The following is a 48,856-nucleotide window of genomic DNA, read 5'->3' on the forward strand; positions in this document are numbered from 1 at the left end:
GCGCCCGTGCGCGGCGGCGTCAGGGGCGCCGGTCGCTCTGGCCGCAGATCCACGACAGCGCGTCGTACAACCCGCGCGCGTGGTCGTCGGTGACTCCGCGCTGCACCGCGTCCTCCAGCTGTACGGTCACCGCGTCCACCTCGGCGGTCAGCCGCCCGAGGTCCGGCGCGCCGCCGGTGATGCCGGTGGCCGGAGCCGCGTCGGCCCGCCCCAGGGCCCACAGATATCCGGTCAGCACACCGCGCGAAAGCTGCGTCTGGGCTTCCGGGGCCGCGGCCGCTTCCACCTTCCGGTACGCCGCCTCCACCTCGGCGCGGTACCTCGTACCCACGCGTTCGTCGTCGAATGGTTCTCTCTCCGGGGTGCTCATACCTCTGAGTGTGTCCGATTCCTTCGTGGTGATGTCTCCGTGGGGGTCCCCCGGGGACGGTTCCGTACGGTTTCCGGCGCCGCGGTGCCGCGGCACCGCCCGCGCCCCGGCGTCAGACCGACGACGCGCCGGCGGCGTCGAGATGGCGGCTCAGCGACCGCCCGATGTGCGCGAGCGGTGCCGCCTGGGTCATGGCGTGATGGGTGCACGCGATGTCGTGCGACTCGATCCGCCCGGTCACCCAGGGGCGCCACGCCTCACCGGTGAGGGCCTGCGCCGACTTTCCCTGGGTGGCGTGGAAGTACAGCAGGTCCCCTTCGAACACGCCCTCGACGAAGGTCGGCTGCAGGCGCACCGAGTTGGTCAGGACCGAGGTCATCGCCGCCACATGGTGCTCGCCGAGCCCGGGGTGCTCGGCGAGCGCCGCCGGGCGCCCGTTCCCGCCGTCGCTGCTGAGGATCGCGGCGACCTCGGTGGTGGTCAGCGCGGAGAGACCGGGTCCCTCTGGTGTGTGCCCGGCCGCCTCAAGCAGCAGCGCCAGCGCCGCGTGGTCGTCGGGCAGTGACCTCAGCCGGCTGCGCGGATCGATGGGACGCGAGTCCAGCATGGCCAGCAGCGCCACCCGTTCCCCCCGGTCCTGGAGCCGTACCGCGATGGCGTGCGACAGCGCACCGCCCAGGGACCAGCCCAGCAGGTGGTAGGGGCCCGACGGCTGTACGGAGCGGATGTGCGCCACGTAGTCGGCGACCATCTCCTCGAAGGTCGCGGGCAGCCCGCCCGGCCCCGAGAGCCCCCGCGCCTGCAGCCCGTACACCGGCAGGTCCGCCGCGAGATGCCGCGGCATCCCCGCATAGCACCAGCTCAGACCGCCTGCCGGGTGGACGCAGAACAGCGGCGGCCTGGACCCGTCGGTGCGCAGCGGCAGCAGCATCGCGAAGGGGTCCTGTGCGGTGCCGGTGTCGAGCAGCCTGGCCAGTCCGGCCACGGTCGGCGCCTCGAAGACCGCGCCGATGGACAGGGCCGTGCCCAGCGACGAGCGGATCCGGCCGATGAGCCGGGCGGCGAGCAGGGAGTATCCGCCGAGGGCGAAGAAGTCGTCGTCGATGCTGACGTCCCCGACGCCCAGCACCTCGGTGAAGAGCGCGCAGAGCGTCTTCTCCTGGGCGCTGCGCGCGGGCCTCCCGGTCCGCTCGGCCGCGGGCTCAGGCGCCGGGAGCGCGGCCCGGTCGAGCTTGCCGTGCGGGGTGAGGGGCAGGGTGCCGAGCAGCAGATACGAGGCGGGAACCAGAGAGCCGGGGAGCCGCTCCGCCGCCCAGGCCCGCAGTGCGGCGGCGTCCGGGATGTCACTGTCCGGGACACCACGGTCCGGACCGCCACGGTCCGCGAGCCGCGGCCCGGGGACCGCCCCCGCAGTACGCCCGCCCACGGGCACCACATACGCGGCGAGCAGCGGCTCGCCCCGCTGCGACGTGCGTACCGCGACCGCCGCCCTGGCCACCCCGGGGTGGCGGGCGAGCACCGCCTCGATCTCGCCCGGCTCGATCCGCAGCCCCCGGAGCGTGAGCTGGTCGTCGGTGCGCCCGAGGTACTCGAGCGCGCCCTGCGCGGTCCACCGCACCAGATCGCCCGTGCGGTACATCCGGTCGCCCGGCGACCCGAACGGATCAGCGAGGAAACGTTCGGCCGTCAGCTCGGGCCGGTTGAGGTATCCGCGCGCCACCTGCGCACCGGCCAGGTGCAGTTCGCCGGGTACCCCGGGCGGCACCGGGTCCAGCCGGGGGTCCAGGACATAGGCGCGGACGTTCTGGCCCGGCCGCCCGATGACCGGCAGGTCGCCTTCCGCGTCCAGCCTGCAGTACACGGCGTCGACCGTGCACTCGGTGGGCCCGTAGTAGTTGTACGCGGTCGTGTCCTGGCACTCCCGCAGGGTCCGCCACAGCGCCTCGTCCAGCGGCTCGCCGCCGACCATCAGCAGCCGGGGACGGTGCCGGGCGCCCGTGAGCAGGCCCGCGGAGATCAGCTGGTGCAGATAGGAGGGGGTGACATCCAGGAAGTCGATCCCGTGCCGGTCGACATACCCGGCCAGCGCCGCGGGATCGAGCCGTACGGCGTCGTCGATCACATGCAGTTCCTGGCCGGCCGCCAGGAAGAGCGGGCCCTCCCAGGCGGTGTCGAAGGTGAACGTCGCGGTCAGCGCGGACCGCAGCGGCCGCCCCGCCGCCGCGGCCGCCGGTGCGATCAGCTCGCTGTGGTGGTCGGCGCAGAGATTGCTGAGCGAACGGTGCTCGACGACCACACCCTTCGGCGCCCCGGTCGACCCCGATGTGTAGCTGACGTACGCGGGGTGGTGCGGCAGCAGCGGGGTACGGCGGTCCTCGTCGCCGGGGTCGCTGTCCGGTGCGGCGGCCAGTTCACGGACCGTGCCGGGTGCGTCGACGAGCAGCGCGGGCACGCCGGGCGGCAGCACATCGGCGGCCGCCGCGGTGGTGATGACACAGAGCGGGGCGGCGTCGGTGAGCAGATACCGGACGCGCTCGGCGGGGTGCTCCGGATCCACCGGCACACACGCCGCGCCCGCCTTGAGCACGGCGAGCAGCGCGACCGGGTAGTCGATGGTGCGCGGCAGCGCGAGCGCGACGAAGGTCTCGGGGCCCGCGCCGCGCGAGATCAGCAGCCGGGCCAGCCGGTTGGCGCGCGCGTTCAGTTCGCCGTACGTGAGGGTGCTCGCCCCGCACACCAGGGCGGTCGCCTCCGGCGCCCGGCCGGCGTGCGCCTCGAACATCCCGGCCAGCGTGGCCGTGGCCGGCGGGCGCCCGGTGTCGTTCCAGCCGCTCACCACCAGGTGCCGCTCGTCGTCCGTCAGCAGCCCGATCTCCGCGACGGGCCGGTCGGCGCCCGCGGTGGCCAGCGTGTCCAGCAGGGCCAGGAACCTGCGGTGGTGCGCGGCCGTCACCTCCGCGCTGTACAGGTCGGGGTCCGCGTTGAAGTCGATACGCAGCGAACCGTCGGCGGGGCGGTCGTACACATTCACGCCGAGCCCGGTCACCGGGCCGTTGGAGAGGTTGTGCAGGACGGCCGGGAGCCGGCCGAACGTCAGCTGCGGGTCGTACCCCATGATGTTGATGCCCCAGTCGCCCAGATACCCGCCGGCCGGGATACCGCCCAGGTCCTTGACGAGATACGGCGCCGGGTAGCGCTGGTGACGCAGCAGCCCGCGCGCCTGCCGTGCGGTGTGGCGCACCAGCTCGGACACCGTCGCGCCGGGCTCGGGGCGTACCGCCAGCGGGAGCACGTTGGCCAGCATCACCGGGACCGTACGCGCCACCGCCCCGGTGCGGCCGGTGACCGTCAGATCGAGCGACACCTCGTCCTGCCCGCTCAGCCGGTGCACGTACAGCGCGAGCGCCGCCATCGCGACCGACGGCAGGCTCGTCCTCGCCTGCCGGGCCAGGGCCCGCAGTCCGGCGGCCGCCGGGGCCGCGACCGGGCCGCTCTCCCGTACGAAACGGTGCGGGACCGACTTCAGCCGGCCCGCGGCCTCGGGCGCCGTCGGGTGGCCCGCGAGCTGCGCGGCCCAGTACTCCCGGTCCTCGGTGAAGCGCTCCGACGCGTGGTACGCGGCCTCGTCGGCCAGCACCTCCTCCAGCGTCCCCCAGGTGGAGTCGGGGCGGAAGCGGCCGGACTCCAGCGCGGAGTACAGCTCGGCCACCCGCTGGATGAAGAGGGAGAAGCCGTAACCGTCGAGCGCGATGTGGTGCACGCTGATGTAGATCAGGAAGCGGTCGTCGGCGGTCCTGAGCACGGCGAAGGTGAAGAGCGGGGGCTGCCCGAGGTCGAGCGGGCACCGCATGTCGTCCCACATCCAGGTGTGCGCGGCGGCCCACGGGTCGTCCGCGCCGCGCAGATCCACCAGCGGCAGCGGCCACTGCGGCGCGGGCGCGACGCGCTGCCAGGTGCGGCCCTCGTCGTCGGTCTCGAAACGGGCCCGCAGGGCCTGCGTCTCGCCGACGGCCTCACGCAGGGACTCCTCCAGCAGGTCCAGGTCGAGCGGGCCCCTGATCTCGACGTACTCGGCCGCACGGTAGTTGGGGTTCTCCGCGTCCAGCTCCTGGGAGAACCACATTCCCGTCTGTGCGGCGGTCAGCGGCAAGCGACCGTTCCGGCTGCCGGACTTCCTGTTCATGCGTGCCGTCTCCTGACGCAGGTGCTTGTCTCTACGGGCCATCAGGGCCAACGAGCGTCACCGGACAGGTGTATTGGTCCGGGGCGAAACTCTTTGGGACGGGCGTTCGCGCGCGGGCCGGGCGGCGGGCGCCCCGGCCGCTCCCGGCCCTGTACCAAGACTTGGCCTGCGCTTTACGAGAAGCTCTGCAACCGCTGTGCCCGGACAGTTGTCTCTAGGGGTGTTGTGTCCAGCGGGAAGTAATGTGAGCGGAGCATGAGCATGGGCCGGGTCAAGGGCAGCATAGGGATCGCACTGCTGGTCAGCGCGGTACTGGCGGGCACGAGTGCCTGTGGGGGAAATGCCTCGGCATCCGCCTCGGGGGACTCGGCGAACGGCGCGTCGGCCAAGGCGTCGGCGAGCGCGCACCCGAAACCGACCCATCCGGCGGGCCCGCCCATGCTGCTGGAGACGATAGCCCCGAAGACCGGGACGACCGTCGGCGTCGCGATGCCGATCTCGGTGGTCTTCACCAACCCGGTGGCCACCTCGGCCCGTGCCACGGTCGAGAAGCACCTCAAGGTCTCCGCCTCCACACCGGTCACCGGCGCCTGGCACTGGTTCAGCAGCACCCGCGCCGACTGGCGGCCCGAGAAGTACTGGCAGCCCGGCACCAAGGTGACGCTCGACGCGAACCTGACGGACGTGAGCAACGGCAACGGCCGTTACGGTACGCACAACTACCAGCACAAGTTCACCGTCGGTGACGACGTCGAGGCGACCGCGTCGGTGCCCGGCCACTCGATGAAGGTGACGCGCGACGGCAAGGTGGTCCGCACCCTCCCGATCGACGCCGGCAGCCCCAGCTTCCCCTCCTGGGACGGCACGATGGCCGTGATGGACAAGGCCAAGGAGGTCCACATGACCTCGTGCAGCGTCGGCATCAGCTGCACCAAGGGCAGCCCGGACTTCTACGACCTGACGCTGCCGTGGGACGTGCACCTCACCAACTCCGGCACCTACATCCACTACTCGACCGGCGACCCCTACCCGGGCCACAGCTACGGCTCGCACGGCTGTGTGCACCTCTCGCTCGCCGACGCCAAGTGGTTCTACGACTTCGTCAAGCAGGGCGACCCGATCACCATCACCGGCTCCCCGCGCGGCAAGGCGGCCGGTGACAACGGCTACGCGGACTTCAACCTCTCCTGGGCACAGTGGCTGAAGGACAGCGCCACCGGCCAGCAGACGACGGCCACCGGCTGACGCGGCGCCCGCTTCCCGGAGTCCGGCCGCTGCCCGGGCTCCGGACTCCGCCCCCCCCCTGGCTGCCGCGTCGATGACGCGTTGCGCCACCGGCTGCGCCATGGTGAGGTGCTGAGCGGCCCGGCACAGGGCCGGGGCCGGGCGAGCGGAGGAGCGGCGCGCTGATGACCGAAGAGACGACGGCGTCCGGAACTGGACAGGGCGGATTCCCACGGCCGGGGCTCCGGATGCGGGCCAGGGATCCCGCCGAGCCGCACCGCGCGTCCACGCCGTTGGAGCTCTTCTTCGACCTGTGCTTCGTCGTCGCGGTGTCCCAGGCGGGCGGCCGGCTGGTGCACGCACTCGCCGAAGGCGAACCGGCTCACGGGATCACCGGCTATCTGGTGGTGTTCTTCGCCATCTGGTGGGCCTGGGTCAACTTCTCCTGGTTCGCGTCCGCGTACGACACCGACGACGTGGTCTACCGGATCGCGACCCTGGTCCAGATCGCCGGGGTGCTCGTCCTGGCCGCCGGGGTACCGCGCGCCTTCGACCACGCCGACTACGCGGTCGCGATCGTCGGCTATCTGATCATGCGGGCCGTCCTGACACTCCAGTGGCTGCGGGCGGCGCGCAGCGAGACGGGCGCCGCCAGGACCACGGCCCGGCGGTACGCGGCCGGGCTGGTGCTCGTACAGATCGGCTGGGTCGTCCTGCTGCTGCTCCCCGGCGCCGCCTGGAAGTGGGGCTTCGTCCCGATGGCGGCCGCCGACATGGCGGTTCCCGCGTACGCCGAGCACCGCCACCGCACCCCCTGGCATCCGCACCACATCGCCGAGCGCTACGGGCTGTTCACCATCATCATGCTCGGCGAGACCGTCGCGGCCGCCACGGTCGCGGTGCAGTCGGCGGTGGACGAGTCGGCCGCGCTCGGTGAACTGCTGCCGATCGCGGCGGGCGGCCTCGTCATCGTCTTCGGCGCCTACTGGATCTACTTCGCGGTGCCCATCCACGAGCACCTGGCCTCCAACCGGCAGGCGTTCCTCTGGGGGTACGGCCACTATCTGGTCTTCGGCTCGGCCGCCGCGATCGGCTCCGGCATCGAGGTCACCGTCGAGGAGGTGACGGGCCACACGGACATCCCGGCGGTCGCGGCGGCGGCGACGGTCACGGTGCCCACCGCGCTGTTCCTGCTCACGGTGTGGCTGCTGCACAGCCGCCACTTCAAACGGGGCCCGGCCCAGCGCGCGGTCCTGCCGGTCAGCGTGCCCCTGGTGCTCGCGGCCACGTTCGCCGGGAACCGGGCGGTACCCCTGGCCGGCCTCGTCGTCGCGGTCACCGTCGCGGTGGGCGTGGGGCTGGCACACCGGGCCGCCGCCGCGTCTCCTGGTCACGAACAGTAAGAAAGCCCGAGAATGTATACCATTGACAGGAGAATCTCTCTCATCTGCCCGCTCGGTGCGATCCATAGGCGAAGCCCTGGCATTTTTGTATACTAAGAGCCTCCGGGGGGTGGTCGGCGGGGAAGGGAGCCGGGGCATGAGGGAGGTACTGGACCAGGCCGTGGCGTGGTACGGGCAGGGCGTGCGGTTCGCGCAGGCGACCGTCGTGCGGACCTGGCATTCGGCGCCCCGGCCACCCGGAGCGACCATGCTGGTCGCCGAGACCGGCGAGGTGGCGGGCAGCATCTCCGGAGGCTGCGTCGAAGGGGCGGTGTACGAACTCGCCCGCGAGGTGCTGGAGACGGGGCGGCCCGTGACCGAGACCTACGGCGTCAGTGACGGCGACGCTCTCGCGGTCGGGCTCACCTGCGGCGGCATTCTGGAGGTCTTCGTCCGGCCGGTCGAGAGCGGGCAGGACCCGGCGGTCGAGGACATTGCACACGCGATGGAGGCGGGCCGGCCGCTCGCCGTCGCGACCACCCTCGCCGACGGTCATCTCCCGGCAGGGGCACGGCTCGTCGTCGGCCCCACCGGGGTCCGCGGCTCCCTGGGAGACGTCCGGCTGGACTCGTCGGCGGCCGAGTGCGTGCGCGAGATGCTGCGCCGGGGCGAGACCGGTGTGCTGCGGTCCGTAGCGGGGCCCGGGTGTTCATGGGCGGTACCGGTGTTCGTCGAGTCGTACGCTCCCGCGCCCCGCATGCTGGTCTTCGGAGCGATCGACTTCGCCGAAGCGGTGACCCGCATCGGGAAGTTCCTCGGTTATCACGTGACCCTGTGCGACGCGCGGCCCGTGTTCGCGACCTCGGCACGCTTTCCCCAGGCCGACGAGATCGTCGTCGACTGGCCGCACCGCTACCTCGCGGCCCAACGCGAACGGATCGACGAGCGCACGGTGATCTGCGTTCTGACGCACGACCCCAAGTTCGACATCCCGCTGCTGGAGGTCGCTCTGCGCACGGACGCGGGATACGTGGGCGCCATGGGCAGCCGGCGCACCCACGAGGGCCGGCTGGAGCGACTGCGGCAAGTGGGGGTCGGACAGGCCGAACTGGGGCGTCTGTCCTCACCGATCGGGCTCGACCTCGGGGCCAGGAGCCCGGAGGAGACGGCCGTGTCCGTGGCCGCCGAGATCATCGCTGCGCACTGGGGCGGCACCGGCAAGCGGCTGTCCGGGACCCGTGTGCCCATCCACCACCGGACGCCCAGGGAACCCCTGCCGGGCAGGCCGCCGGATCCCGTGCGGGACACCGGGTGAAAACAGAAAACTGTATGCTTCACACGGTTACTCACCGACAGCGTCCTCCGTCCTCCCGGCCCGGCCTGTCGTGCGGAGGGGAAGGGAAGGGGCGCTGTGGCGAGGCGAGCGGTCCACAAGGTCGGAGCCGACGGAGTGGAGACTCCCGGCACCATCACGGATTTCGTCACGGCCCAGATCCGCAACCGGATCGTGCTGGGAGCGCTCGGTCCGGGAGCCAAGGTGCCGGTGTACGAGCTGGCCGACGAGCTGGGCGTGAGCCGCGTACCGTTGCGCGAGGCCGTCCGCCAGCTCGAGGCGGAGTGCCTGGTGGACAACCTGCCGCGCCGCGGAACGGTCGTACGGCCGCTGAGCGCCCATGATCTCCAGGACGCGTTCGTGATCCTCCAGGCCATCGAGCCGATCGCGGCGCGCCGCGCGGCCGAGTCCGACGACGGGACGATCAGCGCCTCGATGCGGCGGTGGCTGGACGAAATGCAGGAACTGGCCGACAAGCGGGTGCCGCAGGTGTCCGAGGCGATGCTCCACGCGCACCGGGAGTTCCACTTCGCGCTCTTCCGGGCCGCGGGTGAAGGAGTGCTGCAGCGCCACCTGTGCATGCTGTGGAACACTTGCGAGCGGTACGTGATGAACAGTCTGCCCAACCACGAGCGGCAGACCGCGGCGGCGCGAGAGCACGCCGACCTGGCGCGGTGCATCCAGGAAGGCGATCCCGAAGGCGCGGCGGCGGTCCTGCGCCGGCACCTCGAGGCGAGCCTCGCCGGCGCCCTGGACTATCTCGCGGGGCAGGGAGCGCAGTCCGCCCCGTCGCCTTCCTGATCCTGGTAACGACGAGGAGATTTCCGTGACAGACGGTCGTGGGGCGGAGTCGTCCGCCGCTCAGCGGGCCTACGCCGAGATCGCCGAACGGATGGCCTCGGGCGAGCTCCGTCCCGGCGTCTGGCTGCGCGAGGAGTCGCTGGCCGCATCGATGGGGATCAGCCGGACGCCCGTAAGGGAGGCGCTGCGCAAGCTCAACTCCGAGGGCCTGGTCCGCACCGAACGCTACCGCGGCGCGCAAGTCGTGGACTGGAGCCCGGAGCAGGTCGCCGAGATCTACGGCCTGCGTGCGGTGATCGAGGGCTATGTGGCGGCTGTCGCCACACAGAACATCACCGAGGACACCCTGCGCGCACTCGAAGCCAACCTCGTCGAGTTCGAGACGGCGACAGCGGAGGGCGGCGCCGCCGGCAGACAGCGGGCCGCCGCACTGAACAACGACTTCCACAAGATGCTGCTGGAGGCCACCGGCAACAGCAGCCTCATGCACCTGCTCACCGGTGTGCTCGGGCTGCCGCTGGTGCACCGTACGTTCCTCCGCTACACCGAGCGCGACCTCGCGCGCAGCGCCGAGCACCACAGGGAGCTGATCGAGGCGCTGCGGCGCAGGGACGCGATCTCAGCGGAGATGATCATGAAGGTTCACATCAGGGCTGCCCAACAGGCAGTGCTGGAGCAGCAGGAGCGGGACGTCCCCGCAGACGGGTGACGAGCCACGTCGCCAGTACGCCGCCCACGAAGGCACCCGCCGTCGGCGCGTAGCGGCGGGCGATGGGCCATACGAAGGCCAGCGCGTTCAACTCGGAGCCGGCGGACGGGACGTCGGCGGTGGCGGCCGCGGCCGGGGCGGCGGCGGCCGGAGTCTGCTGACCCGGTGCGCCGGCCGGCTGCTCCCGGGTCAGCAGGCCTTCGAGGTTGGTGGCGAACTGCCCGATGATCCGCGCCCCGACGTCCGCCATCGCGCTGCGCCCGAACTGAGCCACCTTGCCGGTGATCCGCAGCTGGGTGCCCACCAGGACGCGGGTCTTGTCACTGCCGTCGGCCACCAGGTCGACAGTGACGACCGCTTCGGCCGAACCCTTCCCGCTGCTCTCACTGCCACCGGCGTCGAGCACCATACGGCGCTTGTCGGCGTCGCGCTCACGGAAGGCCGCCGTACCGCCGTAACTGACCTTGATGGGGCCGACCTTGACGGTCACTGTCCCCTCGTAGGAGCCGTCGTCCTTCGGGGTGACGCTCGCCCCCGGCATGCAGGGCGCGATCCTCGGTACGTCGGTCAGCAGCGCCCACGCTTCTTCCGGTGCGGCCGGGACGACGAACTCGTTGGTGAACTCCATGCTCTACTCCTCGTGGTTCCGGGTGATGACCGCTGTGTCCTCAGCGGCGATTCCGCCTTCCAGTGCCTCTCCGACCGCGCCGACGATGCCGTTGTAGCCGGTGCAGCGGCAGATGTTGCCGGACATGGCGACGCTGACTTCCTCCCGGGTGAGCGGCTGCCGCGCGCACACCAGATGGTGGCCGGAGAGCAGCATCCCGGGCGTGCAGAACCCGCACTGCAGCGCGCCGTGCCGGGAGAAGGCGGCCCGCAGCCGTTCCGCGTCGGGACCTTCCAGCCCTTCCACGGTCACCACGTCGCTGCCTTCGCAGGCACCTGCCAGGGTGAGACAGGCGCGCATGGGCAGACCGTCGACCAGTACGGTGCAGGCCCCGCACACCCCCTGTTCGCAGCCCAAGTGCAGTCCGGTGAGGTCGAGTTGGTCGCGGAGCAGGTCGGCGAGGGTGGTGCGGCCGGCCGTCCGCACCGTGTGCGGCCGGCCGTTGACCGCCATACGGACCGTGATCTCATTCATGAGCTGTCCTCCCCTCTGCGGCCCGCAGTGCCCGGTGCACCGTGACCGCGTGCAGTTGCAGCGCGTGCCGCGCCGTGGAATCGATGGCCGACAGGTTCTGGCCGATGTCGGCCGCGAGGGGCTCGACGAGGCGGACCGGCGCGAGATCGGCGGCCGCCCTGCCCCGTACGGCCGCTTCGGTGCCGCTCAGCCGGAGCGGCCGGTCGGTGGCCGCTCCGAGCCACAACTCGACGTCCTGCCACGTCCCGTCCGCGTCCCTTTCGCCGAGGGCGACGCCCAGGGACTCGGCGAACTCGCCGGGCTTGCGGCACATCTTGTACATGCCCCAGCGCACTGTCGGAGCGAGGCGCCGTACCTCCACATCCGTGATCAGCTCATCGGGTTCGAGGGCGGTGGTGAAGAAGCCGAGCAACAGCTCCCTCACCGGGACGGCACGTGTGCCGCGTACCGACCGGACGTGCGCCGTCGCGTCCAGGGCGGACATGACGGTGGGCCACTCGGCGGAGGAGTCGCTGTGCCCGAGACTTCCGCCGAGGGTGCCGCGGTTGCGGATCGCCGGATAGCCGATGCCGGCCGCGGCGTGCGGGAGCAGCCCCCGGGTGACGTCCGGCGCGAGCCCGTACTCGAACATCATGTGCGTGGTGGTCGCTCCGTAGGACGCGCCGGTGGCTGTCTCCCGGCTGGTGCGCAGAGCGGCGACGCCGGTGAGGTCGACCAGGGTCCCCGGTTCGGCCAGCCGCATGTTCATGATGGGCACCAGGCTCTGGCCGCCGGCGATGACCTTGCCGTCCTCGCCGGCGGCGGCCAGCAGTCCGGTCGCCTCGTCCAGCGTGGTGGGGCGCTGGTACTGGAAGTCCGGTGCCTTCATCGGGTCACCTCCAGCGCCGCCTGCTCCTCGGGCTCGGCGTCCGGCCGGCTCAGCTGGAGCGCCGTCCACACCCGCTCCGGGGTCATGGGTGTCTCGTTGACCTCCGTGCCGTACTCGCGCAGCGCGTCCCGGACGGCGTTGGCGATGGCGGCGGGCACCGGGATCGCGCCGCCCTCGCCGGCGCCCTTGATGCCGAACGCGGTGTGCGGGGACGGCGTCGCCATGTGTTCGATCTTGAGCTGCGGGACCTCGGTGGCCCCCGGCAGCAGGTAGTCGAGGAAGCTCGTCGACTTCGGCTGCCCGTCGGCGTCGTGCACGATCTCCTCCAGGAGGGCGTTGCCGATGCCCTGCGCGATGCCGCCGGTGATCTGACCGTCGACGATGAGCGGGTTCACCACGGTGCCGCAGTCCTCGACGGCGCCGTAGTCGAGAATCCCGACCGCCCCGGTGTCCAGGTCGACCTCCACCACGGCCACCTGGGTGGCGTAGGTGAACGCTCCGGTCTGCACGTCCGGCCGGTAGTAGTAGGTGGCTTCGAGCCCTGCCTCGATGCCCGGCACATGGTCGGGGGTGAAGAGGAATTCCTTGGCCAGCCGGGCGTAGGTGACCGAGCCCTTCCTGCCCACGACGGCGTGATCGCGCAGGATCAGGTCCTTGACCGGCTCGTCCAGCAGCACGGCCCCGATCCGCTTGACCTTCCCGGCCAGCGCGAGGGCGGCCCCGTGCGTGGCCCCGCCCGCCATCACCATGGTGCGGGAGGCGAAGGTGCCGTCGCCGCGCGGCGTCATGGCGGTGTCGCCGTGCGACACGGTGATGTGGTCGAGGTCGACGTCGAAGACCTCGCTGACGACCTGCGACAGCGTGGTCTCCGAGCCCTGCCCGTGGCTCTTGATACCGACGCCCAGGCTGAAGCTCCCGGTGGCGTCCATGGCCAGCCGCGCACCCTCCGTACCGATGGTGACGGCCAGCCCCCGGGCGGCCCACTCGATGCAGCCGTGGGCGGTCTGCTCCGTGAAGGACCCGTACCCGATGCCGATGCGTGTACGTGCCGAGGCGGGAAGCGCCCGCTGACGCTCGCGCCACTTGTCGTGCTCGATGAGGGCGGTGGCGCGGCGTACGGCCTCGGGGTAGTCGCCGCTGTCGTAGACCTTGTTGGCGACGGAGACATACGGCATGTCCTCGCTGCGCACCATGTTCCTGATGCGCATCTCGTACGGCTCCATGCCCAGTTCGTGGGCGAGCTCGTCGATGGTGCGCTCGATGGTGAAGGCCGCGGCCGGCCTGGCGACGCCGCGGTACGGGCCCGACGGGGTCTTGTTGCTGGCCAGACTGCGGGTGCGGAAGCGGTAGTTGCGCAGCCGGTACGGTCCGGGGATCATCGCCGAGGCCATGGTGGCGTCCATCGTGGCCGTCCACGGGTGCACCGAATAGGCTCCGCCGTTGACGAGGATGTCCGCCTCCACACCGAGGAGCGTGCCGTCGGCCGCCGCGTGGGCGGTGACCCGGTGCCGGTGGTCCCGTGCCTGCGTCGAGGAGACCTGCGCCTCCCAGCGGTCCTCGACCCAGCGCACCGGGTGGTCCACCTGGGTGGCGATCGCGGCGAGGGTGATCTCCTCGGGATAGACCGAGCACTTGGCGCCGAAACCGCCGCCCATGTCGGGGGCGATCACCCGCACGCGGCGTGCCTCCATCCCGAGCTGCAGCGCGATCATGTCCCGGATCATGTGCGGGGTCTGGGTGGACGACCACACCGTGAGTTCGTCGGCCGACCGGTTGTACTGGGCCATCACGCCCCGGGTCTCCAGCGGCACGACCGCCTGGCGGTGCATCGTGTACTCGCGGGTGACGGAGACGGCGGACTCGCGGGCCGCCGCGTCCACATCGCCCACCTCGCCCGATGTGGTGGCGTAGATGTTGTCCGGCCAGTCGTCGTGCACCGTCGGGGCGTCCGAGGCGAGGGCCGAGTCGAAGCCGACCACGGCCGGGAGCGGCTCGATGTCCACGCCCACCCGGCCTGCCACATCCTCCGCCTCCGCCCGGGAGGCGGCGATCGCCAGGGCGATCGGCTCCCCGACGTAACGCACCTTGTCCGCCGCCAGGTTGGGCAGCGGTGCGGCACGGAACCCGTCCAGTGTCGACGTCGCCGTCAGAGGCTCGGCGAACGGCGCGAGCCGTGCCGCGGTCCACACCGCCTCGCGGTCCGCCCCCGGGACCGTGACCGCGCGGATCCGGCCGTGCGCCGCCTGACTCCGTACGAACGCGACCTCACGCAGCCCGGGAAGCCGCATGTCGGCGACGAAGCAGCCCCGGCCCGCCAAGTGCCGGGAGTCCTCCCGGCGGGCTGCCCGCGCCCCGACCCCGTTCCGCCGTGCTGAGACGGCCTTCTCAGTGCTCACATGGCTCACCTCACTCGTAGTGGCTGGTCTCCGGCTGCTGCTGCCGCGCGACCGCCGTTGAGGAACCGTATACAAGATGGAGGCTACCGGCTAGTGAGGGCGGCGGTGTTCCGGCGGTGTCCGTGATGACTCCCCATGACGCGCCGAGCCTCGGGTGGGCCTGGAAGTGGCCACAGAGCCCGCACCATCCAGGGGGCTTGCTCGGGTGATCGGCCCGCAATCACGGGCCGTATGAGCCTTGACAACCATTCGGGCGCCCAGCATTCTCAATGTGCATAAAGAATTCTATCTGCCGCCGAGTGGCCTTCACGGTGCACCTCCGCATCCCTGCGCTTGTCCGCGAGCTCTTCTTGAGTGGGAGCGATCGCCGCATGTTGTATACGAGGTGTTGTTTCCATTCGGGGTTCTCCCTTTCTGCCCCAGCCCCCGTCATGAGGAGTGATGTCGTGTGAGCAGAACCAGCAGAACCAGTGGGACCAGCAGGGCCGCGGTGCTGTACGGGCCCGGCGACCTGAGGATCGAGGAGTTTCCGCTCCCCGAGATCCGTGCCGACGACGGTCTGCTCGAGGTGGAGGCCACCGGCGTGTGCGGCACCGACATGGCCGCCTACCACGGGGTCAACCCGTTTTACGAGCTGCCCTGCGCGCTCGGCCATGAGCTGGTCGGCAGGATCGTCGAGATCGGTCCTGCTGCCGGTGCGCGGTGGAACGTCTCGGCCGGGGACCGCGTCGTGGTGGAGGAGTACCTGCCGTGCGGCACCTGCCGCTCCTGCCTGGCCGGTGCCTACCAGATGTGTGATGTGCCGCGGTACGGCGGCAAGTCCGTGCACAGCGGCTGCGGACTGTTCGGCGGCTACAGCGACTACCTCTACCTGCACCCGCAGGCGATCGTCCACAAGGTCGCCGATGACATCCCCGCCGAACTCGTACAGCTCTACATCCCCCTCTCCAACGGCCTGGACTGGGTCGCCGGCATCGGCGGCCTGCGGCCCGGCGGCACCGTCGTGATCGTCGGGCCAGGACCGCACGGCCTGTCCTGCGTGGTCGGGGCACGCGAAGCGGGCGCCGGCACCGTTGTCGTCGTCGGCCGGCCGGCCGACGGGACCCGGCTGGACGTCGCCAGGGCGCTGGGCGCGGACCACACCCTCACCGGTGACCTGCCCGAAGTCCTCTCTGCGGTCCAGGAACTCACCGGCGGCGTCCTCGCCGACACGGTGATCAACGCCGCGGACTCCTCCGCCGCCCTGGAGACCGCGACGGCCGTCGCGGGCAACCGGGCGACCGTGGTCCAGGCCGGCCTCGCGAAAGGAGGCGGTGGCGGGGCGGAGGCCCTCGTCGACGCGATGAACCGCAAGGTCCTCACGCTCCGCGGCGTCCGCGGCCGCCCCAGCCGGATGGTGCCGCCGACGCTGCGGCTCATCGAGTCCGGCCGCTACCCGCTGGAGCGCATGTGCACCGGCCGCTTCCCGATCGAGCAGACCGAACACGCCCTGACGGTCACCGCGAGGGACCCGTCCGCCATCCGTTCGAGCATCATCCCCGGCCTCGTATGAGCGCACACCGGCGCACACACGCGGACACGGAACACCAGCACCAGCAGGAGGACGGCACGTGACTTCGGCCCACACAGCGAACGAACCGCTCATCACCGACGACTGGCACGTCAGCAGCAAGATCTACCGCGACCCCACGATCTTCGCGCGGGAGCTCTCAGCCGTGTACGGGCGCACCTGGGTGTTCGTGGCGCACGAGAGCGAGATACCGTCCGGCGGCGATTACCGGACCGCCCACATCGGCCGCCAGCCCGTCATCGTCAACCGCGGCGCCGACGACGGCGCCGTCAACGTCATGTTCAACCGCTGCCGCCATCGCGGAGCAGCCGTCTGCCGACGGGAGTCCGGCAACGCCAACTTCTTCCGCTGCGCCTACCACGGCTGGACCTACGGCTCATCGGGCGAACTGACCGGCGTCCCCTTCGACGACGGCTACGGCGACGGCTTCGACCGGCCGGCGATGGGCCTGGTGCACGTCCCGCGCGTGGAGACCTACCGCGGCTTCGTCTTCGCCTCCCTCGACTCCGGCATCGAGCCGCTCACCGAGTACCTCGGCAACGCCCGCCGCTATCTCGACTTCATCGCGGACATCGGCACGGACGGGCCCGAACTCGCCTCCGGCGCCCACAAGCTGGTCTTCAAGGGGAACTGGAAACTCCAGGTGGAGAACACCATCGACCCCTACCACTTCTCGTTCACCCACAAGAGCTGGCTGGACATCCTCAAGGAACGGTCCGGGAAGAGCAGTCCCTGGGTGAAGAACGTCCGCACCAATCCGGAGTGGCGCGGCATCGATCTCGGCGGCGGTCACGCCGTGCACGAGTACGGCAGCCTGGACGCCGGGGGACCGGACAACGCCCACGCCATCGCGATCGGTGAGCTGATCCCCTTCAACCTGAACATCTTCCCGAGCCTGGCCTTCGTCGGCGCGCATCTGCGGCTGATCGTCCCCCGCGCGGTCGACGAGACCTGGGTCTACCTCTACCCCCTGCTGCCCAAGGGCGCGGACGAGGCGGAGCGCAGCCGGATTCTGCGCGACCACGAGATCTTCTACGGTCCGTCCGGCTTCGGCTCCACCGACGACGTCGAGGTCGCCTTCGACCGGGTGACGGACGGCAGCCGGGCATCGGAGAGCAGTGCCGACTGGGCGCTGATGAGCAGGGGACTGGACCGCGAGGAGGTCGACGAGGCCACCGGTGTGCGCATCGGCCGGTCGTCCGACGAGGTGCCCCAGCGGGCCTATCTGCGCCGCTGGCTCGAACTGCTGGAGGCCGGCCGTGAGCAGGACTGACAACGGGATGCCGCGCGTGGACGACCGGACGCTGCGCGCCGCGGTGGAGGAGTTCCTCTACGCGGAAGCGGAGCTCCTCGACACCCAGGACTACGCGGGCTGGCTCGGACTCTTCTCGTCCGACGCCCTGTACTGGATCCCCGCGGCCGGCGGCGACGCCGACCCGACCCGTGCGGTGTCGATCGTCCACGACGACTACGGCTCCCTCTCCGAGCGGGTGTGGCGCTTCGACAGCGGCCTCGCCTACGCACAGGAGCCGCGCTCGCGCACGGCCCACCTGGTGACCAATGTCCGGGTGACCGGCGTACGCAAGGACGAGTCCGAAGGCTCAGGGGGCGCGGAGACCGTCGAGGCCGAAGCGAACTTCCTCACCGCCGAGTTCCGCAAGGACGTCCAGCACACCCACGCGGGGCGCTGCCGCTACCTGCTGCGCCGGTCCGGCGGCGAGTTCCGGATCACGCGGAAGACGGTCGAACTCCTCAACAGCAGCGGCTACCTGGGCAATCTCAGCCTGCTCCTGTAGCGCGGAAAGGACCCGGCATGACCGACGGCATGCCCCTGGAGCAGATCCTCGCGGCGCTGGAACCGGACCCTGACCGACTGGTCGTACGCAATGAGTTCGCGGCCGTCGCCGTCAGCCTGCGCGACCCCGGGCCCGGCCGGCCCCGGTTGCTCATCGAGGACCTCCGCACCCACCGGACCGTGGAACTGGACGCACTCGAACTGGAGACGCTCGCCTGGGCCCGCCACGAGGATCTCGCGCCCCTGCTGGACCCCAGCAACTCCCGCTGGCCCGGCGGTTCCACCACACCCCCCGACGCACCATCCACCGCACCATCCACCACACCCCCCGACGCACCACCCGAGAGGGAAGGCACATGAGTACCACCAGGACAGCACAGAAGTGGATCTGCATGTCCTGCGGGGACGTCTACGACCCCGCGGAGGGCGACCCGGAGGGCGGCATAGCCCCCGGTACGGCCTTCGAGGACATCCCCGACGGCTGGGTCTGCCCGGTCTGCGGCGCCCGCAAGGACGACTACGAGCCCTATGACGAGGACGCGGCGTGAGCGCGCCCCAGGACGGCACGCCCGTCGACATGCTGCTGATCGGCGGCGGTGCGGCCTCCACAGCGGCGGCGGCCGAGCTGCGCAAGCAGGGCTTCCGCGGGTCGATCGCACTCGTCACCCGCGAGCTGCTCACCCCGTACCACCGGCCCGCCGTGACCAAGGAGTTGCTGGGACCTGACGCGGACCGGCACGACCCGTCGCTGCACCCGGCGGACTGGTGGCTCCGCCATGACATCCGGCTGATGACCCGCTCCGCCGTCGCTGCCCTGGACACGCGGGGCCGTACGGCGACGCTCGTGAACAAGAAGGTTCTGCACTACGACAAGGCCCTCCTGGCGACCGGGGCCATGGTGCGCCGGCTGTTGGTGGACGGCGCCACGCTCGGCGGCATCCACTACCTCCGTGCCCCAGGCAACGCGGCGAAGCTGCGTGCCGAGGCAAGCGAGGCCCGGCGGGCCGTGCTCGTCGGCGGCTCCTTCATCGCGGTCGAGGTGGCCGCGGCGCTCTCCACGGCGGGCGTGCACTGCACGATGGTGATGCCCGAGAACGGCCCCCTGGAGCCGGCGTTCGGGCCCACCGTGTCGGCGTACACGGCAGGGCTCCTGCGCGCGCACGGGGTGGAGCTGGTGTGCGGCCGGCAGGTGACCGGGTTCACCGGAGACGGCCGGGTGGACGGTGTCCGCACGGACACCGGCGACCGGATCCCGGCGGATCTCGTGGTCGTCGGTATCGGCGCGGTCCCCGACACCAAGCTCGGCCGGGCGGCCGGCATCGAGGTGGGCTCCACCGGTGGCTTCGCCTGTGACTCGGCGCTGCGCACCAGCGATCCGCACATCTTCGCGGCGGGCGACGTCTGCGAGTACGACAGCCCCGTGCACGGCCGCCGGCTGCGGGTGGAGCACGAGGCGCACGCGACCGCGCAGGGGGCGACAGCGGCGCTGGGCATGCTCGGCTCTCCGGCCGCGCACCTGGAAGTCCCGTACTTCTGGACCGATCTGGCCGACTGGGCGCGGTTCGAGTACGTCGGCCCGGCCTCCGACTGGGACGGCGAGCACATCACCGGCTCCCTCGACAGCGGCCGGTTCACAGTCCGGTACACGCGCGGCGGGCGAGTGGTCGCCGCTTTCACCTGCGGACGGCCCGATGACCTGGAGCAGGCCCGCACCGCCATCACCACCGGCTGACCTCACCGAAGGAGCACCCGTGGAAGAGATCCAGGCCACCAGAGAGCCGGCGGAGACACCGGCGCCGCACGAGCCCGACCGGATGCCGCTGCAGGCGAAGCGGGCGGCGAGGGCCGCGTTCCTCGGCTTCGCCGTCGACTACTTCGACATCTATCTTCCGGTGGTCGCGCTCGCACCCGCGCTCCACTACTTCCAGTCGCCGTCCCTCTCCGGCACGGCGGGGACCACGCTCTTCTTCCTGACGTTCGCGGTGACACTGATCGGCAGGCCGATCGGCTCGGCCGTCTTCGGCAGCCTCAGCGACCGGATCGGCCGCCGCCGTTCCACCCTCATCGCCGTAGCCGGCTTCACCGTCGCCACGTTCCTGATGGCCGCCCTGCCGGGGTACGCGGACTGGGGGTACGGCGCGCTGGCCGCGCTCATGGTGCTCAGGCTGCTGGGCGGAGTCTTCATGGGCGGCGAGTACACCAGTGCCAACCCGCTCGCCCTGGAGTCCTGCCCGGCGCCGAGGCGCGGCTTCGTCGGCGCACTGATCGCAGCCGCCTACCCGGTCGGCTACATCGCCATCTCGCTCGTCACGCTGCCGCTCCTCCAACTCCTCCCGGCCGGCGGGACCGACTCCGCGTACGTGCAGTGGGGCTGGCGGATCCCGTTCGTCGTCGGCGGCCTGCTCGGCGTCGTCTTCTTCTGGTACTTCCACCGCACCGTCGAGGAGTCCGATGCCTGGACAGCGGCGGTCCAGGACCGGGTTGTCGGGGCGGAGGGCCGGGGCGGCGTGCGGAAGGCGCCGCTGAGAGAGCTGTTCGCAGCAGGCAACATCCGCCGGCTCGGGCAGGTGTTCCTGCTGATGAGCGGTCTGTGGTTCGCCGTCCAGTCGGTCGTCTCCCCGATGTCCGGGCTGCTGATCTCACAGCTGAGGCAGGACCCGGACGCGGTGACCGCCGGTCTGCTCGTCGCCAACGTCGCGCTCTTCGCCGGCTACCTCACGCTCGGTGTCCTCGGCCAGAAGTACGGCAGACGCAAGGTCCTGCTGCTGTCCGGGGCCGGCACCGCGACCATCGCCGCACTCACCTTCTTCCTTGCCATCCACATCCTCGACGGCGGCGGCAACTTCCCGCTGGCGATGGTCCTTTACACGGTCTGCCTCGTCGTGGCCGTCTCTCCCTACGGAGTGGCGACGGTGTACCTGCTGGAGGCATTCCCCACCCACATCCGTGCCTCCGGCTACGGCGTGGCCTTCAGCTTCTCGCTCGTCGTCCCGTCGTTCTACAGCCTCTACATGCTGGGGCTCTCGGCCGTCACGCCGTACGCCTACACCCCGCTGGTGCTGATCGTGCTCAGCGGCGTCCTCACCGTCCTGGGTGCCCGTCTCGGGCCGGAGACGAAGCACCTGGACCTTCGCCCGCAGCCTGCATGAGACCCCAGCCTGCCCCCCCCGACCACCGGGCGATCCCGCCCGGCCCACACCGGAATTCCACTCTCCCGAAAGGTTTCGACACCATGATCCGTCATGTCTTTCTCTGGAAGGTCGCTCCCGGCTGTGACCACGACAAGGTCATCGAGCTGCTGAGCCGGCTGTCCGAGCAGATCCCCTCGCTGCGCAGCTGGGAGATCGGCAGGCATCAGGGCGACCCGGGTGACAACGGCACCCCGTGGGACGGCCTGCTCATCTCCGACTTCGACGACTGGCAGGGCCTCCAGGAGTACTCCGACCACCCCTTCCACGTGGAAATCGTCAAGGAACTCAAGCCCCTGGTCGCCGACCGGGCCGTCGTCGACATCGAGAGGGGGAACGTCTGATGGCGGACAGGGTAGACACCAAGGCAGACATCAAGGTCGCCAGGAGCCCCTACGGCGAGGACGACCAGCGGGGCGCTCTCAATCTGATGACCCCCGCCTCGCAGGCGGCCATCATGTCCCGTGCCGACGCCTCTCGTGTCTACGACCTGAGCATCGACTACTTCATCGGGATGCCGAGCTTCCAGGCGGCCGGGGACCCCGCGTACCAGATCTTCATGAGTCACACGCCCGACGGCACAGCCGTGGACAACCTCAACGGCGCGGGCGCCGATGTCAACCGTCGCGTCTGTTACTCCGGTGACGTCATCTTCATGTACACCCACACCGGCACCCACATCGACGCCCTGAACCACTTCGGCGTCGGCGGGGAGATCTACAACGGTTTCCGCGCCGACGACCACCTGGGCAGCCGGCACTGGGACCGCGGTGGGGCCGAGCAGATCCCGCCCATCGTGGCGCGCGGTGTGCTGCTCGACATCGCCGGCCTGAAGGGCGTCGAGTGTCTGCCCGACTCGTACTCCATCACGGTGGAGGACTGCCAACAGGCCCTGAAGCAAGCCGGTCTGGAGCTGACCGAAGGTGATGTCGCCCTGGTGCGCACCGGCCGGATGTCGCACTGGCCGGACGGTTCCAAGGTGCTCGGTAACCCGCCCGGCCTGAGCCTGGACGCGGCTCGCTGGCTCACCGGGCAGAGCATCATCGCGATCGCCGCCGACCAGGAGTGCGTGGAGGTGGGGCCGTCCGAGCACGAGGACAACTGGCTTCCGGGGCACTGCCACTTCCTCGCCGAATCCGGTGTGCCGATGATCGAGCTGGTCGACCTGGAGGCGCTGGCCCGCGACGGCGTGCATGAGTTCTGCCTGGTGGCGGCGCCGATCCGGCTGCGCGGCGCCACCGGTGCGCCGCTGCGCCCGCTGGCCATGGCCCTGCGGGACCGGCCGTCCCGCCCGCGCGAGAAGTAGGGGCGGTCAGTGACGGAATCAGTGTCCGGGGGGAGCGGGGCGCCCCCCGGCGCGCTGCCACGTCCGGCGGGAGCCCGCCGACTGCGCGTCCATGTGCTCCAGGTGGCATACGGGGACGAGGAGCCGGTGGCGGAGCGGACGGCACGGGTCGCGGAGCTCGTACGCGGGCAGCGCGGCGCCGATCTCGTGGTGCTGCCCGAGCTGTGGGCGCACGGTGCCTTCGCCGCGTCCTCCTGGTGGGAACGGGCGGAGACGCTGGACGGCCCGGTGCGCACCGCGCTGGCGGCGGCCGCGCGGGAGATCGGTGCCACCGTCCACGCGGGCTCGATCGTGGAACGTCCGCCCGCTCTCGTACACCCGGCTCCGGAAGCGGAGAATCGGGGGTGCGGGTTGTGGAACACCTCGTTGCTGCTCGGCCCCAGCGGCGGACTGGAGGCGGCCTACCGGAAGATCCACCGCTTCGGATTCGGCGAGGGCGAGGCGCTGCTCCTGCGGCCGGGCGGGGAAACGGTGACCGCGCCGCTGAGCGGGGCGAGGGGGCTGCCGGTGACGAGGGCCGGGCTGGCCACCTGTTACGACCTGCGGTTCCCTGAGCTGTTCCGGGAGTTGCTGACTGCCGGGTCCGAGGTGTTCCTGGTGCCTGCGGCCTGGCCGGCGTCCCGCGTCGGCCACTGGACCCTGCTCGGGCGGGCCCGCGCGGTGGAGAACCAGTGTGTCGTCGTGCAGTGCAACACCGCGGGCGCCCACAGCGGGCTGCCCATGGGAGGCCGCAGCCAGGTCGTCGGGCCCACCGGGGACGTACTCGCCGAGGCGGGTGACGGTGAGGAAGTGCTCGCGGTCGAGGTCGATCTCGCCGAGGTGGACATGGCCCGTGACAGCTTCCCCGTACTGGCGGACCGACGGCTCTAGCCCTTCTTCCCCGGAGGGGCGACCCTCCCCGTGGCCTCGCCCCCGTACCGCCGGAGCGGTACGGGGGCGAGCGCCGGTTCCGGCGGTACGGGGGCCTCGACCGCCTCGACGGCTGCCGGTCGGGCCCGACCCGACCCGACCCGACCCGGGCCGGTCCGGTCGGCCGGACCGGCCCGGGAGTGGGTCTCACCCCGGTGGTCACGGGGCCTTGGCGAGTGAGGCGTCCTCGGTCACGTGCCGGTTGCGTGCGGCGGCCATACCGAACAGGAGCTGCGGCACCAGCATCACCAGCAGGACGATCAGCGGCAGCGTCCAGTTGCCCGACGCGTCATGGAGTGAGCCCAGGGCCAGGGGGCCCACCGAGGCGAGGACATAGCCGAAGCCCTGGGACATGCTGGCCAGTTGGGCCGCGTGCCGGGCGTCAGGGGCGCGCTGGACGATGAACAGCAGCGCGAGGCTGATCGCGCCGCCCTGGCCGAGACCGAGCAGCACCATCCACAGGTACGCGAGGCCGACCGGCATGACGAGCATCCCGGCGAGGCCGGTCGCGCACAGCACCGTCGACAGCACGGTCACCGTCCCCGGACGCAGACGCCGTTCGGCGATGACGGGGGCGAGGAAGGAGCCCGCGATCCCCAGCAGGGAGGAGAAGGACAGCATCCAGCCGGCGGTTCCGCCGCTCATGCCGGCGTGCTCCAGGATGGCCGGCAGCCAGGCGGTGGCCGCGTAGTAGGTGAGGGACTGCAGGCCCATGAAGGCGGCGACGTGCCAGGCGAGCGGCTGTCGCCACAGGCCCTTCACGGGGTGCGACGCCTCCCGCACCTCACGGGTGGAGACCCTTGTGCGGTTCCGGATCTGCGGCAGCCAGACCAGACCGGCGACGAGGGCGAGGACGCCCCAACCCGCCAGCACCATCCGCCAGTTCGCGCCGGACGCCTGCTGGATCGGCACGCTGAGCCCGGCGGCCGCCGCGGCGCCGGTGAAGAGGGACATCGAGAAGACGCCCATCAGCGGGCCGACGCGATGCGGGAAGTCCCGCTTGATCAGGCCCGGCAGCAGGACGTTGCCGATGGCGATGCCCGCACCGATGACGATGGTCCCGCCGAACAGCGCGATCGTGCTGGGCGCGAGCCGTACGAGCGTACCGGCGACGATCAGACCCATCGCGACGAGCAGGGCCCGCTCCATGCCGAGCCTGCGGCCGAGGCGCGGAGAGATCGGCGCCAGCAGCCCGAAACAGAGCAGCGGCAGCGAGGTGAGCATGCTGATCGCCGGGGACGACATCCCGCTGCTGTCCCTGATCGACGGCGCCAGGGGGGAGACGGCGACCAGCGCGGGCCGCAGGTTCAGTGCGAGCAGCACGATGCCGGCTATGAGCAGCCCCGCCTTACGGGCCGGTGTCTGCGCTTGCTGGTCTCCGGGTGCGTTCACGGGGCCGGTGGCCGTGGCGGACGGGGCCCGTGGGCCGACCGTCCGGGGGGTGTCCTTGTTCATCCGCTTTCCTTGTCCGATCCCGGGGAGCCGGATGAGCCCGACGAGCCCGGGGCGCTGGGGTCCCCGAGACCGCGCAGGGCCTCCATGGCTGCTGACAGATGGGTGAACGCGGCCAGCTCCGCCGCGGCGGGGTCCTGGGCCTCGATCGCGTCGACGATGGCGGTGTGCTCGGCCACCTGCCGCCGCACCGTGTCCGGCAGGGGCGCGGTGGTCACGGAGCGGAGGGTCTCGCGCAGCGAGTCGCTGAACTGGTCGTACAGCTCCGCGAGTACGGAATTGCTGGCCGCCGCGGCAACCGCCCGGTGGAAGGCCATGTCGGCCTCCACGAAGGCGGCGTTGTCCCCCGCGGCGTTCCGCACCGCGAGAGCATCGCGCAGCGCGGCCACGTCCTCGGGGGTGCGTCGCTGGGCGGCGTAGCGAGCCGCGTCCCGCTCCAGGCTGGCACGTACCTCGTACGCCTCCAGTGCGGTGCTGCGGTGCAGCCGGCGCTGGAGGGCGGCGCCGAATCCGCTCTCGGCCCTGACGTACGTCCCGTCGCCGGGGCGGGGCTCCAGCATTCCGGTGTGGGTGAGAGCGCGCACTGCCTCGCGCACGGTGTTCCGGCCGACGCCGAGTTCCTCCACGAGGACGGGCTCGGGCGGGATCCTGACACCGACGGGCCACTCGCCCTCGGTGATGAGCGCCTCGATCTGCTCGATGACGGCTTCCACGAGGCTGGTGCGCGCGGTGCTCCGCAGGGGCATGTACGGCTCCTTCGGCCCGGTCCTGGATCTGGCCACTGTTCTTGTGCGGCCGACGCCAATGTGCCGACCATACGAAGACTCTAACATCCCATGTTTGGATGTTTGCCGTGCGGGCGGTGTGGGCTATGTCGCCCACCGGTGCACCCGGCTGGTTGCGTGGGCTCGGCGTGACCGGAAAGTGGGGCGTACGGGCGCAGGCCGTATGCCGGGGCCTGGCGGCACGGGATCTCGCTCTACGGGTGGGGACCGGGAACTGCGTGACCTCTTCCGTGCCGCGCCGGAGGGGTGAGGGCGTCCGCGCTGCCGGCCGGGCCTCCCGCCGTGGACAGGGCGGGAGGCCCGGCGCGGTCAGGACCGCGCTCGCGTCGGCGTGCCGGTTCAGGGGCTGGGGCTCAGCCCGCGCGGACGAACTCCATATTGATCGAGTACATGAACTCGTGGACGCCCACGCACTCCCAGCCCACGTCTTCGACGGACCGCACGACCAGGTCGATCTCCTTGCGGATCTTCTTCATGGGGTTCCTGATCCGGGCCATGCCCCGGGGGTCGATGTCGATGGACGCTCCGAAGGTGCCGTCCCCTTGAGCGTGCGCGCGCCTGGCATCCGTGACGAGCTTCTGTATCCGGATCGCGTGCAGTATTCCCATGTTGTGCCTCCCGCTCTGTGCTGCCGTGGGCCCGTATGTGTTTCCGACTGCCTTACGAGCACGTGTCATTGGCGACGGAATTGCTGTCTGGGTGGTTGCGTGGCTGTGGCTGTGGGGCTGGGTATGCAGGCGGGGGAGGAGGCCGGGGGCGGGCGGTGTGGTGCCGGTGTCCCGGAGGGGCGGGAGCGGGTGTGGGCCGGCTGCACGGTCGGCGCCGGGGGCGGGCCGCTTCCCCTCCCGTCCCCCGAGGGGCCGTGCAGATTGCCCGTCACCTGGACCGCGGCGCCGCAGACGAGTAACACCGCTGCCAGCGCGGTCAGTCGGACGGAGGCGCGCAGTGGCCTCGACGCCGTGGACCGCGGGTCGACGTCCATCATCAGTCCACGTATTCCTGGGCGACCTGGACGTATTCGAAGCCCTTGACGTCGGTGGCGATCTGCATCTGACCGGTCTTCGACGAGGCGATCAGGGTGTTGAGCAGACCGGTGATCGCCGCGCTCAGTGCCGACTCGGTGTCCGAACCGTCGGCGATGAACAGCGCCTTGGTCGCCACCTGTTCCAGGACATCGCGCTTCGCGCCGCCGAAGCCGTACGCGATCACGTGGGGGTGGCGCGGCCAGTCCCTGTCCACGAGCGTGCGGAAGGAGTCCTTCCAGTACGTGTCGGTCGGAGCGCCGTCGGTCAGGAAGAAGACCGTCGGCCGTAGTACATCGAGGTTCTGCAGCCTCAGGTTGCTGACGTCCTGTTCGATGCACTCCCTCACCCGGTCGAAGGTCTTGCCGTACTCGGTGCGCCCGCCGCAGATCACCTCGGGCATGGCAGGCACCTGCTCCATGTCCGACATCGGGATCACCACGTGCACATCGGTGGAGAAGGCGACCACACAGACCCGGGCGAACTCCGAGACGCGGGGATTCGTCGCCAGGTTGTAGTGCAGACGGGAGAGGGTCGCGTTGAGCACGGCCTCGTGCGGCTTCATCGACGAGGACGCGTCGATCACCACGTAGGTGGGCAAGCAGAGTGACATGGTGCACCTCTGGGCTAGTGGTTGGAGGCGATGACGAACAGCAGGAGCGCGGCTATGAAGACCACGAGAACCCAGCCGGCCTGCGAGCCGGACTCGGGCGGCCCTGGAGGCGTCGGCTCGGGTTTCTTCACGGGCCGACGGGCGCCGGTGGTGGACTGCGGGGCCGGCTGAGTGGCCGGCTGCGGGGGCAACGGTGGCAGCGCGGTGCGTGCCGGACGTGGCGTGGTTCTGAGATAGGGGCCGCCGCTCAGCGCCTGGTTCAGCTGAGCGGCCGATGGCCGTCGCTCGCGGTCGGCCGCGAACAGCATGTCGAGCAGCACTTCGGAGACGGCGGGCTGGTTCGGCCAGGGGGACGCGGCGACGGTGTGGAAGGTGTGCCCGTCACGCCGGCCCGTCATGCATTTGGCGACGAGCAGTCCGAGCCGGTAGCGGTCCGTGTACTCGTCGGCGTCGGTGCCCGGCGGTGTGAGCGGGTCGGCCCAGTTCGGCTGATGGATGTCCTGCATCTTCTTCGGCTGACAGCCGTCGACGTCGATGAGGTAGACGGAGCGCTGTTCCGGGCTCCAGAAGGCGTTGGAGAACGACCAGTCCGAGTAGACCAGGCCCAGGCTCTCCAGGACCGCCGCGAGCTCCGTCAGCTGGAGGCAGGCGGCCCGCCTGCCCGCGAAGCCGGGGGACGGCAGTCCGACACCCCGGATCGAATCGTCGGACTTCGCCAGCCAGTCGATCTCCACGAAGCGGCGCTCGCTGAACGCGCCGCGCCGCAGCTCGGAACGGTACTGCTCGGGCGCCATCGGGATGACGCAGCCGACGGCCGGATTGCCGGGCTCGTGGATGCGGGCCGCGGGCCAGCACGTGCCGGTGTACAGGAGCGCACGATCCGCCTCCTGCAGCGTGCCCGGAGCCGAAACGAGCTGGTCGAGCCGGTCGGCGTCCTCCGGGTGCTGGTCCGGCCGGTAGAGCTTGGCCAGCCACCCCGGATGGTTCGTCAGTGGCTTCACGGCGATGGCCTGGCCGTTGTGTTCGGAGATCGGCTCGCCCAACGGTCCGAGATCGCTGACGCTCACGGTCCGTGGCAACACCCAGCCCCGCACATCGGCCGCCGGGCCCTCGCCCTCGACGAGACGCGGTTCCGTCATGCCCGGTCACCGTTCCACATCACGACAGCGGTGCGGTCGTCAAGGCACTGAGGTGCGTCGAAGCCGACGTCGGCGGTGAACCGTGTGGCCGGGACCGGCGAGCGCCAGGCGTTCGCGAAGTACTCGTTGACGTTGCCCGCCTGGTCCGCCCACGCGTCGCCGATCCCGTCCGTGACCAGGGCCAGGGCGGCACCGGGAGCCAGCGTGACGTACTGGCCCATGGCCAGTTGGGGTGTGTCCGGCAGTCGCCCGGCGACCTCGTTCGAGACCACCGCGGCCGCGCGGTCCTTGGCCTCGCCGGCGGTGAACCGCCACTGTGGGACGCGCGGGTCGAGCGTCCAGGCCGAGCTGTCGCCGAGCCAGGTGATCCAGGCCTCGGCAACGCCGTTCGCGTCCGGCTCGGCGAGCACCGCGGTGATCAGCACGGTGGCCACGTGCGAGGTGTCGACGCCGCGTCCGGCCGCGTGAGCGGCGACCGATTCCGCGATCCGCCCGTACAGCTCTTCGACATCGAGCCTGCCGAACCCCACTGTCTCGATCTGCTCGCGCAGCAGGGTGACGGCCCGGCTGGAGGCCGTTGTGGCCCCGGCGTCGGACCAAGCCGCGCTGGACAGGCCGTCGGCCACGGCCACGATCGCGTACCGGCTGTCCCGGCTCCGCCCGATCCGGTACGAGTCCTGCCGCGGCTCGGCGGGTTGGCTGCAGCGGTGGCCGGGCCCGATGACGGAGGCCGCGCGGACGGTGAACGTACCGACCGTGGCCTCGTCGGCAGCGATCCCGTTCTGTACCGTGCGCTCGGGCAGCAGCCAGGGGTAGCCCTGGGCGCGCGCCCCGTCGCCGAAACGGGGAACGCTGAGGTCGGTCGGCCGCTCGCGCAGGAACGGCCGGGGCCTCGGGGACGGGGGCTGCGGCGCCGCAGGTCCGGCGACGTAGTGGCAGACCGGAACCGCTGTGCGGGGCTGGGATTCCGGTGCGAGCCGGTCCCGCTGCCGGGCGAGCGCCGCGGATGTGGACCCGAGTACGGCCGCCGCGCCGACGGCACCCACGGCCGCGAGGGCGAATCCGTCCACCAGCAGGTCGTACCGCCGATGCGGCATGCCGACCTCGATGAAGGCCCCGATGGCGACGGCCATGAGCAGCACCGCCCGCAAGCGTCCGTCCATGAGACCGTCCCGACGGCCGTCGTCCCGGCTCACGGCCGTTCCCCGGAATCCCGGGAATTCGGCCCGGAGGAAAAATTCTGAGTGCCGTGCTGCACCGCGAATACCTCACCTGAATTGGTGGCGGAATTGACCTGGATCACGATGTCCGGCCTTTCCGGTGTGCGCAGCGAAGCCAGGGCCATGACGTCCTGGGCGATATCCCGGTTCCGGTCGAGCAGCTGGGACAGGGCTTCGGTCCAGTAGTCCACTGCCCCGGCGTCGACCGCTCCCCTCGTGGCGGTCGACTGCCGGTTCAGTGCGGCGGACAGCTCGTTGCGGCGGCTGCCGCGTGCCTGTGCGAGAACCCTGTCCATCAGCCTCTTCGCCTCCTGCCAGAGATCGGTGCCCATTGCGGAGACCAGAGCGGTGGCGCCGCTCGCGGCCAGCGCGGCGAGTTCCTCGTTCATCGGCGCGTATCAACCCCGGTCGTTGTGGCGGATGTACTGGTCGCCCCGGTGCACGGCGAAGGCCGTGCCGTGCCCCGAGGCCTGGACGAGCTGCTCCACGGTCCGCGGCCCGGGCCGCGCGGGCTGCTCGCCGGAGACCGGGTCCGGGCCGGAACCGACGCGTGGCCCGACGGGGCTGCCCGGGTACCAGAGCCAGGCCCGCGCGGCGTACTCCTTGACCCGGACGTCGGCCGCGGTGAAGGCGTCCGCTTCGAGCCCCTCGTAGCCGTGCCCGACTGTCTCCTCGTAGAAGTGGCGCGAGAGGATCGCGGCCAGCGGGGTGCCGCCGGTGCCGGCCAGGGTCGCGTGCCGCAGCGGGGGCGAGTCGAGCAGCCGGGCCAGCGCCTCGAAGGGGGCGCCGGAGACGGTGCCGTCCGGATCGAGCCGGACCTCGCCCGCGTGCACCGCGGCCCGCACTCGCAGCCGAGTGTCCGCGCCGGCGTGCCTGTTGTGCTCGCGGATCCGCGAGCACAGCTCAGGGAGCAGCGGGAACAGCAGTCCGGCCTTGGGCAGTGCGGCCGGGGCGACGAGCCGGCAGCCGTCTCCGGTGTCGGTGTACAAGAAGTCCTGCGACTTCAGATCCGCGATGCCCAGGGCGCCGAAAAGCGCGGAGCGCAGAACTCCGCGGATCTCCTGAAGCCGCTGCTCGCCGCGGCCCGCGGAGCCCGCGATGTCGCACGCCAGCAGGGCTCGGTATTCATACCTCGGATTCACAATCCCTCCGCGATCACGACGGGGACCGGCAATTCGGAGATCGATTTGCTGTCGTCCCTGTTGTCCGGTGCAGACAAGATGATTGACGGGATCGTAGAGGAGGGGTCCCCGGGTAGAACGGCTACTAATACGGCTTGTACGGCTTCGGCCGATGACAGGAGAGGTGTGGCCGATGAGGAACACACAGGTGCGCGGGGCCACGGCCTACTGGCCGTCGGCCGGGCTGCTCGGCCGGGTTGGCGACGCCGACCGCGGAATTCTCATGGGACTCGGCCACGGCGTGGTCTACCCGGCGGGCCAGATCACCATCCGTGAGGCCGACACCTCGGACTTCGCGCTGCTCCTGCTCGGCGGCACCGTGAAGGTCACCGCCCTTGCGCAGGACGGCCGCGAGGCGCTGCTGGCCGTACGGATGGCCGGGGACCTGGTCGGGGAGTTCGCCGGGATCGACGGCCAGCCGCGCGTCGGCACCGTGACCGCCTGCGGCAGGGTGCCGGCCCGCTACATACTCCGCTCCGAACTGCTGGAGTGCACGAAGCAGCACCCCTCCATAGGACTTGCGCTCAGCGCGAGCGTGGTGGCCAAGCTGCGCACGGCGACCGGCCGGATCGTCGACTTCACCGGTTGCGACGTGCTCGGGCGGCTGGCCAGGATCCTGCACCACCTGGCCGTCATCTACGGGCCTCCGGGCCGGAACGAAGCACAACTCCCGCTGTCGCAGCCGGGGATGGCCACGCTGGTCGGCGCGGCGGAGTCGTCGGTCCACAAGGCGCTGCGGGCGTTGCGGGAGTCCGGCGCGGTGGTGACCGGCTATCGCAGGATCATGATCCTTGACCTGGATCACCTCGCCAGGATCGCCGTTGCGGCCGGGTCCGACGGATCTGCGGCGATTTCGCCGAACACGTAAAAGCGCCGGGTTCGTACGACGGGCCGGCGCCAGCATGGCCAAGTGCAGGGACCCGGTAGGGCAGAGGACGGGGGAAGAACATGTCGGAGAACAACGGTGTTGCGGGCGCTTCCGGGCGGGTACGGACCGGCGACGTGTCCGGAACGATGGTCGTGGGCGACCACAACACGGTGAGCAACCTGGAGATCACCGCTCAGTACGGTTCGACCGTCACCGTGCACGGGGGGCCGCTGCCGGATCCGGTCAAGCGCCAACCGATCTCCCAGCTGCCGCGGTCCGCCGCCGGGCGGCTGATCGGACGGGAGCCGGACGTACGCGTACTGCGAGAGGCCATCGGGAAACGGCAGTTGGTGCAGATCTGGGGTGCGCCGGGGGTCGGCAAGAGCGCGCTGCTGCGCCACCTTGCGTGCGAGATGCCGCACGGGCCCGAAGGAGTGGCCTATGTCGAAGCCGGCGGACGTACGGCTGATGACATCGCGCAGGCGATATTCGACATCAGCTTCGACGCGCCGGACTACAAGCCGTCGTTGGAGGTGCTGAAGGAGCATCTGAAGACCCTGCGGCTGCGGATCTACCTGGACGACGCGGGACTCGACGAGAAGGACCTGCGCCGCCTCTTCGACATGGCCGGGCAGTCCACGTTCGTCTTCACCTCGCAGCAGCGGTCCGCGGTCGACTGTGTGCACGCGATCCGGCTCGAAGGGCTGACGGCCACGGCCGCGGCCGAACTGATGGAGATGCTGCTCTCCCGGAAACTGCTGCCCGACGAGGCGCCGGTCGTGGGCGCGTTGTGCGACGCGGTGGGAGGCAACCCGCTCCGGCTGCGGCGCATCGCCCTGTCGGCCGTGACCGGCAAGGGCCTGCCGGGCATCGCCGATCTCCCCGAACTGCTTCCCGCGCTGCTGAAGAAGCTCCGGCCGCAGGAGCGCGATCTGCTGCACCTGCTCGGCTCGCTGTCCGGCGCCGAGCTGTCCACCGGGCATCTCCATGACCTGCTCGGTCTGCCGGACGTCGACACGCTCGCCGGTGGTCTGGTGCGGCACGGCCTGCTGCTCGCATCGGAGAGCGGCTACAGCTGTCCGCCGGACGTCGCCGAGTCCGTGCTGGACAACCGGAAGACGGTGTATCCCGCCGACCGGCTCTGCCGGACGCTCACCACGTGGGTCGAGGCGAGGGACACCACCCCGGACGATGTCGCGGCACACTTCCAGGCCCTGGATGTCGCGGTGCTGCGAGCGGAGAAGAGCGGACACGCGCAGCTCGGCGCGGCGCTGGCCCGTGCCGCCTCGCCGAAGCTGGCGCTGTCCCGGCAGTTCGACGCGTGGGGCGGCCTGCTCGGAGTCGGCTGGGCGGCGGCGAAGTGCGCGGGGGACAAGGAGGGCGAGGAGTTCTTCCTGCGTGAGGCCCGCACCCGCCGGAGGGCGATCGGGCGGGCCGCGCAGACGGCGGCCCTGGTGCTGGAGGCGGATGTGCTGTGGCGGGAACTCACCGCCCTGCACAAGCATTCGGCGGTCCAGCAGGTCACCGGCTCGGCGTCGACCGGCACACCACCGGTCCACCCGGTCGCTCCGGCGCACGGCGTGGTCCACACACAGGCATTGGCACACCCGGCTGCCGCCACGTCCGCCACTTCGGCTCCCGGGCACACCGCCCTGCCCGCCCACGTGGCGAAGCCGGTGGTCGACCTGTCCCATGCCTCCGCACAGCCGCACGCCGCCGCCCACCTGACCGGCGCCCACTCGGCCGCGCCGGTACCCCAGCAGATCGACCTCTCGGCGGCGCACTCTTCCGCTGCCCACTCGACGCCCGCCGTGAGCACCACCACGTCCACGACGAGCGCAGGCCACACGGCACTCACCGCCGCCGGTGCGGCGAGTGCCAAGGGCGGTATATCGGCACTCGTCCTCGCCTGCACGATCGGCCTCGCGACCGTACTCGGCGTGGGTGCCATGGTGTACGCGAACGATCAGTCGAGCCCGTCTCCCACCGTCGTGGCGGGACCTGCCGGAGCGCCGAGCCCGGTCGACGACACCGCGGCCACCGGTGACAGCGATGACACCGAGACCACCGATGACGCCTCGCCCACCGTGGATCCCGTGTGCGAGACGGTGCTCCCGAAGCTGACTTCGGAGTCCCAGCAGTACAACACCGATGCCGACGCCGCGGACGCCGCGTTCGACTCGTACAGCAGCGCCGTGGACAGCTACAACTCGGGCGTGACGTCCACTGTTCCCGACGACAGCGCGGTCGTCTCCGCCGACAACACCGTCGCCGACGACCTGAACACCATCGAGTCCACGTTGCAGCTCGCCATATCGGAATCCCAGGACAGCTCCGTGGAAGCAGACCTCACCAGCATGCTGACGGCCGTTCAGGAGATGGCGAGTCAGTACCAGGCATTCGAACCCGATGTCTCAGGCAGCGTGATCGACACATCGAGTCAGAGCTCGGCGATGCGATCCGCCATCGACGGCCTGCTGACCGACTGCGGCGAGTGACCTCGCCCGGGACCAACCAGAGGAAAGGGCCGGCCATGCCTGCGGAATCCACACACGGAGACATCCACACCGGGGACGTTTCCGGGACCTTCGTCGTAGGAGACAACAACCGCGTGACGAACACGACGCGTCGCCCCAGGCCGCCGGTGCCGGTGCCTGAACCTGAGTCGGAGCCTCAGCAGCAGAGTTCGGCGGAGGACCAGGCCGCCGTGTTCGCCGTGCAACACGGCACCATGCACGTCACGTACAACGCCGGAGCCGAGCGTGAGGCGGAAGGCTGAGAAACACGGCGTGCCCCGGCCTGCGTCCGGCCGGGGCACGTGCCGTGCGATCCGCTCAGTTTCCGTCGTCAGTCCTGGTCGGCCAGCAACTCCAGGTCCTGAGCACTCAGCGTCGCCGTCTTCAGCAGTTCCCTGATCAGGTTGACGCTGAGCGTCGAGCCGACCGGCTCGCCCACCTCGTCGCGCAGCAGTCCGCGTACGCCCCGGCGGTGCAGCCGTTCGCGTACGTCCTCGACGGTGTTCGCGACCGACTTGTAGGTCCAGGACTTGGTCACGTAGGGGGAGGCGTTGACCAGGCGGGCCGTGTCCTCCCAGGCCAGCGGGAGCGGGAAGGCGTCGTGGCCCTCCAGGTAGCGCCGGGCGAGCGCGGTGAGCACCAGCCGCTCCTGCGGGGAGAGTTCGTAGACCGTCTCGGGGTCCACGGTCTCCGCACCGCTCGTGGAGCGGGGGTTCCGGTCGTCCTCGTCCACGACGCGGACCTCCACCAGGTGGGAACGCCGCTTGGACGAGTTGATCACCAGCGGGGTGTACCCGGTCTCGATGAGGCGCTTGTGGCCGGTGAGCATCAGCACGCCGTCGGGCAGTTCGATCGGCAGATTGCCGGTGTTGACCAGCCACCAATCTCCGTCCGCGGCCGTGCAGGTGAACACGCCGTGCCGACGGCTGACGGTCGGGTCGTCGACACCGACCGGCACATGCACGTCCTCGCGGTCGCGCCCGAACAGCAGCGTGTAACGGCGCGGCGGCACGGCGTACCCGCCCTCCGGACCCAGCACGAAGATCGTTCCCGGCGGCGCCGAGAGCACCCTGTCGGAGGGGCTGCCCGGCGGCAGTATCTGCGGTGGGAAGTTTCCGTACGCCATAGCGCATACCTCCGGATCGGCTCGCGTCAGTGTATGAGCGCACCGAGAGGACCGGTCCTCTCGCACATGCGTACGGTGGGCAAGGGGGCGTGCACGGCCAACTCGTATTGCCTAGGCTCGACTTGCTCGATAGCCTGTCCGCTGTGAGCGCGAGCGGTCGGGGACCTGCTGATGATCGATAGCACGATCGCCGAATCGCTCGGCGCGGACGATCCGCAGGAGATCGGCAGCTTCAACATCATCGGTCTGCTCGGCGTCGGCGGCATGGGTGAGGTCTACCTCGGGGCGTCCGACAAGGGCTACGCCGCCGTCAAGCGCGTCCGGCCACGGCTGGTCTCCAGCGAGCGCTTCGAACGCGAGGTCGGCATCCTCTACCGGGTGCCGGCCGGGGTCGGGCCGCGGGTGCTGGCGAGCGACGGCACCGCCGAACGTCCCTGGTTCGCCACCGAGTACGTCCCCGGACTCACCGTGGACGAGGCGGTCAGGCTGCGCGGCCCGCTGCCCGCCGCGGCGCTGTGGCTGCTGCTGGCCGAGGCCGCCAGTCATCTGTCGGCCGTGCACACGTTCGGGATCGTGCACCGTGACGTCAAGCCGGGCAACGTCATGCTGGTGCGGGACGGCGTGAAGCTGATCGACTTCGGGATCGCGCGCGCCGCGGACCAGGAGAGGCTCACCAAGAGCGGTGGCGGCTACGGTACGCAGGGATTCTCGGCACCGGAACAGCAGGCCGGGGACGGGGACGTGGGCGCGCCCGCGGACATCTACTCGCTCGGGACGCTCGTGCTCTACGCGGCTTCGGGCCGCACGCCCGGTGCTGTCCCCGACGCCGAGCCGCTGCGTGCCGTGGACGCCGACCTCGCCGCCGTCATCGGGTCCTGTCTCGCGACCGGCCCCGGAGCGCGCCCCACCGCCCGGGAGTTGGTGGAGGCGGTCCGCACGCACCTGCCTGTGCCTCCTCCCTCCTGGCCTTCCGAGGTCATGTCACGCATCGCCTCGCGACGTGCCTTCGCCGCGACGCCGGTCGGCAAGCTGGAGACCGTCCCGCCGCCGGACCTGGATGCCGGTCCGGTGCCTGAGACCGCGCCCCCGGCTGTCGCGTCGCCCCGTCACCCACGCAAACGCCTGCTTCTGCTGCCGGCCGCCGCAGTGATCGCCCTCGGAGCCGTCGCGGCGTTCGTACTCCTGCCGTCCGCTTCTCGGGACGACGGCGCCGCAGATCCGTCCGACAGCGCATCGGCCGGTGTCGAGCCCGTGGCCGGGGCGACGCGGACGCCCTCGGCGAGCCCAAGCCGTTCGGCCTCGCCCACCGCGGAGTCCGGGCACCCGGGCCCGGCCGGCAGGGACACGACCCTCCCGGCCCTCCCGGCCGGCCCGGCAGGCCCGGGCGCGACCGTCCCGCCGAGCGCGCGCAGCACACGTACGCCCTCTGCGCCCGTCGCGACCGCCGGGCCCTCAGCACCCGCCACCCACGTCACCGCATCGTCGATCAACGGCATCAACGGCAGCGACGACCCGGCACAGGTCAAGGGCTCCGAGGCGGACACCGCCTGGGTCGGCAACGACGCGACCTGCTCCGCCTGGCTGGACGACAACGGCTCCGGCGAGCTCGCGGGCGTGCTCAATACCTCCCTGAAACGCAGCTGCGACGCCGAACTCCACCGCAGCGACGGCATCGCGTACACGTTCCACGCCTCCTGGGGCGCGGCGAAGACGAATTTCATCTCAGACGTCCACCACACGATGTGGATCTGCGTCTGGAGCGCGGGCGACCGATCCGACGAGCAGTGCTCCGCCCGCTTCGCCATGAACGACGGCACCCCGGTCAAGGACTGAAACAAACGGCACAACTCGTGGTCCACTCCACCTCGGTGGCCTCCGGCTGATCCCTCTCTGATCTGTCTTCCTCCGCTTCCTCCGCTTCCTCCCCTTCCTCCCCTTCCTCCGCTTCCTTCGCTTCGTCTGTTTCCGCGCCCTGGTCCTGCCCGCCACGGTCGACATCGCGCCGGACCTGATCCCACTCGCGTGAACCGGACTGGCCCTGGTGATGATCGGCGCCGTAGCGATGTATCTGCGGTCGGGGCCGCCGTGCACATTCCCCCGGCGGCACGGCCGCCGGAGGAGTGTCGCCGTGAATGACGCCTACAGCCGTCTCGTCACCGACCGGCAGCCTCCCGCGGTGTTCGGGGGTCCGGGGGCGGGTGCTGTCCGCTCCCGCGGTGGCGCCGGAGTCCTCAGGAGTGCTGCGAGTCGCCGGTGCTGCGGCCGTAGCGGGCGAGCATCGTCGTGACCGCCTCGTCGACGGCGTGGCCGACGTCGGCAGGTGCGGGACTCCAGTCGGCGAGCAGCATCCTCGGCCACAGGACGTAGTTGGCGATCATGCCGAGGAACTGGTTGGTGGCGCTTTCCGCGTCGGGTACCACCGCAGTGCCCGCGGCGTGCTGGGCCTCCAGGTAGTGCTGGACGGAGATGAAGTAGGGCAGCTTGCCCAGCTCGAACTGAGCCCGTCCCAGTTCCGGGAAACGCGGCAGTTCGGCGATGACAATGCGGAAGAGGGCCGCCATCGCAGGCCGGCCGATCAGGTCGGCGTACTGGCGGCCGATCGCGCTCAGGCCGGCGCCCAGGTCACCGGGCTGCGTCGCGGGCGCCGCCGGGTCAGGCCCGCCCTCCCAGTACTCGGTGACGATGGCTTCGAAGAGTGCCGCCTTGGTCGGGAACTGCTTGAACAGCGTGGACTTCGAGACGACCGCTTCCTGCGCGATCTTCGCCAGCGAGGTCCCGTCATAGCCCCGTTCCAGGAACAGCTTCGTGGCCGCTGCGGTGATCGCCTCGCGCTTGCGCTGAGCGAGTCGTTGATGGTGCGCGGAGAGTCCTGCGGTCATGGGGCCAGTATGAACCATCACGAGGCGAGTCACTTGACTCGCCACTGCGCAGATGTTTACGTGGTGGCGAGTCGTGCGACTCGCATTCGGTCGGCGAGGGTACGCGCGGCCGGTGTCGTTCTGTTCCCGCATGGAGAAGCACTCATGGAGTCAGACAAGATCGCATTGGTGACCGGCGGCAATCGCGGGCTGGGCCGGGCCGCGGCCCAGTCGCTGGCCCGGCACGGGCTGCGCGTCGTCGTCACCTACCGCGGCGACGCGCAGGAGGCCGAGGAGACGGTCAAGAGCATCGAGGAAACCGGCGCCACGGCTGCCGCGCTGCGGCTGGACATCAGCGACGTGGCCTCCTTTCCCGCCTTCGTCTCCCACCTGGCCGCGCAACTGGAGCGCTGGGACGCGACCCGGCTGGACGTCCTGGTCAACAACGCCGGGATCGGGCTGTTCGGACCGTTGGAAGCGGTCACGGTCGACGACTTCGACGCGGTCATGGACACCAACGTGCGCGGCACGTTCTTCCTCATCCAGGCGCTTGCACCCCTGCTGGCAGACGGGGGGCGGATCATCAACGTCTCCTCTTCCCTCAGCCGCCACACCAGCGCCGGCACCTCGGTCTATTCGGCCTCCAAGGCGGCGGTCGAGGTCCTCAGCCGGACCTTGGCCCTGGAGCTGGGGGCGCGCAAGATCCGCGTCAACGCCATCGCACCGGGGCCGACGGCCACCGACTTCAACGGCGGCGCCATGCGGGACGACGCGCAGATGCGCGAGGGACTGAGCGCGCAGACCGCGCTCGGCCGCGTCGGTGAACCGCAGGAGATCGGTGACGCGATTGCCGCGCTCGCCTCCGAGGACCTGCGATGGGTCACCGCCCAGCGCCTGGAGGTCTCCGGCGGCGCCCTGTTGTAGGGACCCCGCCCGCACCGTGTGCCCCGCCTCTTACCGGGCAGAACCGGGAGCCGTATCAGCGGACCGTGCAGAACCGTCAGTTCGGCCGTAGTCCGGTAGTCCGGTGCTCCTGCGCATGATGCAGGTGATCCCCGGACCGAAGGCGAGCAGAATCGGGGTCTCCAGACGCGTACCGACGCGCCGGTCCACCGGCCCCCCGCTCCACCGCTCCACTGGTCCAGGCGCGCGCGGGCTTCTCCGTCTGCCCCATGCGATCACCGGCCGGGTCCTATCGGTTCTTGAGCTTCTCGATGCCCAGTTGATCGGTTTCTGTCGCCCGGCCCGAGAGACGGTGGACCATGATCCAACTGCCGTCCGACAGGGCGCCGGTGAAGACGGAGGCGTCGCGAGTGGCACCGTTGTGCCAGACCAAGGGACCGGATACCTGCCAGGATGGGGCAGGCTCTCCCAGCTTGCGGTCCACGAGGAGGGCCGTCACCAGGCCGGCAGCGGCACGTGGAGTGGCCCACAGGCCGCCGGCGGGGAGAATGGCGCCATTCATGGTCCAGGGCTTGCGTGGACGCCCGGTCAGTGAGCGTCGGCACAGTGTTCGGTGCGCAGGCGGACTGGAAGTCACCTCAGTGATGTCCAGCGGCTGGAGGACGTGCCGCTTTACGAGGTCCTCGTAGGAGGTCTCCGTAGCTGCGACGAGAGCAGCGCCGAGGATGGCGTAGCCAAGGTTCGAGTACTCCTCGTTCTGGCCCGGGCTTGCAGTGGTGAGGGTGGCGAGTTGACGTACCACGGTGTCCAGGGCCAGGTTGTCGAAGGCCGTGTAGGGGTCGCGCCGTTGCAAGCGCGGTGGGAGCCGCGGCAGGCCAGACGTGTGTTCTGCCAGATGTCGCAGTGTGATGCCGGTGCCGGACGGGACCGGCAGAAAGCGCTCCAGTGGGTCGTCCAGGTGAAGTCTTCCTTCCGCGGCCAGGCAGGTCAGCACGGTCCCTGTGACCGGCTTGGTCAGGGAGCCGATGTGGACGAACCTGTCGAGGTCATGGCCGTGTTCGACGTGGGGAGCATCGAAGCTGCTGAGGACGCAAGTGGGTACGCGGGACATCGGGCTCTCAGCTCCGGCTGCGGGAAATGGCGCAGGATGGTGAACCGGCGGGCCTGCGGTGCCGGTTCACGGCCACCCACCGATGGACGGTGTGGGGGGCTGGACTGACGAGGGGAAGCCGCAGGAAGAAGGCTGCGGCGGGGTACCGAAGCACCGGGGATGAGCCGACGTAACGGGCCAGGGCCCGTGGACCGCCGGCTGGACTGTCTGCTGTGGTGCTGTCCATGTGCTGGGCTCTCCTCTTGTCAGCAGGGGGCGGCTCGAACGGAGTTGGCCGGTGGGTGTTTTCCGTCTGCGGCCGACCAGTTCTGACGGATGGTCTCTCACTGGGGTGAACGCGGTACCCAGCGGGCTGCGTACCGCGCCACCAGTCAGTCATGACGCCGGGGTCGGTGCGGACTCGGTCTACCGGTTCGCGGCTTCGCGAGAGGCGATCCGGTTCGTGTGACCGACCGCGCGGCCCACCGCGTTGCGCACCGCGAGGCCCGGCCGGGTGCGGGGCACCATGAGCCGGGAGAGCAGAGCGACGCGTCGCTGCCGCGGACCTACCTCACGGCGGAGCCGCGACTCGTAGGCGGCGAAGGCTCGGGCGTGATCACCGGGATGGGCGGCGAGCTCTTCTGCGAGGGCGTACGCGCCCGCCATCGCCATGCTGGACCCGTCACCCAGCAGGGCTGTCGCCGCCGCCGCGTCCCCGAGCAGTACGACCCGTCCGCGGGACCATGAGGGCACCCGGACGGTGGTCAGGGGGTCGAAGAACGGAGCCGGATGGTCGAGGAACGCCGCCACGAGTTCCGGTGCCCGCCACCGCACGTCGGCGTAGGCGTCGGCCACGGTCTGCTTGTGAAGGGCGATGTTCTTGCGGTCGTGGGGGGCCGGCTGTGCGGCCCGGAAGGTGAAGATCGCGAGCGGAGTGGTCCGCGAGGGGTGGACGACCAGCATCCGGTTCGGCACGGTCAGCATCGTCATCTCGCTCGGGTCCTCGATGGCGTCGGGCTCCAGCGGCACGGTCGCGCCGTACAGGCCCAGGTCGCTCGCGAACTGCCGCTCGGGTCCGAATACCAGGCGCCGTACGGTGGAGTGCATCCCGTCGGCACCGACGACCAAGTCGAAGCGCCGTGGCGCGGACCGCCTGAAGGTGACGTCGACCCCACCTTCGTCCTGGTCGAGAGCGGTGACCGTGTCGTCGAACAGGAACTCCGCCTCGGTCTGCGCCGACCGGTGGAGCACCTCGGACAGGTCGGCCCGGGTCACTTCGACCGTCGGCGCCTCGTCGGAGGCGAGCGGGAGCCGCAGGATTCGCCTGCCGCTGGGGTCGAGCAGGGCCAGTGACCGATTGCGGGTCGCGAGCCCGCGGAGCTGCGGGAGGATGCCCATGCGGTCGGCGACCGGGGTCGCGGGCCCCTTCACGACGATCGCGCTGCCACCGGAGCGCAGCTGCCGGGCATGTTCGACGACCGTCGGCCGGTAGCCAGTCCGGGAGAGCCAGTACGCGAGTGCGGGCCCTGCGATTCCGGCACCGACTATCAGCGCCTCGGGCTTCTTCATGACGATGACCTCTCGGAGTGTCGACGACCGGGTCCCCGGCGAGTGCCGGGGCCGGGTCCCGGGGTGCGGCGGCACGGGGCAGCGCAACCGGAACCAAGGTAAAAAAGATTTGGTACCTCAGTGGAGCACACCCTTCAGGTACGATTCAAGTTGTACCTGAAGGGGGTGTCGCGTGACCGGGAAGAACCTGGTCGGCCCGGAGGCCGATGCGCTCGATCTGGGTGCGGTGTTTCGCGCCCTCGCCGACGAGCGCCGTCGTTCGGTGTTGACACAGTTGGCCGCCGACCGCAGCGACGGCGAGCGGGGCTGCAACTCGTTCGATCTTCCGATCTCGAAGCAGAGTCAGACCCACCACTTCCGCGTCCTGCGCGAGGCAGGTCTCATTGACGAGGTCGACTACGGCAACCGCAAGGGCATCCGTCTACGACGAGCGGACATCGAGAAGAGATTCCCCGGGCTCCTCGCCCTCCTGGGAGCAGAGCCCCCGGGCGATACCGCTTCTCGCTGAGCACAGGTGAGCACAGGCGGTCGCCCTGGGCCCTCGACTCCGGGATGGTGCGCTTGATATGCGCCTGTGGCCAGGGGGACCGGGCGTTTACGTCGAGATCGGGGAGGGCTTGGCCGCACAGCGGGGCGGCGTGCGGCCGGCGGCATGATGGGGCTCGGTCGGAGAAAACCGTTGGCGCGCTGCCGGGGCCCGTGGCTAAGGTCTGCTGTGTTCTTCCGGCGGCCTGTTGCCGCCGGAGCCGGCCGATGCAAGGCAGGAGGTGTGACCGATGGCTGTCGTCGTGATGGGTGCTGTCCGCACCCGGAAGCTCATCCACTCCACCTCCGTGGCCTCCGGCTGATCCCTCTCTGATCTGTCTTCCTCCGCGCCAGTGCGCGCGGCGCCGGGGCCACCCTTGTGAAGGGTCACCCCTTGTCTTTCTCTTCTTTCTCCCAGGCTTCATCCGCTTCAACCGCTTCATCCGCTTCCGCGCACCCGCTCGCCGCCTACGGCTGGGACGCGGACTGGGAGGCCGAGTTCGCCCCCTATGCCGCACAGGGTCTGCTGCCCGGCCGGGTCGTGCGGGTCGACCGTGGGCGGTGCGATGTCGTCACGACGGCCGGTCCGGTGCGGGCCGACACCGAGTACGTCGTACCGCGTGACCCCATGCGAGTCGTGTGCACCGGGGACTGGGCCGCGGTCGACCCGGCCGGTGATCCGCAGTTCGCGCGGGCGCTGCTGCCCCGCAGGACCGCCTTTGTGCGCTCGACCTCGTCCGACCGCTCCGAGGGCCAGATCCTGGCCGCCAACGTCGACCACGCGATCATCGCCGTGTCGCTCGCCGTCGAGCTCGACCTCGGGCGGATCGAGCGGTTCCTCGCGCTGGCGTGGGAGTCGGGCGCCACGCCGCTGGTCGTCCTCACCAAGGCCGACCTCGTACCGGACCCGACCGGGCTCTCGTATCTCGTCGAGGACGTCGAGACCACCGCACCGGGCGTGCAGGTGGTGCCCGTCAGCTCCGCCACCGGTGACGGCGTGGACGTCCTGGCCGCCCTCGTCGCCGGGGGCACCAGTGTGCTGCTCGGAGCGTCCGGCGCGGGCAAGTCGACCCTGGCCAACGCCCTGGTCGGCGAGGAGGTGATGGAGGTCCGGGCCATCCGGGACGTGGACGGCAAGGGCCGGCACACCACCACCACCCGCAATCTGCTCCTCCTGCCCGGCGGAGGCGTCCTCATCGACACTCCGGGGCTGCGCGGTGTCGGGCTCTGGGACGCGTCGAGCGGGGTCAGCCAGGTCTTCGCCGAGATCGACGCGCTCGCCGGGCAGTGCCGTTTCCACGACTGCGCCCATGACACCGAACCCGGCTGCGCGGTGCTCGCGGCCATCGACGACGGCTCACTGCCGGTCCGCCGCCTGGAGAGCTACCGCAAGCTGGTCAGGGAGAACCAGCGCATCCTCGCGAGGACCGACGCCCGGATGCGCGCCGAGATCCGCCGGGACTGGAAGCTGAAGGGGGCGGAGGGCCGGGCCAACATGGAGGCCAAGCGCGGCAGGATCCGCAAGCCCTGAACAGCCCGGGGGCCGGTCCCCAGCCCTGAACAAGGCCGGGCACCGGCCCTCCCCAGCCCTGAACAAGGCCGGGGCCCCGGCCCTCCCCGGCCCTCCCCGGCCTCTCTGGCTCCCTGACCCCGGCTCCCGGCCCCACCCCCGGGGCGCACTGTCCGATTCCCGCCAGCCGGGGGCCGGGCGCCGGGGCACACTGGACTCCGTGATGGATGAAGAGACCAGGTACGAGGCGGTGAGCAGCCGCGACGCGCGCTTCGACGGAGAGTTCTTCTTCGCCGTGCGCACCACCGGGATCTACTGCCGGCCCAGCTGTCCGGCCGTGACCCCCAAGCGCCGGAACGTCTGTTTCTATCCGACAGCGGCGGCGGCCCAGGGCGGCGGCTTCCGCGCCTGCCGCCGCTGCCGGCCGGACGCCGTGCCCGGGTCGGCCGCCTGGAACGTACGCGCCGACGTCGTCGGCCGCGCCATGCGCCTGATCGGCGACGGGGTGGTCGACCGCGAGGGTGTGCCGGGCCTCGCCGTACGGCTCGGGTACAGCACCCGGCAGGTCCAGCGGCAGCTGACCGCCGAGGTCGGCGCCGGCCCGGTCGCCCTGGCCCGCGCACAGCGCTCGCACACCGCCCGCGTCCTGCTCCAGACCACCGGGCTGCCCATCACGGAGATCGCGTTCGCCGCCGGGTTCGCCAGCGTGCGCCAGTTCAACGACACCATCCGGCAGATCTACGCCCGCACCCCGAGCGAGCTGCGGGCCGAGGCCGCCACCACCGTGCCCGGCGCCGCCCCCGGGACGGCCGCCGGTATCCCGCTGCGTCTCGCCCACCGCGGCCCCTACGCGGCGCGGGAGGTCTTCGACCTGCTGGCGCGGGAGGCGATCCCGCGGATCGAGGAGGTGCTCGGCACGCCCGGCTCCCGCACCTACCGGCGCACCCTGCGGCTGCCGTACGGCGCGGGTATCGCCGCGGTCGGCGAACGGTCGGCCGGGCGCTGGCTGGAGGCGCGGATCCATCTCACCGATCTGCGGGACCTGACCACGGCGGTGCAGCGGCTGCGCCGCCTCTTCGACCTGGACGCCGATCCGTACGCCATCGACGAGCGCCTCTCCGCCGACCCGCGTCTCGCACCGCTCGTCGCGCGCCGCCCGGGGCTGCGTTCGCCCGGTACGGCGGAGCCCGAGGAGTACGCGGTACGGGCGCTGGCCGGGCGGGAGAAGTCGCAGTGGCTGGTCGAGCGCTACGGCACACCGCTCGACCGGCCCTGCGGCGGCCTCACCCACCTCTTCCCCGCACCGGCCGAACTCCGCACCGACGAGCCGTCGCTGGGCGCCGTGTCCGGTGTACGCCTCGATCCGGGAGCCGACCGTGACGAGACCGAACAGGCGCTCCTCGCGCTGCCCGGGATGACCCCGCCGGCCGCCGCGCTGATCCGGATGCGGGCGCTCGGCGACCCCGATGTGACGCTCTCCGGCGAGCCGGGCTCGGAGATGTGGCGGCCCTGGCGCTCGTACGCGCTGCGGCACATCTGGCTCGATCAGCAGTGAGCCCCGGGGTAGTGGTGCACCGCGTCACTCCAGGCCCCAGCTGTGGATCTTCGCGGGGTGGATACGGATCAGCTCGTCGCTGAAGTGCGGGCCCAGTTCGTGCGGCCCGGTCAGCAGCTCGGCCTCACCCCTGATGTCCACCCCGCGCACCTGCCACGGCTGCACACTCACCACATCGTCCACGACCAGCGCCACCTTCGGATTGGCCTCCAGGTTGCGCCACTTCTTGGTCGTGCCCAGGGCGTAGCCCCCGATCAGGATCGTCCCGTCCTCCTGCGGATAGAAGCCGACCGGGTTGGCCTGCGGCTGGCCCCTGGGGTCGACGGTGGCCAGCCGCCCCAGCCGCTGGGTGGCGAGATACGCGCGTTCGGCGTCGGTGAATTCACTCATGTGCCCAGCATCGCGCGCCGGCCCCGCCGCCGCAGCGGCGGCGCGGCCCGGCTCTCCCGCGGTGTTACCCCGGCAGACCCCAGCGGGCGGCCTGTTCGTTGGGCGTGACCGGCCGCACCGTCAGGTCGGGCCGGTCACCCGCAGCGGTGATGAGCGCGGACTCTCCCCTGCGGAGTGCGAGGGTGACGGTGCCGTCGCCCGCGTCCTCGTACCGCAGCCCGCGCCCGTGGCCGTCGCGTACGTCGATGCGGCCCGGGATCCCGTGGCGTACGGCGCACGGGGCGCCCGCCTCACTGGTCACCCTGACCCAGCGGGTCACCCCCTTCTCCCGTACCGCACTGAGCAGGAACGCCCCCTGGGTACGGAAGTCGTGCAGCACGAGGTCGCGCCAGACCGCCGGGACCGCGGGGAACACCCTGAGCACACCGCCCCACGACTGGCAGAGCATGTCGTGCAGCGACTGCGCCGCGGACAGCGGTGTCTCGATGACCGGGCCCGACTCCTTGTACATGGTGTTGGCCTGGATGAAGCGGGCCATCAGCTCACCGAGGTACTTCAGTGCGTCCTCGCCCTTGCCGAGCAGCGCGGACATCGAGGCGGCGCCGGTGAACGTGTAGCCCTGGAGGGCCCCTTCGAAGCCGACCCAGTGGGCCAGTGACTTCTCGATCAGCGCGCGTTCGTCCGGGGTGCGGCCGGTCAGCTCGTGGAGCGGGTAGACCGCGAGAAGATGCGAGTAGTGGCGGTGGGACATCGCGAAGGGGACACCCGCGCCGATCATGAAGCCGTTCTCGTCGACCGGGTAGGGCACCAGCTTGGCCAGTACCTCCTGCCAGCGCTCCTTGAGCGGGTCCTTGACGCCGAGTACGGCGGCCGAGTCGACCAGGGTGCGGCAGCCCCAGCGCAGCAGCATCAGGTCGTAGTTGGTGTCCGGGGCGTTGACCCCGTACTCGGGTGAGAAGGTGGCCGGCAGATGCAGTTTGCCGTCCTTGCCCGGGGTCAGGAAGTGCAGGTAGTAGTTGACGGCCTTGCGCAGCAGCGGGAAGAGCGTGTCGCGCAGGATCCGCTCGTCCATGGTGTGGCGGTAGCTCAGCCAGACGTTGTGCAGTGCCCAGGTGAGGTTGCCGACCTCGGGCGTGGGCGGGTCCTCGCCGGGGATGCCCACGCCGTAACCGCCGTTGGCGACGGTCGCGCCGTTGACCAGCTGGGGGTCGGTGGTGCGCGGGATGCCTGCGGAGTCCTTCCGGTACGGCGCCGCCAGCTGGTTCGAGAGGTTCTCCCGGAATTCCCCCAACGCCCTTGTCACCGCGTCGAGTTCCAGATGGTTCGAGCCGTGGATCAGCCAGTACTCCAGCTGGACGTTGAGATTCCACCAGGTGTTGGGCCAGGGCGTCTCTTCCAGCCAGGGCCCTGAGGTCGCCATGACGGGGGCGTCGGCGCGGGCGGCGGAAGCGACCTTGTAGAGCTGGATCCAGTAGAAGCGCTGGATGCGGGCGTCCGGTACCGAGACGAAGCTCTTGCGGTAGTAGCGGTGCCACCAGGCGCGGTGGGCCGTCGCGTGTACGTCGAAGGGGACCGGCGCCACGGTGCGTATCAGCCGTACGGCGCGGTCGCGTGCGGTGCTCTTCGGGTGGGAGTGCGCCACCGTGGCGTACAGCGTGCGCCGGGCGCTGGGAGCGCCGTGGGCGCCGTGGGTGCGCTCCTGCCACGCGGTCACATGCTGGCCGCCCGCGAGGAGCGGCTGCACGGCGGTCGTCACCCCGCTGTGCTGCTCGGTCACGGCGGGCGGGTTGGCCGTGTAGCCGTCGGGGAGCGGCTTCGAGGCCGCACGCGGGCTGATCGCCTCGGCCGGGTGGAAGACCCAGCGGAAGTCCTTCTCGCCCTCGCTCGGGGTGACTTCGACGGCCAGCACGGAGAGCGAGTTGTGGACGAGGGCGCGCAGGGTGAGGGTGCCGCGGTCGGTGGTCAGGGTGCCGGTCAGCTCGGCGTCGCGCAGCCCCAGCCGCCAGTCGATGCCGGTGATGGTGCCGGCCGGTTCCAGCGTGAAGTAGCCGATGGGCAGCCGGGCGAGGCCGAAGAGCGAGCCGAACTCGGGGCGGTGGTCGGTGACCTCGGAGTGCTGGACGTTGAAGCGGACCGCGTTCCGGCCGGGCTCGGCGTAGATACCGGAACCGAGGTAGCCGTTGCCGAGGTACGGGCCCTCGTACCAGGTCTTCGGCATCTGCTGCCAGACGAGGTCGGCGTCGTCCAGGATCGCCTTCCAGCTGTCATCCGATGACTGAACGGTGGCCGGGGCAGGCCGGGGCGATACCGCCCGGCTGCCTCCGGGGGCGGCCTGCGCGGGTACGGCGGCCAGGCCCCCGGTGAGCAGGGCGCCGCCGATGGCGGTGCCGGTGGCGAGAACGGTGCGTCGTTTCGGTGGTTCGGATACAGCGGCCATGACGCCTCCCGGCGGCTCGTCATCCATGAATTCATCCGAGCTATCCCTCGGAGAAAGGTAGGCATGGCGCTGTGATGCGTCAATGAGTAGGGGCGGAGTCGAAAGAGATCCTATGTCTTGCGGGTGCTGTGGGGAGGGGGCGGTATTACCCCCAGATGAGGGCGCCGAGCCAGGCGCCGGTGACGGTCAGGCAGGCGGTCAGCTCGACCAGCACCGCCGTGCCGATGGCCCGCATGACCGTGCGGGTGGATGCCCAGCCGGCCCGGTGGCCGCCGAGCCGTACCCACTCCGCGCCGAGGATCCCTCCGATGAAACCGGCGATACCGCCGAGCACGGGCACGATGAAGAACCCCACGATGCCCGCGGCCCCGCCGATGTAGACCGTCCTGCGCGGTGCTCCTGACTCACGCGGGCGGCGAGTGGGCAGCAGTGGGCGGAGGGCCTGGTTCAGCAGCAGGAGAGCCGTGGCGCCGGCGAGGATGCCCCAGGCCAGCCCGGTGGTGTCGGTCAGCGCCCACCAGGCGGCTGCGGCCCACACGATCGCCGGCCCCGGCACACCGGGGACCAGTACCCCCACCAGGCCGAGCAGCATCACCAGGCCGACCGCGACGAGCTGCCACAGACTCATCTGCCCAGCGTGCAGGAAGCGACCGTCTCCCGCAGCACGGCATCGGACCTCCGGCCACCGGGGCTGCGTGGGCCGCCGGGGTGCCTGGTGCGACTGGGGCCTCTGGTGTGGCTGGGTCGTCTGGTGTGGCCGGGGCGTCTGGTGCGGCCGGTTCGCGGGTCGCCTGTGCTGACTGCGTTGCCCAGGCCGCCTGCGTTGCCCGGGTCGCCTGTGCCGCCCGGTCGCCTGCGCCGCCGGGGTCGCCCGCGCCACCCG

44 protein-coding genes are annotated in these 48,856 nt (G+C 70.9%); 23 read left to right on the plus strand and 21 right to left on the minus strand.

What is annotated here, in order from left to right; genetic code table 11:
* Window positions 1–19 precede the first annotated feature (19 nt).
* Both G3I19_RS06970 and G3I19_RS06975 read right to left on the minus strand, forming a co-directional pair.
* Complete coding sequence (locus G3I19_RS06970; RefSeq protein WP_164260622.1) at window positions 20–370, minus strand: hypothetical protein; 351 nt, start codon at window positions 368–370, stop codon at window positions 20–22.
* Between the two features lie 112 nt (window positions 371–482).
* Window positions 483–4,553 (minus strand): non-ribosomal peptide synthetase, encoded by a 4,071-nt coding sequence (locus G3I19_RS06975; RefSeq protein ID WP_164260624.1) that lies wholly within the window; start codon window positions 4,551–4,553, stop codon window positions 483–485.
* 261 nt (window positions 4,554–4,814) lie between these two features.
* Here G3I19_RS06975 and G3I19_RS06980 point away from each other — a divergent pair, with 261 nt between their 5' ends.
* The 5 genes from G3I19_RS06980 to G3I19_RS38220 all read left to right on the plus strand — a co-directional run bounded on the left by G3I19_RS06980 (window position 4,815) and on the right by G3I19_RS38220 (window position 10,002).
* A complete protein-coding gene (locus G3I19_RS06980; protein ID WP_164260704.1) occupies window positions 4,815–5,798 on the plus strand; it encodes a L,D-transpeptidase in 984 nt (327 codons plus the stop codon).
* A gap of 164 nt (window positions 5,799–5,962) precedes the next feature.
* Window positions 5,963–7,180, plus strand: coding sequence for a low temperature requirement protein A (locus G3I19_RS06985; protein ID WP_203599268.1), 1,218 nt, complete (start codon window positions 5,963–5,965; stop codon window positions 7,178–7,180).
* A gap of 136 nt (window positions 7,181–7,316) precedes the next feature.
* Window positions 7,317–8,474: an XdhC/CoxI family protein gene (locus G3I19_RS06990; RefSeq protein WP_164260626.1), complete on the plus strand. Its 1,158-nt coding sequence runs from the start codon at window positions 7,317–7,319 to the stop codon at window positions 8,472–8,474.
* Window positions 8,475–8,570: 96 nt separating this feature from the next.
* Complete coding sequence (locus G3I19_RS06995; protein ID WP_164260628.1) at window positions 8,571–9,293, plus strand: GntR family transcriptional regulator; 723 nt, start codon at window positions 8,571–8,573, stop codon at window positions 9,291–9,293.
* A gap of 25 nt (window positions 9,294–9,318) precedes the next feature.
* Complete coding sequence (locus tag G3I19_RS38220) at window positions 9,319–10,002, plus strand: GntR family transcriptional regulator (RefSeq protein WP_164260629.1); 684 nt, start codon at window positions 9,319–9,321, stop codon at window positions 10,000–10,002.
* Here the strand turns inward: G3I19_RS38220 and G3I19_RS07005 are convergent.
* Genes G3I19_RS07005 through G3I19_RS07020 form a run of 4 tightly spaced genes read right to left on the minus strand, consistent with a single transcriptional unit; the run spans window position 9,941 to window position 14,407 of the window.
* The gene (locus tag G3I19_RS07005) at window positions 9,941–10,630 is read right to left on the minus strand and encodes an SRPBCC family protein (RefSeq protein WP_164260631.1); all 690 of its coding nucleotides are present in this window, start codon (window positions 10,628–10,630) and stop codon (window positions 9,941–9,943) included. The two genes, G3I19_RS38220 and G3I19_RS07005, sit on opposite strands and share 62 nt — an antisense overlap.
* 3 nt (window positions 10,631–10,633) lie before the next feature.
* Window positions 10,634–11,143: a (2Fe-2S)-binding protein gene (locus G3I19_RS07010; RefSeq protein WP_164260633.1), complete on the minus strand. Its 510-nt coding sequence runs from the start codon at window positions 11,141–11,143 to the stop codon at window positions 10,634–10,636.
* Window positions 11,136–12,011 carry an FAD binding domain-containing protein gene (locus tag G3I19_RS07015; protein ID WP_203599269.1) on the minus strand — a complete coding sequence of 292 codons (876 nt, stop codon included), beginning with the start codon at window positions 12,009–12,011 and terminating at the stop codon, window positions 11,136–11,138. The genes G3I19_RS07010 and G3I19_RS07015 overlap by 8 nt, the downstream gene beginning before the upstream one ends.
* Window positions 12,008–14,407, minus strand: a complete 2,400-nt coding sequence (locus G3I19_RS07020; RefSeq protein WP_343235013.1) for a xanthine dehydrogenase family protein molybdopterin-binding subunit — start codon at window positions 14,405–14,407, stop codon at window positions 12,008–12,010. Before G3I19_RS07020 ends, G3I19_RS07015 begins: the two co-directional genes overlap by 4 nt.
* A gap of 448 nt (window positions 14,408–14,855) precedes the next feature.
* Between G3I19_RS07020 and G3I19_RS07025 the strand changes: the two genes are divergently transcribed.
* From G3I19_RS07025 to G3I19_RS07070, 10 genes are all read left to right on the plus strand, one after another.
* Window positions 14,856–15,959: a zinc-binding dehydrogenase gene (locus G3I19_RS07025; protein WP_164260637.1), complete on the plus strand. Its 1,104-nt coding sequence runs from the start codon at window positions 14,856–14,858 to the stop codon at window positions 15,957–15,959.
* 58 nt (window positions 15,960–16,017) lie between these two features.
* Window positions 16,018–17,250 (plus strand): Rieske 2Fe-2S domain-containing protein, encoded by a 1,233-nt coding sequence (locus G3I19_RS07030; protein ID WP_164260647.1) that lies wholly within the window; start codon window positions 16,018–16,020, stop codon window positions 17,248–17,250.
* On the plus strand, window positions 17,237–17,773 hold the full coding sequence (locus G3I19_RS07035; protein ID WP_164260649.1) for an aromatic-ring-hydroxylating dioxygenase subunit beta: 537 nt from the start codon (window positions 17,237–17,239) through the stop codon (window positions 17,771–17,773). Before G3I19_RS07030 ends, G3I19_RS07035 begins: the two co-directional genes overlap by 14 nt.
* A 17-nt stretch (window positions 17,774–17,790) precedes the next feature.
* Window positions 17,791–18,132 carry a hypothetical protein gene (locus tag G3I19_RS07040; protein WP_203599270.1) on the plus strand — a complete coding sequence of 114 codons (342 nt, stop codon included), beginning with the start codon at window positions 17,791–17,793 and terminating at the stop codon, window positions 18,130–18,132.
* The gene (gene rd, locus G3I19_RS07045; protein ID WP_164260651.1) at window positions 18,129–18,320 is read left to right on the plus strand and encodes a rubredoxin; all 192 of its coding nucleotides are present in this window, start codon (window positions 18,129–18,131) and stop codon (window positions 18,318–18,320) included. Before G3I19_RS07040 ends, rd begins: the two co-directional genes overlap by 4 nt.
* Complete coding sequence (locus G3I19_RS07050) at window positions 18,317–19,504, plus strand: FAD-dependent oxidoreductase (RefSeq protein ID WP_164260653.1); 1,188 nt, start codon at window positions 18,317–18,319, stop codon at window positions 19,502–19,504. Before rd ends, G3I19_RS07050 begins: the two co-directional genes overlap by 4 nt.
* Window positions 19,505–19,523: 19 nt before the next feature.
* Window positions 19,524–20,921, plus strand: coding sequence for an MFS transporter (locus tag G3I19_RS07055; RefSeq protein ID WP_164260655.1), 1,398 nt, complete (start codon window positions 19,524–19,526; stop codon window positions 20,919–20,921).
* Between the two features lie 83 nt (window positions 20,922–21,004).
* A complete protein-coding gene (locus tag G3I19_RS07060) occupies window positions 21,005–21,304 on the plus strand; it encodes a Dabb family protein (protein WP_164260657.1) in 300 nt (99 codons plus the stop codon).
* Window positions 21,304–22,266, plus strand: a complete 963-nt coding sequence (locus G3I19_RS07065; protein WP_164260659.1) for a cyclase family protein — start codon at window positions 21,304–21,306, stop codon at window positions 22,264–22,266. Before G3I19_RS07060 ends, G3I19_RS07065 begins: the two co-directional genes overlap by 1 nt.
* A gap of 81 nt (window positions 22,267–22,347) precedes the next feature.
* Entirely contained in the window at window positions 22,348–23,175 is an 828-nt protein-coding gene (locus tag G3I19_RS07070) for a carbon-nitrogen family hydrolase (RefSeq protein WP_164260710.1), read from the plus strand.
* A gap of 198 nt (window positions 23,176–23,373) precedes the next feature.
* Here the strand turns inward: G3I19_RS07070 and G3I19_RS07075 are convergent, their stop codons facing one another.
* The 8 genes from G3I19_RS07075 to G3I19_RS07110 form a co-directional block, all read right to left on the minus strand.
* The gene (locus tag G3I19_RS07075) at window positions 23,374–24,669 is read right to left on the minus strand and encodes an MFS transporter (protein ID WP_164260661.1); all 1,296 of its coding nucleotides are present in this window, start codon (window positions 24,667–24,669) and stop codon (window positions 23,374–23,376) included.
* Window positions 24,666–25,412: a FadR/GntR family transcriptional regulator gene (locus G3I19_RS07080; RefSeq protein WP_239074031.1), complete on the minus strand. Its 747-nt coding sequence runs from the start codon at window positions 25,410–25,412 to the stop codon at window positions 24,666–24,668. The genes G3I19_RS07075 and G3I19_RS07080 overlap by 4 nt, the downstream gene beginning before the upstream one ends.
* 392 nt (window positions 25,413–25,804) lie before the next feature.
* Entirely contained in the window at window positions 25,805–26,059 is a 255-nt protein-coding gene (locus G3I19_RS07085) for a hypothetical protein (RefSeq protein ID WP_164260663.1), read from the minus strand.
* Between the two features lie 376 nt (window positions 26,060–26,435).
* Window positions 26,436–27,086: a VWA domain-containing protein gene (locus G3I19_RS07090; protein WP_164260664.1), complete on the minus strand. Its 651-nt coding sequence runs from the start codon at window positions 27,084–27,086 to the stop codon at window positions 26,436–26,438.
* Window positions 27,087–27,100: 14 nt separating this feature from the next.
* Window positions 27,101–28,225 (minus strand): hypothetical protein, encoded by a 1,125-nt coding sequence (locus G3I19_RS07095; protein ID WP_164260667.1) that lies wholly within the window; start codon window positions 28,223–28,225, stop codon window positions 27,101–27,103.
* Window positions 28,222–29,388 (minus strand): protein phosphatase 2C domain-containing protein, encoded by a 1,167-nt coding sequence (locus tag G3I19_RS07100; protein WP_164260669.1) that lies wholly within the window; start codon window positions 29,386–29,388, stop codon window positions 28,222–28,224. Before G3I19_RS07100 ends, G3I19_RS07095 begins: the two co-directional genes overlap by 4 nt.
* Before the next feature lie 29 nt (window positions 29,389–29,417).
* Window positions 29,418–29,834 carry a hypothetical protein gene (locus G3I19_RS07105; protein ID WP_164260671.1) on the minus strand — a complete coding sequence of 139 codons (417 nt, stop codon included), beginning with the start codon at window positions 29,832–29,834 and terminating at the stop codon, window positions 29,418–29,420.
* 9 nt (window positions 29,835–29,843) lie between these two features.
* The gene (locus tag G3I19_RS07110) at window positions 29,844–30,587 is read right to left on the minus strand and encodes a hypothetical protein (RefSeq protein ID WP_164260673.1); all 744 of its coding nucleotides are present in this window, start codon (window positions 30,585–30,587) and stop codon (window positions 29,844–29,846) included.
* A 172-nt stretch (window positions 30,588–30,759) separates the two neighbouring features.
* Between G3I19_RS07110 and G3I19_RS07115 the strand changes: the two genes are divergently transcribed.
* From G3I19_RS07115 to G3I19_RS07125, 3 genes are all read left to right on the plus strand, one after another.
* Window positions 30,760–31,494 carry a Crp/Fnr family transcriptional regulator gene (locus G3I19_RS07115; RefSeq protein WP_239074032.1) on the plus strand — a complete coding sequence of 245 codons (735 nt, stop codon included), beginning with the start codon at window positions 30,760–30,762 and terminating at the stop codon, window positions 31,492–31,494.
* Window positions 31,495–31,574: 80 nt separating this feature from the next.
* Entirely contained in the window at window positions 31,575–33,992 is a 2,418-nt protein-coding gene (locus tag G3I19_RS07120) for a hypothetical protein (protein ID WP_164260675.1), read from the plus strand.
* Window positions 33,993–34,105: 113 nt separating this feature from the next.
* Window positions 34,106–34,273 (plus strand): hypothetical protein, encoded by a 168-nt coding sequence (locus G3I19_RS07125; RefSeq protein ID WP_164260677.1) that lies wholly within the window; start codon window positions 34,106–34,108, stop codon window positions 34,271–34,273.
* A 68-nt stretch (window positions 34,274–34,341) separates the two neighbouring features.
* Here the strand turns inward: G3I19_RS07125 and G3I19_RS07130 are convergent, their stop codons facing one another.
* Entirely contained in the window at window positions 34,342–35,136 is a 795-nt protein-coding gene (locus tag G3I19_RS07130; protein ID WP_203599272.1) for an FHA domain-containing protein, read from the minus strand.
* Between the two features lie 171 nt (window positions 35,137–35,307).
* Between G3I19_RS07130 and G3I19_RS07135 the strand changes: the two genes are divergently transcribed.
* Window positions 35,308–36,969 carry a serine/threonine-protein kinase gene (locus G3I19_RS07135; RefSeq protein WP_164260686.1) on the plus strand — a complete coding sequence of 554 codons (1,662 nt, stop codon included), beginning with the start codon at window positions 35,308–35,310 and terminating at the stop codon, window positions 36,967–36,969.
* 398 nt (window positions 36,970–37,367) lie between these two features.
* On the opposite strand, the gene G3I19_RS07140 is transcribed toward G3I19_RS07135, so the two are convergent.
* Window positions 37,368–38,015, minus strand: a complete 648-nt coding sequence (locus G3I19_RS07140; protein WP_164260688.1) for a TetR/AcrR family transcriptional regulator — start codon at window positions 38,013–38,015, stop codon at window positions 37,368–37,370.
* A 144-nt stretch (window positions 38,016–38,159) separates the two neighbouring features.
* Between G3I19_RS07140 and G3I19_RS07145 the strand changes: the two genes are divergently transcribed.
* Window positions 38,160–38,918, plus strand: coding sequence for an SDR family oxidoreductase (locus G3I19_RS07145; protein WP_164260690.1), 759 nt, complete (start codon window positions 38,160–38,162; stop codon window positions 38,916–38,918).
* A gap of 268 nt (window positions 38,919–39,186) precedes the next feature.
* On the opposite strand, the gene G3I19_RS07150 is transcribed toward G3I19_RS07145, so the two are convergent.
* Both G3I19_RS07150 and G3I19_RS07155 read right to left on the minus strand, forming a co-directional pair.
* Window positions 39,187–40,008, minus strand: coding sequence for a serine hydrolase domain-containing protein (locus G3I19_RS07150; RefSeq protein ID WP_164260692.1), 822 nt, complete (start codon window positions 40,006–40,008; stop codon window positions 39,187–39,189).
* A gap of 405 nt (window positions 40,009–40,413) precedes the next feature.
* Complete coding sequence (locus G3I19_RS07155) at window positions 40,414–41,556, minus strand: FAD-dependent monooxygenase (RefSeq protein WP_164260694.1); 1,143 nt, start codon at window positions 41,554–41,556, stop codon at window positions 40,414–40,416.
* A gap of 172 nt (window positions 41,557–41,728) precedes the next feature.
* Here G3I19_RS07155 and G3I19_RS07160 point away from each other — a divergent pair, with 172 nt between their 5' ends.
* The 3 genes from G3I19_RS07160 to G3I19_RS07170 all read left to right on the plus strand — a co-directional run bounded on the left by G3I19_RS07160 (window position 41,729) and on the right by G3I19_RS07170 (window position 45,146).
* Window positions 41,729–42,064 (plus strand): helix-turn-helix domain-containing protein, encoded by a 336-nt coding sequence (locus G3I19_RS07160; protein ID WP_164260696.1) that lies wholly within the window; start codon window positions 41,729–41,731, stop codon window positions 42,062–42,064.
* A gap of 411 nt (window positions 42,065–42,475) precedes the next feature.
* Window positions 42,476–43,612, plus strand: a complete 1,137-nt coding sequence (gene rsgA / locus G3I19_RS07165; protein ID WP_164260698.1) for a ribosome small subunit-dependent GTPase A — start codon at window positions 42,476–42,478, stop codon at window positions 43,610–43,612.
* A 202-nt stretch (window positions 43,613–43,814) separates the two neighbouring features.
* The gene (locus G3I19_RS07170) at window positions 43,815–45,146 is read left to right on the plus strand and encodes a DNA-3-methyladenine glycosylase 2 family protein (protein ID WP_164260716.1); all 1,332 of its coding nucleotides are present in this window, start codon (window positions 43,815–43,817) and stop codon (window positions 45,144–45,146) included.
* Between the two features lie 24 nt (window positions 45,147–45,170).
* Here G3I19_RS07170 and G3I19_RS07175 read toward each other — a convergent pair whose 3' ends face one another.
* The 3 genes from G3I19_RS07175 to G3I19_RS07185 form a co-directional block, all read right to left on the minus strand.
* Complete coding sequence (locus tag G3I19_RS07175) at window positions 45,171–45,536, minus strand: PPOX class F420-dependent oxidoreductase (RefSeq protein ID WP_164260700.1); 366 nt, start codon at window positions 45,534–45,536, stop codon at window positions 45,171–45,173.
* Window positions 45,537–45,600: 64 nt separating this feature from the next.
* A complete protein-coding gene (locus tag G3I19_RS07180; RefSeq protein ID WP_164260702.1) occupies window positions 45,601–47,973 on the minus strand; it encodes a Tat pathway signal sequence domain protein in 2,373 nt (790 codons plus the stop codon).
* Between the two features lie 145 nt (window positions 47,974–48,118).
* Window positions 48,119–48,601 (minus strand): DUF456 domain-containing protein, encoded by a 483-nt coding sequence (locus G3I19_RS07185; RefSeq protein ID WP_203599273.1) that lies wholly within the window; start codon window positions 48,599–48,601, stop codon window positions 48,119–48,121.
* Window positions 48,602–48,856 lie beyond the last annotated feature (255 nt).

Origin of the sequence: Streptomyces sp. SID10853, from assembly GCF_010548145.1 — a bacterium.
Taxonomy (GTDB): domain Bacteria; phylum Actinomycetota; class Actinomycetes; order Streptomycetales; family Streptomycetaceae; genus Streptomyces.

What these genes read in the sequence shown, in the direction of transcription:
- G3I19_RS07005 (WP_164260631.1), bottom strand. Translation starts at nt 10,630, where the DNA reads ATGGAGTTCACCAACGAGTTCGTCGTCCCGGCCGCACCGGAAGAAGCG.
- G3I19_RS07065 (WP_164260659.1), top strand. Translation starts at nt 21,304, where the DNA reads ATGGCGGACAGGGTAGACACCAAGGCAGACATCAAGGTCGCCAGGAGC.
- G3I19_RS07155 (WP_164260694.1), bottom strand. Translation starts at nt 41,556, where the DNA reads ATGAAGAAGCCCGAGGCGCTGATAGTCGGTGCCGGAATCGCAGGGCCC.
- rd (WP_164260651.1), top strand. Translation starts at nt 18,129, where the DNA reads ATGAGTACCACCAGGACAGCACAGAAGTGGATCTGCATGTCCTGCGGG.
- G3I19_RS07150 (WP_164260692.1), bottom strand. Translation starts at nt 40,008, where the DNA reads ATGTCCCGCGTACCCACTTGCGTCCTCAGCAGCTTCGATGCTCCCCAC.
- G3I19_RS07060 (WP_164260657.1), top strand. Translation starts at nt 21,005, where the DNA reads ATGATCCGTCATGTCTTTCTCTGGAAGGTCGCTCCCGGCTGTGACCAC.
- G3I19_RS07170 (WP_164260716.1), top strand. Translation starts at nt 43,815, where the DNA reads ATGGATGAAGAGACCAGGTACGAGGCGGTGAGCAGCCGCGACGCGCGC.
- G3I19_RS07100 (WP_164260669.1), bottom strand. Translation starts at nt 29,388, where the DNA reads ATGGACGGACGCTTGCGGGCGGTGCTGCTCATGGCCGTCGCCATCGGG.
- G3I19_RS07085 (WP_164260663.1), bottom strand. Translation starts at nt 26,059, where the DNA reads ATGGGAATACTGCACGCGATCCGGATACAGAAGCTCGTCACGGATGCC.
- G3I19_RS07090 (WP_164260664.1), bottom strand. Translation starts at nt 27,086, where the DNA reads ATGTCACTCTGCTTGCCCACCTACGTGGTGATCGACGCGTCCTCGTCG.
- G3I19_RS06980 (WP_164260704.1), top strand. Translation starts at nt 4,815, where the DNA reads ATGGGCCGGGTCAAGGGCAGCATAGGGATCGCACTGCTGGTCAGCGCG.
- G3I19_RS07185 (WP_203599273.1), bottom strand. Translation starts at nt 48,601, where the DNA reads ATGAGTCTGTGGCAGCTCGTCGCGGTCGGCCTGGTGATGCTGCTCGGC.
- G3I19_RS07105 (WP_164260671.1), bottom strand. Translation starts at nt 29,834, where the DNA reads ATGAACGAGGAACTCGCCGCGCTGGCCGCGAGCGGCGCCACCGCTCTG.
- G3I19_RS07075 (WP_164260661.1), bottom strand. Translation starts at nt 24,669, where the DNA reads ATGAACAAGGACACCCCCCGGACGGTCGGCCCACGGGCCCCGTCCGCC.
- G3I19_RS07140 (WP_164260688.1), bottom strand. Translation starts at nt 38,015, where the DNA reads ATGACCGCAGGACTCTCCGCGCACCATCAACGACTCGCTCAGCGCAAG.
- G3I19_RS07135 (WP_164260686.1), top strand. Translation starts at nt 35,308, where the DNA reads ATGATCGATAGCACGATCGCCGAATCGCTCGGCGCGGACGATCCGCAG.
- G3I19_RS07115 (WP_239074032.1), top strand. Translation starts at nt 30,760, where the DNA reads ATGAGGAACACACAGGTGCGCGGGGCCACGGCCTACTGGCCGTCGGCC.
- G3I19_RS07080 (WP_239074031.1), bottom strand. Translation starts at nt 25,412, where the DNA reads ATGCCCCTGCGGAGCACCGCGCGCACCAGCCTCGTGGAAGCCGTCATC.
- G3I19_RS07095 (WP_164260667.1), bottom strand. Translation starts at nt 28,225, where the DNA reads ATGACGGAACCGCGTCTCGTCGAGGGCGAGGGCCCGGCGGCCGATGTG.
- G3I19_RS07180 (WP_164260702.1), bottom strand. Translation starts at nt 47,973, where the DNA reads ATGGCCGCTGTATCCGAACCACCGAAACGACGCACCGTTCTCGCCACC.
- G3I19_RS06990 (WP_164260626.1), top strand. Translation starts at nt 7,317, where the DNA reads ATGAGGGAGGTACTGGACCAGGCCGTGGCGTGGTACGGGCAGGGCGTG.
- G3I19_RS07015 (WP_203599269.1), bottom strand. Translation starts at nt 12,011, where the DNA reads ATGAAGGCACCGGACTTCCAGTACCAGCGCCCCACCACGCTGGACGAG.
- G3I19_RS07010 (WP_164260633.1), bottom strand. Translation starts at nt 11,143, where the DNA reads ATGAATGAGATCACGGTCCGTATGGCGGTCAACGGCCGGCCGCACACG.
- G3I19_RS07040 (WP_203599270.1), top strand. Translation starts at nt 17,791, where the DNA reads ATGACCGACGGCATGCCCCTGGAGCAGATCCTCGCGGCGCTGGAACCG.
- G3I19_RS07175 (WP_164260700.1), bottom strand. Translation starts at nt 45,536, where the DNA reads ATGAGTGAATTCACCGACGCCGAACGCGCGTATCTCGCCACCCAGCGG.
- G3I19_RS06970 (WP_164260622.1), bottom strand. Translation starts at nt 370, where the DNA reads ATGAGCACCCCGGAGAGAGAACCATTCGACGACGAACGCGTGGGTACG.
- G3I19_RS07120 (WP_164260675.1), top strand. Translation starts at nt 31,575, where the DNA reads ATGTCGGAGAACAACGGTGTTGCGGGCGCTTCCGGGCGGGTACGGACC.
- G3I19_RS06975 (WP_164260624.1), bottom strand. Translation starts at nt 4,553, where the DNA reads ATGAACAGGAAGTCCGGCAGCCGGAACGGTCGCTTGCCGCTGACCGCC.
- G3I19_RS07130 (WP_203599272.1), bottom strand. Translation starts at nt 35,136, where the DNA reads ATGGCGTACGGAAACTTCCCACCGCAGATACTGCCGCCGGGCAGCCCC.
- G3I19_RS06985 (WP_203599268.1), top strand. Translation starts at nt 5,963, where the DNA reads ATGACCGAAGAGACGACGGCGTCCGGAACTGGACAGGGCGGATTCCCA.
- G3I19_RS07145 (WP_164260690.1), top strand. Translation starts at nt 38,160, where the DNA reads ATGGAGTCAGACAAGATCGCATTGGTGACCGGCGGCAATCGCGGGCTG.